Genomic DNA, 57,671 nt, shown 5'->3' with positions numbered 1-57,671 from the left:
TTGATAAGTCTTTTGAATATGCGATTAGAGTTATGGCAATTATCAAAGATGAAAGAAATAAGAAATAAAAGTAGGCTTTGATTTCAATGTTATTAAAATAGTGTTTTATGCTAAATTTTGAAAAAGCTATATAGTGAGCTTTGAAATTTGTGGCACCCAAAAATAAAAAGAAAATACATACATAAATTACGGGTTTTGATTGTGCTGTCATACCAGCATCCGTAGGGGCAAACCCACCTGTTGAGATGGTTGAAAACGCATAGCATATAGCATCAAACGGCCCCATACCAACTAACAAATATGCTATAAAGCAGAGAAATGTAAGCAGTACATATACTAACCACATTGCTTTGGCTGTGGTTGATATTCGAGGGGCTATTTTTTCATCTTTACCTAGTCCTGTTACTTCAGCTTTGTATAGCTGCATACCATCAACACCAAGTAGTGGTAAAATTGCAACAGTTAGTACCACAATCCCCATTCCTCCAAAGAAGTGAGTTTGCTGTCGGTAATATAGAATACTATATGGTAGTTTATCTAAGCCTGTTATTACTGTTGCTCCTGTTGTGGTAAATCCGGAAATTGATTCAAATACTGCATGAGTAAAAGATAAATTTAGTCCTGGAAATACCATATAGGGAATACCACCAAAGACTGTAACAAAAACCCAAACAAGTGTAACAATTACAAATCCATCTTTATTTGTAATTTTTTTACTAGCATTGCGGCCAATAAACCATAATAAAAAACCACAGAGAAAGGTTATCGCAAAGCTTAATAAGAAGGGGTAAATATTTGATTCATCATAGATATAGTCAACTACAATAGGTGTAAGCATAGTAAGGCTTAAAAACATTAAGAACATACCTATTATCTTAGGGTTTTGGCTTAACCTCATTGACGTAATACTTAAAAGCTATATCTTTAGTGGTGACTTTGATGTTTAGTTTAGTATAATTATGTCTAAGCTACAAGGTAAATTATTGGTATCTAAGAGAGGTTTTTACTATGATGAAACTTATATTAAGGTTAGCTCACCTATTTGATAATAGAAAAGATAGAGCATATGTAAGCGAGGCAGATAAGCTTTTGCAAGAATTTGATAAGGCAAATCCAAATAAATCAGAATCACAAAAAAAAGAAATTTTGAAGCATAGAAATATCTATAAAAGAGAAGCAAAGCCAAAAACTAGCTTTCTTGATGGTTAGTCTTAATCTGTGTAACAGCAATAAAACCTATTATTAAAATAATACCTGCTATCCAATATAAATACGGAGCTAAGTGACTATCTATAAGTACGCCTCCGCAAATAAGAATAATTAGCTGTGGTAGTGAAAAGAACATATTCAGCCAGCCCATATATTCACCAAGTCTATCTTTAGGAGCTAGTTTAGCGATTAATGTATAACAAGATACTTGTGAAAGAATAAAGCCAGTGGCAACAATAAATGCGATTATGTACCATAAAAAGTTTTCTTTAGTTAAGAAAGAGCCGCAAATGAGTGCTATAGCAAATATTAATAAACCAATTTTAAATATAGTTTCAACTTTGATTAGATTTATAATAGTTGTTGCTAAGAGTCCAACTATTACGGATCCTATTCCAAAAGTCATAACTAATGAAGCAGTGAAATCTTTACTAAATCCTAAATGATGGTTCATATACCCTCCCATCAAAGGCATAAAAGCGCCAAAGCCAGTTAACATACAAAATGTAGCTAAGAAAAGAAGGTTAATGTTCTTATCACTAAAGATATCAAAGCTTAATTTAAAAGCTGAAGTCATTTGGTTTTCAGGTCTTTCTTTAACTATAAACGGTATTACAGATAGCGTAGGTATTATTAATAATAAACATACTGTTACGCAACTAAGAAAGGCACCACCTATATTCCAAATTATTGCGCCAACTAGGCCAATTATAATTGTACCTATTTGAGCTGTAGTTCTCGCTAAAAGTGTAGCAAAAGGAATTTGATCACGATCAACAACCTCTACAACCATTGTATAGTAAGGGCCTTGAAAAAAGTTGATACTAGCATAAGTTAAAAAAGCAATTATAAATAAACAAATATAGTTAGGTGCAAACGGCCAAAGCATCTGAAATATACAAGTACTAACTAATCCGACTAGTAGCCATGTTGTCCTTTTACCTAAAAATTTATGTGAGGGTGTCTTATCTGAAGCAATCCCTGAGAGTGTTTGCATAAATAGCCCAGTAAAAGCAGCCATAGATAACAAAAGACCCGCTAGAAAGGAAGAGTTTGTGTGTTGGTAAACTATCCATGAACCAATAGTCCCTGTTAAAGACCAATACATTCCTATACCAATATCTGGTATCGAGATTAGAAAAGGATTCCATTTTCGTATATTGTATTTCATTTTTACTCCTGAATTTCATCTATAGATATTAATATCGCACTTTGAGGGTGCATGATTGGTATATTGAGTCCAAAGCTCTCTAAGGCTTTACCTGATAAAACTACCTCATCATTGCATATATTTGGAGTTTGTTTCATAGCATATCCTGTATTAGATAGCTTATTTAGAGCTCTTAGTTTATATGTCTTTGTCTTATCTAGACCAGAAAACTTGAGAGCCCTTGGAATTGTATTTTTTGAGATTGTATTCTGAAAAAGGGTAACTAGACCTTTTGATTTATCTTTCGATAAAAAGCATTGTGCTATTTGGGAAGTATCTGTATCAAAATAGTAATGATCTGAAGAGTGTATTAAATCTCTATAATCCTTATATAATTTGATATATTTTTTAACTACTTGTAATTCAACCTCATCAAGTTCAAGTAAATTTCTTTCGAAACCTAAGTGTCCAGCAAAGCTTGTGATTAGCGAATATTCAATATTATTTGCTCTAGATGTGGTGTGTGCTATATTTGGGCCAACATGTGCACCAAGAACTTCAGGAGGGTAAAATTGACTTAGAGACCTGTGTATTTTTTGCCTTTCAAGAGGGTCGTTGCAGTCAGAACTCCAGAATCTATTTGTATATTCTAGAACTTTCATATCAATTCTAGCACCACCAGATGAGCAGCTTTCAAATTCAACACTTGGGAATCTAGTTTTTAGTTCATCCAGGAGTTTATAGGTAGCAATTACTTGATTATGATAACTAGGCTTATTATCTATATTACCAGGTTGGATCAGATCGCGATTCATATCCCATTTTACATAAGATATCTTGTATTCATTTAAAATATCACTCATACATTTTAAGATATATTCATAAGCTTCAAGGTTCGATAAATCTAAAACATACTGGTAGCGGCCAAGCTTTTGTTCATAGTTTGATAATTTTAATATCCATTCTGGGTGATTACGGTATAGTTCAGAGTTAGAGTTTACCATTTCTGGCTCAAACCATAGTCCGAATTCAAGGTCTTTAGATATTGTATAGTCAACTAGAGGGTGTAATCCTTGAGGATATTTTTGTTTATCAACAAACCAGTCACCAAGACCAGCTTTTTCACCATTACGACCATTAAACCAACCATCATCAAGGACAAATCTTTCTATACCAATCTCAGCTGATCTATTAATCATTTTTTTGAATGTTTCAATATTATGATCAAAATATACCGCTTCCCAGGTATTTATCTGAATTGGACGCTGTGATCGTGTATGTTTAGCAAGTATATTACTATGGCGAATATAGTTATGCCAATTATGGCGAAGACCGTTGAAGCCATTAGCAGAAAATGTAGCTAATAGCGTTGGTGTTGTATAGCTTTGATTCTCCTCTAATGTAATTTCATCAGATATAAGCTTTTCTCCCCACTGTATAGATTTATCATTATTATCTAATCTTTTTAGGATGTATGTGTGATTGCCACTCCATGCAAGACTAAAAGCATAACATTTACCTTGATTGTTATTAGTGCCTATTTGTTGTAGGCGCAGCATGGAAGGGTTATCATTAGAAGTTCTGCCTTTGATGTTTTCAGCTATATAGCTAGGCTGATTCCATTGGCTAGTGGACTCTTGTCCTTCTTGAATCCATCTACCATGGTACTGAGTCATTTCTTCAATATCTTGTGATGGTATGATTAGCGTGTTTAGTAGTTTATTAACGATGATTTTTTCGTTAGAAAGATTTATTAGTTTTATATTTTTATACAGGATATCGTTACTATCTAAATTTAGGGATATTTTAGCTTCAAGCATTGCACCCTGGTCTTTTAGTGTAAAAAGCACACTACTTTTTTCTTGTTGGATATTTGTAACTTTAAACTTTGGTGACCAGCTTGTATTAGAAGTTAGCTCAATAGCATTTAGACTAAAGTCTCCTTCAGCAATAGTTGGCAATAGCGAGCCTAAGCTAGGCTCATCTAGCATTGCTTGAGGAATGGCTGTTTTTTGATTATCTAGTTGCTTAATTTCATTTTGAGAAAGATCTATTAGCTTATCCCAATATATACATCTGGGTAAATCTTTATCAGAGAGTATGATTATAAAACAAGAATTTTTACCTTTAAGATTTATAAACTTCATTTAATTTTCCTCAACTTTTCTTATCATATTTAAAAAAGCTATTACAATCATAATAGTTGCAAATGGGTATAGTAGGGCATGCAATCCTAAGTCAATAAGCTCTCCTAATAGAGGCATAAGAATAAATTGTGAAGCTGAAATAAAAAGGTTTAGTAATCCTTGGTATTCACCTAGTCGACCTTCTGGAGCTACTTCTGCAAGATATGTATATAGTGCTATTTGTGCAGCTAAGTATCCTATTCCTGCAGCGCCCATAAAGAAGTATAGTTTAGTAGAGCTATCAACAAAGTTTCCAGCTATGACAATAATGGTAAATACACCTAAAGCTGAGATGAGAACTTTTTTGCGGTTAAACCAGTCATTAAGTCTGCTTGCAAATATTCCATAAAAGATACTTACAAAAGCAAAAATGGTCATAGCAGTGGCAATATTTTCTTTATCAAGACCAAGTGTGTTAGAGAAATATGGAGTAAGCATTGGTACTATACAAGCATAAGTGGCGTAAAACGCAGTTGCAGTTATAAATAGTTGTAATACTTTAGGGTATTTATGAAAGTCAAATTTAAAGCCTTTTCTTTCTAGCTTTGTTTCAGATATTCTTTCAGGCCTTTCTTTGAGTAGCCATGGTAAAATGCTAAAAGCTGGTATTATTAGCATTAGAGCTATTATGATGCATGTCCAAAATACACCAAAGTTTAAAAATACCCAAGCACTTATAAATGATATAGCAGTCGCACCAATTTGAGCAGTGGTTCTTGCTAGGGTATTTGCAAGTCCTATTTGATCAGGGTCTACAGCCTCCATAACCATTGTGTAGTATACACCTTGAAAGAAATTTAGCGAAGCATATACTAAGAATGCAACTATAAATAGTGTGAAGAAATTTGGTACTAAAGATAACAATATGGCAAATATAGCTGTAAATATAACTCCACCTAAGAGCCATGGAGTTCTTTTACCATATTTTGGATTATAAGGCATTCTATCACTTAATACTCCAGATATCACTTGCATAAAAATGCCAGTAAAAGCTCCTAGTGAAAGTATACACATAACTAGAAAGCTAGACTTAGTGTGCTGGTAAGCTATCCATGGTACAACAGTTCCACTTAGTGCCCAAAATACGCCAATACCAAAATCAGGAATAGATATTAGAAATGGATTCCAACGACGAATATTATATTTCATTATGATTTACCTTTGATTTAATAATATTTGCTGTATAAGCTAGAGAAGTCTAAGTACTGTATTATCTGAGTATCATAAGGTTTAAGTTTTAATCCTAAATAATCAACTTCGGAACTATTATGATTTAGAATAATAGCAATTTTTGAATTATCATCACCTTTTATAATAACTTCAACGTCATTTGGAGATTTGTAGGTATTGATACTATGTTCTTGAGCTACCTCTAGTGCTAAACCATCCCAAAAATATTTATCATCAATACCTGTGCCAATATAGTAAATTGATCCTTCGCCAAGATTATTTCTTACAGCTGCACTGTAGTTTTTAAACTCATCAGCATAGTTACATAATGATTGACTAGATCCTTTAATCGTGAGCATGTCGCGCCATACAGTAGCAGTTAGTTCTTTGCCTTGATAGTTGATTTTACAGTTTGTCTCAATTGGTAGAGGCTCAAAATAGTCCGCTTTTACATTAGCAAGCTCATGAATAGGATTATCAACACCAAAACGAATCTCATTATGAGACTCTTTAAGTCCTGCTCTAAATGTTGCTATAACAGTACCACCATTCTCAATAAAAGCTTTGATCCTAGTGATATTTTTATCTGTGATTAGCATAGATACAGGAAGTAGTAAGATTGAGTATTTACTAAAATCATGGCGAATGTCCAGTACGTCAACACTTATATTGTTATCAAAAAACGGTTTGTAGAGCCTAGCGTGTTCATGCTGAATATCAAAAGCTGTTGATTGTTGTTGAATCCGCCAGCTATAAATATTATCCATTGAATATAACAGAGCTACTTTTGATTGTGTTGGAGCTTGTATCGCTTGTTTATTTTGTTTGGCTAGTTTAATAATATCTAACATCTCGTCATAGCGATGATTATATTTATTATCATGATCTAAAACACCATAGCAAAATTGTTCAGCTCCTTTTGTTGCTGTGCGCCATCTAAAGTAAATTAGATTATCACATCCTCTGGCCATTGCTTGAAAAGACCATAGTTTAGCATGGCCTGCTCGAGGTACAAATCCCATTATATTGTGAGCTTGAGCTCCTATAAGCTGCTCAGTAATCCAATAGTTTTCTCTTTTAAAACCTCGAGTTTGATCTAGTTTCATTGCTGTTTTATAGGCATCTATTGGAACTTGTTGGCCACCCCAAACAGGATAGTTATTTAGTGCTACAAGATCTATTTGCTCAGCTAAATCTGTATGATCTTGAGCTTTAGAGAAATAATCTCCAGTAAAGTTATGTAGAGTTTGTTGGTTTGGAGCTATATCTTTTATAATCTTAGCTTGTCTTGCCAAAAAATTAGTAGTTGTTTGAGCTCTAAAGCGATTAAAGTACAGAATCATGCCTGGGTTTGGTGCAGGAATAGTTGGGCGAGGTATATTTACTTCATTAAAATCATTATATGTTTGTGACCAGAAAACTGAACCAATAGCGTTATTAAATAAGTTAATATCATTGTTAAACTGTTGCTTTAGATAGTCTCTAAACTCTAGTTCACATTGATCACAATAGCACATATCACTAGTTTCATGACCTAGTTCATTGTCTATATGCCAAAGTAGTAAGGCAGGGTGTTTATGATATGCTTCTACCATTTTCTTGGTAATACGTTCAGCATATTTATTATACGTAGGAGAATTTAAGCAAGCTTGCCTTCTGCCACCAAAATGTCTTTGTAAACCATTTTCATCTACTGAGAATATCTTTGGATCTTTTTTATATAACCACGCAGGAGCTGTTGCTGTTGGTGTGCCAAGCATTACTTTTAGATTTAGATTATGTGCTTTATCTAATATTGTTTTAAAAAAGCTAAAATCAAACTGACCTTCTTGGGGTTCCATTAGGTGCCAAGCAAATTCTGCAATTCTAATACAATTAAGCTCTGAATTTGCAATACGTTGAAGATCTTCATCAATCAAGGAATAATCCCATTGCTCTGGGTAGTAGTCGACACCAAAATACATAATAGTTAAATAAACGTGAAATAAATATTAAATTCATTATATGGTTAGTTTGCTTAATCATCAATGGAAAATTTGCAGCACATTTCTGATTCTCTTAAGAGGTCCTATTTGGCTTAATAATAGTACAATCTAATTTTAAAACTTAATGTTTAAATGGTTTATAAATCGCAATGAAACTATGTTGTTAAACATTATTTTTAGGAGTAGTATTGTGATCATTAATTAGAAAAAAATAATTAATGAGACTATGAAAAATTATAAGATAGCAATTTTACTAAGCTATATAAGTATAGCTAGTGCGTCATCTGTTATTATAAATCCAGCCTTACCAGAAATAGCTAAAGAATTTAGGCTATCAAATGGTTCAGTTGAGTGGTTGGTTAGTATTTTTCTTATAGGATATGTTATTGGACAAATAATATATGGTCCAATAGCAAAAAATATGGAGATGCTAAGACACTTAGGATAGGTATGATCATAAATGTTATAGGTCTTATTGTTTGCCTATTAGGATCATCGTCTATGTTTATGTTACTTATGGGTAGATTTATAACAGCCATAGGTTCATCAGCGGGGTTGGTATGTACTTTTATTATATTAAATAACTCAGTTGCTCCACATAGGGCAAAAGTAGCATTATCTTATGCAACATTATCTTTTGCGATATCTATAACGTTATCAACACTAATAGGTGGAATAATTACTAGTTATACTTACTGGAGTTATACTTTTTATGTGTTATTGCTACACGCACTAATAATGTTTGGAGCGAGTTTCCTTTATGAGAATAAAAAAGATTTTGACTTTAAGTTAAAAGTATCATCTATTGCTAATGGGTATAAGCAGGCTTTTAGTAGTTTTAAATTAATAGCATTTGCATTAACACTTGGAGTAATGACTGTTTTTAGTTATTGTTACTCTACTGCAGGACCATTTATTGCACACTCAATGTTTAATTTTGGAGCTTCTCAGTATAGTATATGGAATTCTATGACAATTGTAGGAATTATATTAGGATCTGTAATAGTCTCTAAAATAATAAATATCTATGATAGTCGTAAGATACTTGTGGTGGCTTTGATATGTCTTATCCTTTTGATCGCAGTTTTGGCTTTAATGAAAATTTCAAATGAAATTACACCTGCTGGATTGTTTATATTAGCAACATTGATGTATTTTGTATGTAATTTTATATATCCCGCAGCATCATATCTTGCATCAACAGCTATTGAATGTAAGTCAAATGCATCTACAGGAATGAATTTTATAAATATGTTAGTTGCTCTTATAGGGGTATCTGTAATGGGCTATATTCCATTTGAATATATTTGGAAATTTATGCTGGTATCTGTAATACCGCCTATCGTATGTTTAGGTTTAGTTATTTATATCATCCGTAGAGGGGAATAGCTTTAATTAGTGCTGTGAGTATTTTTGTTTTATACAAAAGTCTTGCTTTATATGATTTATTTTTACTTTAATACTTAATTAAACTTAGATTCATTTTAGAGTTTTATCTTTGATATTATGATTTTTTATAAAGGATTTGTATTAGCTAATATATCAGGTTTGATATATTGCAAGTATTAGCTTATTATTTTTATTAGAATGTAATGAGTTTATAAATATGAGCAAACTGTACTTTAGCGAGAATAGACAAGCAACATGGTTAGAGTTGTTCTTTGATCTTGTGTTTGTCGCGGTTATAGGTGTTATATCACATTCTCTATCTCATACTGAGCACAACCATATATCGATAGAAAGTCTTTTTTCCTTTTTTCTTGTATTTGTTCCATTATGGTGGGTTTGGGCATCATATACTCTATATTTAAATAGATATGATCAAATGAGTCATTACCAAAAATATATTACTCTAGGGTTAATGGGGTTAATAATAGCTCAGATGTATTTTACTAAAGATGCGCTTAATAGTTATTTTGTATATTTTTTGATTTTTTATACTCTTATGAGGTTACTAATATCTCTTGCATATATTTTTTCTGCGTGCTGTTTTGAGTTTAAAAAGAGATATGCTTTAAAAATGTCAAGGATTATACTTTTTGGGGCATTTATTAGTGGCTTATCTCTTTTTGTTGATGGACATCTTAGAATACTAATTTTATATTTAGGGATTATTGTAGATATAGTATTACAGGTTAGGTTAAAAGAAGAAATTAGTAAGTTTTCTGTTCATATTAAGCATCTCACAGAGAGAGTAGGATTATTAGCTTTAATTATATTGGGAGAATCAATTATAACTATTGTTAACTCTTTTGCTTCAATAAAGCAGTTTAACATCTTAGATATTGTAGATGCTGTAGTTGGCTTTATATTAATTGCACAAATTTGGTGGATTTTTTTTGGATCTTTACATCGTTTAGAGAAAGCAAAGAATCTCAAAACTGGTTATGTTCTAATACTGTCTCATTTGCCTTTTTATATCGGACTTATCTTTTTAGCATCATTAATTCATTATTCTATTATAGATGATTTGAATCAAAGAACATTTGCTTTAATGGCAATTACAGGTATGGCACTATTCTATATTGGTAAACAAATACCTTATTTAGTTGCATTTCCTCCATATAGGTGGGGTATTGTTTTTAATAGTATAGTTTCTATATCGATTACAGCAATTGCATCTTTTTGCCCTAAGATAGAATATTCATTAATTATTATGTCTTTAGGATTATTTGTATATATTCAATTAAATGTTTGTTGGCTTATACCAACTTTTGATATTGATGAATATTTAACAAAATAGGAAGGTAAATTTCATTTTAAATTAGCTCTTTATTATGTAATTTTGCTTTAAAATAAAAGTTGAATCATTTTATTTTTAGAGGTTTTGTGAACTGTGGCTTTGATGTTTTAAAAAAAGTTTTTTTATTGATATACTAGGTATTATTTTTTAGGAAAATTGTAAATGAAAAAAAACTTTGTATCATTGTTGCTGTTGTGCTCATTAACCTTATCTTTAAATAGTTGTTTTTGGTTAGCTGTTGGAGGTGTGGCAGCTGCTGGAGGTGCTGCTGGAGCATATATGGTTGATAAGAAATAGAAAATCTTACTTTATTAAGATTTTGTTTCATCTATGACATCAGTATCTTTAGGTGCCTTAAAGTTGAAAATTGAGTTTTTAAGCGAAACATTATCTTTTACATCAGAGAAGTTAATCTGAGTAAATTGGTTTAATGAAGTAGAAATTTCTAGAGATTTTAATTTATTGTCATTATCAAACTTAATTACAATACTATTTATCATTTCATCATTTTTAGGCTTAAGAATATAATTATTGCTACTTTTTTCTTTTACAGTAAACAGTTTATCAATATTATCTGTATTTTTTGATAAAAGTATAAGATAAGGGTACTGAGCAATATTATTTGATACTTTTTTAATTATAAGCTGTTCAAGGTCGCCATCGTAGATCCAAAGCTTCTTACCATTAGATATAATCTTTTGGTTATTTGGTGATGTTATAACCCATCTAAAGAACTGCGGTTTTTTAAGACTCATTTTTCCTTGAGTACTCATGTCATTTTGGCTATTTATAAGCCTTTGATTAAAGTTAGCAGTCATCGAGTTTATGCTTTTAATCTTTTTTACTAAATCTCCCGCAGCATCGGCAAAACAGATATTTACTCCAATAAAAATAGTTATTAGTAGAATAGTTAATTTCTTCATTTAAGATTCTCTCTTTACTAGCACATCACGCATGCCATTTTGATTCATTTCTGAGACTATACCATTTTCTTCCATTTCTTCCATTAACCTAGCAGAACGGTTATAGCCAATTTTTAGTTTGCGCTGAACAGCAGAGATTGATGCCTTTTGTGTTTTAATAACTATTTCAACAGCATCATTATATAGTGGATCTTCACTGTTACCTTCTCCACCAGCTGAGCCACTCTCAGCCTCTTCAGTAGATTCTAAGATATCTTGAACATATTCTGGTTGGCCATATTCTTTCCATGATTCAACAACTCTATGGACTTCATTATCATCCACAAAAGCTCCATGGATACGCATAGGAGCCCCAAATCCAGGTTTTAGATATAGCATATCACCTTGACCAAGTAGTTGTTCAGCACCTTGTTGATCTAGTATTGTTCTAGAGTCTATTCTAGATGATACCTGAAAAGACATTCTAGTAGGAATATTAGCTTTTATTAGTCCAGTTACAACATCTACTGAAGGTCTTTGTGTTGCAAGTATGATATGAATCCCAGCTGCACGAGCTTTTTGAGCAAGTCTTGCAATAAGCTCTTCAACTTTTTTACCAACTACCATAATCATGTCAGCAAATTCATCTGCAACTACTACAATATAAGGCATTTTTGTAAGAGTAGGAGCCTCATGAGCACGCTCTGGATTCATTTTGATAAACATTGTGTCTTTTAAAGGTTTACCAGCCTTTTCAGCTTGCTCAATTTTATCATTTAATAGTGCAATATTTCTAACACCAGCTGCTGACATAAGCGCATAACGTCTTTCCATCTCTTTAACACACCAGCGTAAAGAATTAGCAGCTTCAGTCATATCTGTAACAACCGGAGTTAAAAGATGAGGAATACCATCATAAATAGATAGTTCAAGCATCTTAGGATCAATCATGATAAATTTTAGCTCATCAGGCGTACACTTATAAAGCATACTAATAATCATAGAGTTGACGCCAACAGATTTACCAGATCCTGTCGTTCCAGCTACTAAAAGGTGAGGCATTTTAGCAAGCTCAGCAAATGTAGGTTTTCCGGAAATATCAACACCAATTCCCATTAAGGTTGGAGCTCTTGATTTCAAAAACTCTTGAGCAGCTAGTACTTCCTTTATACGTACCATTTGTCTTGTTGGGTTTGGTAGTTCCAATCCTACATAAGGTTTACCAGGAATCACTTCAACAACTCTAACTGCAGTTGTAGAAAGAGCCCTTGCTAAGTCTTGAGCTATATTTGTAAGTTTACTAACTTTTGTACCTCTAGCTAAATCTATCTCATATCTAGTAATAACTGGACCAGGATATGCAGCTACTACTTTAGCATTTATATTAAAGTCATTTAGAGTTTGCTCAAGTAGTGATGATGTTTCATTAAGCTGTTCTTGAGATACTGCAATTTTTTTTGCTTCAGGTTCGATAAGAAGATCAATAGATGGTAAACAGTCTTTATTTAAATTATTTGTTTTAGGAGGTAGAGGTTTTGATTCATTAATAGCTTTTATTGGACTATTATTTTTTTTTGACTCAGATTCAGTAAATGATAACTCATCTTGATTAGGTTTATTGTTAAAATCTTTAAAAGATAGTTCACTATTATTCTTATTGTTTTTTAGAACTTCTTTAAATACATCTTCACTAGGAGCTTCTTTTTTTTCGTCCTTAATAGGTATTGAAGTTGAAGTTTTATCTTGAGCTAATGCAGATGTATTAGGTTTATCATTAAAGTCATCAAAATCATTAAAGCTAGTTATATCTTTTTTATCATTATCTTTAGGCTTTGTTACATAACTAACAGATTTACCAAATGTTGCGAAGATTTTTTTGATTAAATGTAGCCATGTAGTACCAGAATAAAGTGTTAAACCAATAAATAGTGATACTAGTAGCGCAAATGATCCCCCAACCGAACCAAAGTATTTGATGAACATTTTTGCCGTCTCATAACCAAAGATTCCGCCAGAACGCTGAGGCATCCAATAATTAGCAAAACCAAAGTATAATTCAGCTAGACCACAACATGATAGTATAAAAAATATAATACCTACTGTTTTAACTGTAAACATTAAGTAGCTAAGGCTTTGTTCTTTATTTTTTATTAGTAGTATTCTAATAAAATCAATGAGAATAAAAGGTAATACGAAGCCAACTACTCCAAATATTGCAAGTATAAAGCTTGCGATATAAGCTCCTACGGGGCCTGCATAATTTTTAATTGTAGTCTCTGAAGAGATGCTACTCCAGCCTGGATCATTTATATTAAAGCTAAATAATGCTATAAAAAGATATATTACAACTGCTGCTAGAATGACAACTAATGTTATCTTTAATCTACCAATAGCATGAGTTTTGTTTGTGTTATTATCTGCCATACTAATCTATAAATAAAATATTAAACTTAATCATAAAACCAATTCACAATTCTAACAAAAAAAAGTTTAAAAATGTTAAACTAAAGTACTAATTTGTCGAGTATAAGTGTAATTAAGGATAAGTTTTGGCAAAATTTCATATAATAGTGGGCTTAATTGTCTGTTTTTTTGCTTGGGTGTTTTTTCTCATATTCCCACATTTGGATTTAACATTAGCAGGTGATTTTTATAGTTCTACAAGTGGCTTTGCAGCTAGTCCAAGTCATGGTTTTTTTGGTTTTTTACATACTTTTGCTATGAGGTTCCCAGTTGTATTCTCTATAGTGGTTATTTTATTTTTACTTGGATCTCTATTTATTAAAGCCTTTAGAATTAAAAATAGAAAGGCTATATTTTTTATAGCTGTGTGTTTATGGGTAGGTCCTGGTTTGGTAGTAAATGCTGTATTTAAAAACCATTGGGGTAGGCCTAGACCATATATGGTGCAACAGTTTAATGGAGATAAAGTTTTCCAACAGCCATTTGTTATATCTAATCAATGTACTACTAATTGTTCTTTCCCATGTGGTGATGCATCTATGGGGTTTTGGCTTTTTGCTTTCATGCCTTTAGCAGCAACACGTAAGAAAAAAGCTTTAGCCTTTACAGTAGCGATATTAGCAGGTGGAGGTTTAGGTTTAATGAGAATGGCTCAGGGAGGACATTTTTTCAGTGATGTGATTTTCTGTGGAATATTTGTTTATATCTGTACCTGGATTGTGTACTGGATAATGTATGAGCGAAGTAAAAAGCCTTCTAAAAAAATAGAAAGTCATTCAGGGTAGATGCTCAGAATTTTTTAATAATCAAAATTATATCTTTCTTTATCAAGCCACTTACATAATAGTCTTTGTCAAATGCTAAATAGAGTTTGACAGAATTTGAACTTCTATGATAGGCTCAAAACCAGTAAGTCTTCTTACTCAAATAATTTAAGGAAGAGGCGCATAGTCTATAATGCTAATCTGAAAGCCATAACGCTTAGAGATGATTAGATTTTTTAGAGATTATGCCGAAAGGATATAGAGGTTATGAGCTATATTCTTGGGTCTGATACTGAAAGGTAGCAGAACTGTCACGTTGAACTTAAACGTGGGGCGCTTCGGTCTAAGCATTAATTTTGCAAAGTCTAAGCTCCTCGCATTTGCTAAAGAATGGGAAAATAAATGACTATACAAATTAGTGATCGTGTAACAAATATTAAGCCTTCAGCAACTGTATTAATGACATCTAAGATTCAAGAACTTATTGAAAGAGGAGAAAAAGTTCTGTCCCTAAATGTAGGAGAATCAGGGTTTAACACGCCAGATGTTGTAAAAGAAACGGGTATAAAAGCAATTGAGAATAATTATACTAGGTATACAACGGTTGATGGTTATAAAGATTTAAGACAAGCGATAATAAACTGTTACCATAGTGATTATGGAGTTACTTATGAGCTTGATGAGGTTTGTGTTACAACTGGAGCCAAACATAGCCTTCATAATATATTTAATTGTATTATTAATGATGGTGATGAGATTATTTATATGGCTCCATATTGGGCTTCTTATCCAGATATGATTAAATTATCTGGAGGAGTACCTGTTGTCTTGGAGACAAATATTGAAAATGGTTTTGAGCCGGGTATTGAGAAACTTGAAAGCCTAATAAGTGCAAGAACTAAAGCTATTTTAATAAATATTCCTAATAATCCTTCAGGAGCTATTTACTCAGAGGCTACAATGACATCTTTAGCCGAACTAATGAAAAAGTATCCTAATATTGTATTAATTAGTGATGAAATATATGATCAGATTTATTGGAACAGGGCTCCTATTACTGTTACAAAAATCTCTCCTGAACTTAAAGATCGTGTTATAGTAGCTAGTGGAGTCTCTAAGAATTATGCGATGACAGGATGGAGAGTTGGACATGTTTTGGCTCCTTCAGCTTTTATAAATGCTATTAAAAAATTTCAGTCACAATCTTTATCGTGTGCGTGTTCAATTTCACAAATTGCAGCTATAGAGGCACTAAAGTTAGAAAGAGCTGATATTGAGTATATGAATCAGGAATATTATAAAAGTGTATCCTTTGTTTTTAATACTTTAAAAGATATTTCAGGTGTTAAAGCTTTTATGCCCAAAGGGGGATTTTACATATTTTTAGATATAAGCGAAGTTTTAGAGAGGATGCAAATCACAGATGAAGATTTTTGTATAAAGCTTCTAGAAGAAACTTTTGTTGGTGTTATTCATGGCAGTGCTTTTGGTTTAGCTGGACATATTAGGATTAGTGCTGCAGCTGAAAAAACTGTTTTAGAAGAGGCAGTTAAACGATTAAGGAATTTTATATTATCTAATGTTTCTTGAATACAGATTATGTCCATTAGTTATATTTAAAGCTCTAGCGTGAAAATCTTCTTTAGTTTGATTATCTGTAAAAATATATCCTTCATTTTTAGCTATAGATTCAAATAAGTTTTCAGCAGCTTTTATAGCTTCTAATCCTTGTTCAGTAAGATCGCCTATCTGTTTATAAAAGTTATATGATTTTTCACTTATATATAGGTCATGGTTTTTTAGATGTCGGCCTGAGTTGCATAGATTCGACTTTATAAAAAAAGGAACGTATAAGTGTAGATTTATATTATCAATATTATTATCTTTTAAATCCATTAAAACAGCTTCTGTTAGTGCTGTTATAGCATGCTTACTTGATTGATACGCACTAAGATGGCTTTCTGTTAATAGGCCAAGGTGTGATGATACATTCACAATATGCATAATATTTTTATTATTTTTATAATATAATAGAAAACTACGGAGAACATAGTATGTGCCATAAAAGTTAACATCAAGAGTCCACTTAAACTGCTCAACTGGAGTTTCCCATATAGGGCCAAAAGGTCCTGATACTCCAGCACAATTTATTAAAAAATCTATATCTTGAACTCTATCCTTCAAATGTTTAAATATATCATCAACTTTACGTTCATTTGAAATATCAACTTTAAAACAAATAATTTTTTTTTCAGGATATTTTTTTACTAGTTCTGAAATAGCTAGTTCATCACTATCAAGTAAAATAATTTGATCAACACCATTACTTATGCAAAAGTTTACTATTCCTAGCCCTATTCCTGAGGCACCTCCAGTTATGAGCACTGTCTTATTAGATATATTCATTATAATAGCTTTTAATTAAATTATACTTATGTTCAATACTAGCATAGCATTTCTCTCTAATAGATATGGTATATAGCAAATTTAGTCGTCTTTTTGCTCTGTACACGATGAAAAAGATTGAAAAAGCTGACTAAAGCCTTATATATTCATTATTTATGAGACATGAAAAAGCACTTTAATCAGCTAAGAGAAAGTTATTTACTTGGCACAAGTCAAGAATAGACTGTTTAAGTAACCTATTAATAGGTTTAATATCATCACAAACAGTTAATTTGTCAAAGATATCAAGATGTTTTAAGAACAATAATCAAATATCTTCAAATTATAGAAGATCTCAAGGTTTTTTCAAAGATGTAGAGTTTGATTTTGATGCTATAGCAGAGTTTGGTATTAATCATTTATTATCAAGAAAAGATAAATTATACCTGGTAATAGATAGGACAAACTGGCAACTTGGTAAAACAAACATAAATATTTTAATGTTATCAGCAGTATACGAAGGTATAGCAATACCCTTATACTATGATCTATTAGATCATAGAGGCAATTCTGACTCTCAGTTTAGAATAAGTTTAGTTAAACGATTCATCTCAAAGTTTGGTAAAGAACGTATAGCATATATCTTGGGAGACAGAGAATTTATAAGAGAAAATTGGTTAGGTTGGCTAGATTCACAAAACATTAGGTGAGTATAAATATGCCAAAATAAAATAAAAAGTATGGAAGATTACAAAATACTTACTTCAGGTATGGATTAGATATGTTAATTAACTCTATCAATAAGCTAGACTTCTCAACAAGAGATTTTTCTCTATGCTTAAAAATCCCAAACAAAACAACTAAACTGCTTAATTTATGAAAAAATCATCGTGCACAGAGTATTATCATATTAAATTTACTAAAATGCTAAATAGAGTTTGACAGGTTTTTATTTACTATGTTAGACTCAGAACCAGTAAGTTTTCTTACTAACGTAATTTAAAGAAGAGGTGCATAGTCTATAATGCTAATCTGAAAGCCATAACGCTTAGAGATGATTAGATTTTTTAGAGATTATGCCGAAAGGATATGGAAGTTATGAGCTATATTCTTGGGTCTGATACTGAAAGGTAGCAGAACTGTCACGTTGAACTTAAACGTGGGGCGCTTCGGTCTAAGCATTAATTTTGCAAAGTCTTTAGTTTCCCCATTTAGTGAAAACATGGAGAGCTTTGTGAAAGATCAAATAAGTGTTGCAAAATTCGGTGGTACAAGTGTTGCCAATATTGAGTCAATAAGAAAATGTATTGAAATTGTAAAAAATACATCTCAAGTTAAAGTAGTTGTTGTAAGTGCTCAGTCAGGAGTTACTAATCTTTTAGTAAGACTTGCGACAAATTGTAATAGTGAGAACTCTATACAAGAAACAGTTAGCAAAATACAAGAGATTATTCATCCAATACTAGAGAGTATTGAAAATCCTCAAACTTCAATAAGAATAAAAGAAGTTATTAAAGATTTAGAATCTCTTACTAAATTATCTCTACGCTTAAAAACTCCTCAGTTATCAGATGAAATATTGTCATTTGGAGAGATGATATCCGCAACAATAGTAACTGAGCTTTTAGTGCAATCAGGCATTAATGCTAAGCATGTAAGAGCAACAGAGTTTATTAAAACTGATAATCATTATGGCCAGGCAAAGCCTATTACTAAAAATATTCGCTTAAATGTACAGCAAAAATTAGTGCCGTTAATTCAAGAGAATATTATCGTAACAGAAGGTTTTATTGGTCAAGGATCTCAAGGTTTAACAACTACTCTTGGTCGTGGTGGAAGTGATTATTCAGCTGCTTTAATTGCCGAGGCTATAGATGCACAGGATTTACTGATTTGGACAGATGTGCCAGGTATATATCAAGCTGACCCTAGAGCAATACCAGGTGCAGTATCAATACAGAAAATGTCCTATAATGAAGCTGCTGAGTTAGCGACTTTTGGAGCAAAAGTTTTACATCCTAGTACGCTATGGCCTGCTATTAGAAGTAATATAAATGTATTTATAGGCTCAACATTTAATCCAGATAATCCTGGGACATGGATTACAAAAAAAATAGACCAAGAACTTCCTGTTGTTCGAGCTGTTGCTGAGCGTAAAAACCAAGTGCTATTAACGATAAAAAGCTATGATATGGTCCATACTCAAGGTTTTTTAGCTAAAGTTTTCCAAGTTTTAGCAAATCATAAAGTAAGTGTAGATTTAGTAACTACTAGTGAAGTAAGTCTTGCTTTAACTTTAGATCCGATTGGTAGTCAATCTATAGGGGGTACTATACTTACGTCAAGTTTATTGGAAGATTTACATGAAGTTGGTGATGTTGAATTAAAGATTGATGAAAATCTATCTTTAGTTGCGATAGTTGGTAACAATATTCATCGGACTAAAAATATTAGTTCAAGATTATTTTCTGAGTTGTCTGATCACAATATACGTTTACTTAGTCATGGAGCTAGTGGGCATAATATGTGTTTACTTGTTGATCAAAATGAATCATCTCAAGTTATACAAAAAATTTATAACCGATTTTTTGAAAAAGGAGGGGTGGCATGAAAATTGTAGTTGTAGGGAAAGGTAATACAGGTCAGGCTGTTCTAGATTTGCTAGGTAGTCAAAATATATACGAGGTTTTCGACTCAAATAATATTGTTACAGTTGAGAAGCTTAATAATGCTGATGCTGTTATTGTATTTGTTTCAGCTAAAGTGTTGCAAGAGATATTGCCAGTTTTATTAGAGACAAAAACTCCAATTATCTGTGGTGCAACAGGTTTTGATTATACGCAAAGTATGATTGAACAAATTATTGTAAATAAAAATATGTGGATTATTGCTAATAACTTTAGCTTATCCATGGTTTTTATTAAAGAGGCTTTAAATTCACTAGGTAAGATTCAGTACTTAATTCCACAATTAGAATACACAATAAAAGAAACTCATCATACAAGAAAGTTAGATGCTCCAAGTGGTACAGCAATATCTTGGAAGAATTGGCTTGATGTTGATAGTTGCAAGATATCTTCAGAGCGTTTAGGTGACATCAAAGGGATTCATAAAGCAGAACTTAGTTATGAGTATGAAACTATTGAGCTAAAACATACTGCTCATGATAGAAAACTTTTTGCTCAAGGAGCTATCTGGGCAGCTAAATATGCTGTAAATAACTCTAATTTATATGGTTTTTATCAATTTGAAGAGCTTGTTGCTAAGGAGTATGCAAATGAATATTAATAACGATCTTTATACAGCAATAGTAACACCAATGTTTGATAATGGTGAGATAGATTATGATAGTTTTGAAAAAATATTAAGATACCAGGCAGAATCTGGCTGTGGGATATTGATTTTAGGTAGTACTGGAGAGGCATTAGCTTTAAGCTTTGAAGAGCAGAGCGAAGTGGTTAGATTTACATGTTCATTAGAGCTAAACACTCCGATAATGGTTGGTGTTGGAGGATCTAGACTTGATCAACAGCTTAAATGGATAGAGTTTTGTAACTCTCAGAATATTGATTGTTTTTTATTAGTAACACCACTTTATGCGAAACCTGGAACAGTTGGACAAACTAATTGGTTTAGAAGCCTACTCGATGGAGCACAAAGACCATGTGTTTTATATAATGTTCCATCTAGAACGGGTGTAAATTTAAGTTATGAAGCACTAGAGGTTATAAAAGATCATAAAAATGCATGGGCAATCAAAGAAGCTTCTGGTGATTGTGAGCGTTTTGCTAAATATGCTCAAATTGCACCAAATTTAAGAATGTATAGTGGAGAAGATGGAATATTTCCTGAGTTATCAAGCTATGGGGCTGTAGGATTAATATCTGTGATATCAAATATTTGGCCTGTGCAAGTTAAAAGCTATGTTAAAGAGAGTATAAATAGAACTATACAACTAAGTCATTGTCAAACTTGGAAGGATGCAACAAAGGCATGTTTTGAGGTTGCTAATCCAATACCAGTTAAAGTATGGCTTAAGCATAATGGTGTCATAAGATCGAATACTTTAAGAGCTCCTCTTGTAGCAGAAGAGTTGGCAGATATTACTAATCTAGAGAAAGCTAATAGTTTAGTTAAGCAAAGTTACACAAATTTATAGGATAGAAAAAGAATAGGAGAGTGGTTTTATGGGATGGCAAGAGACTTTAGATAGACTTCAGTCAGGACAAATAAGAGCTGCAGAGCAGTTAAATGATGGAAGCTGGCAAGTAAATGTTGAAGTTAAAAAAGCTATTTTAGAAGCTTTTAAAGCTGGCGTAAATATTGATTATGAAGGAGCTTATGAAGGTTTTGTTGATAAGCATAACTTAGCACCACGTAAGTTTAGTAAGTCAGAGGGCGTTAGAATGGTTCCTGGAGGTTCATCGGTTCGAGCAGGAGCGTATGTTGCACCATCTGTGATTATAATGCCACCATCATATATAAATACAGGGGCATATGTTGATGAGGGAACAATGGTCGATAGTAATGCATTGGTTGGTTCATGTGCTCAAGTAGGTGAAAATGTTCACCTATCAGCGGGAGTGCAGATTGGAGGTGTTCTTGAGCCAGTGGGTATGAATCCTGTAATAATTGAAGATGATGTGTTTGTTAGTGCAGGAGCTATTATTGTTGAGGGTGTGATAGTTGGTAAAAGATCTGTAATTGCACCATCTGTTTCTCTATCAAGAAGTGTTAGAGTTTATGATAGCGTTAATGAGAGAATGCTTGATAAAGGAGAAAAAATTCCTGAAGGTGCTATTGTTGTACCAGGATCACGACCAATAAACACAGCTTGGGCAAAAACTCATGGTTTACAGTCTTATTGTCCTGTAATTATCAAATACCGTAATGATAAAAGTGATAAAGCTTTAACTTTAGAAGAGGCGCTGCGCTAATGTTTTCTTTAGGATTACATCGAGATAAGCTACTTAACTTAGCAGAAGAAATAGATAACTCTTTCTTTTTCTATGATTTAGATGCATTAGAGAATAAATTAATAAATTTAAAAGAGCTACCAGTAAAGCTTTGGTATGCTGTTAAAGCTAATCCATTATCAAGCATAATTGATAGTGTAGCTAAACAGGATATATCTTTTGATGTTGCAAGTTGTGGTGAGTTAGACCAGGTTCTAAAGCAAGGAGTAGATCCTAAAAATATCTTAAATACAGGCCCAGCAAAATCATATAAGCAGATCTGTTATTTTATTGAAAAAGGTGTGCGAACTTTTGTACTTGAAAGTATTCAGCAGTACCAAGATCTATTAAAAGCAACTAAAAACTATAATGTTCAAGTTACATCATTATTACGTGTTCAGATCAATTGGGAAAATTCTGATGAGAAAAATGTTCTTGGTGGCGATAGCGTAACCCCTTTTGGCTTAGCACCTGAAGACTGGGTAAGTTTTTTTACAAGAAACTCTATAGAAAATGAGTATGTTGATGTAATAGGTTTACATTGTTTTCAGTGGGGAAATATTACAGATGTAGAAAAGCTTATGTATCTTTGGGGAGTTATTAGTGAAACTTTAGTTGAGTTAGCAAATCAAATTTCAATGGATCTAAAAGTTATAGATCTTGGTGGAGGTTTAGGTATACCATACTACAATCAAGCCAATGAGTTGAAAGTTGAGGATGTTGCGGTCGCTTTAAACAACTTGAAACTTAAATATCCACAAGTTGATTTTTGGTTGGAGCTAGGTCGCTATGCTGTAGGTGAATGTGGTGTATATATAACTCAGGTTATAGATAGAAAAAAAGTTTATGGTAAGGACTTACTAGTTTTAGAGGGGGGAAGCCAACATTTAGGACGTCCATTTATAACAAACCAAGCATTTCCTGTAACAAACATATCAAAAATTAATCAACAAGATCATATTGTTGTAGAGCTTCATGGTCCTTTATGTACAAGTATAGATCACTTAGGAAGTGTTCATTTACCTGAGATTACTGCTTCAGGCGACCATCTGGCATTTACTCAAGCAGGTGCGTATGGTTTTACAGAAAGTATGCCTTTTTTCTTATGTCATACTTTACCTGCTGAGATTATTTATAAAAAAGGTCAAGCTCAAGTAGTACGTCAAATCAAACAAGCATCACAATGGCTGGTTTAATCGATTTTTCTAGAGGAAATATGTTAAAAGTCTTAATGAGTACTGGATGGTTAATTGATTTATGTGTTATTAATGAGATAATAAATATTGTGTTCTATAAAAAAAGTTAAGACAAAACTCTTAATTTTTTTGTTATATGAGTTTTTTGAAATTATAAAATTGGAGAAGAAAGTTTAATGTCCCAAAAACTTAAGCGTAGTTTGCAGAGTCGCCACATGTCAATGATTGCATTAGGTGGTTGTATTGGTACTGGTTTATTCGTTGCATTAGGTGGTGCAATTGCCGATGCTGGACCTGGAGGAACAGTTCTAGCATACGTGATTATAGCCATAATGGTTTATTTTCTGATGGCGAGTTTGGGTGAAATGGCTGCGCATAGTCCAGTAACTGGTACATTTTGTGAGTATGCAACTAGATATGTCGACCCAGCATTAGGGTTTAGTACAGGATGGAGCTACTGGTTTAACTGGGCTATTACTGTTGCGACAGAGGTTATTGCTGCAGGTTTGATTATGCAGTATTGGTTTCCTGGGAGCTCTATACTTATGTGGAGTGGATTTTTCTTTGTCGTAGTTTTTTGTCTGAATGTGTTTTCAGTGCGAGTGTATGGTGAAGTGGAGTATTGGCTATCCTTTATAAAAGTCTCAACAGTTATTATATTTATAATTGTCGGATTTTTATCAATACTTGGTCTAATAGGCAATGATACAAGCGTAGGTTTTCAAAATTGGAGAATTGGTGATGCACCATTTCATAATGGTTGGTGGGGCTTTATCTCTGTATTTATGATTGCAGGATTCTCTTTTCAAGGTAGTGAGCTTATAGGTGTAACTGCTGGAGAAGCAAAAGATCCAAGCTCATCTATACCAAAGGCAATTAAGCAAACTTTTTGGCGTTTATTTATATTTTATATTTTAGCTGTTGTTATTATTAGTTTCTTGATTCCATATAATAATCCTTCTTTAATTAAAGCTGGAGCAAATAATGATGTCTCAATTAGTCCATTTACGATAGTGTTTCAAAATGTTGGCTTAAGTTCAGCAGCTACTATTATGAATGTGATAATACTTACTGCAATATTATCAGCATGTAATGCAAGTATGTATAGTGCTACAAGAGTCTTATGGCACCTAGGTAAAATTAAACAGGCCCCTAAAGTATTTGCTAGAGTTAATTCTAAAGGTACGCCAATGATAGCTTTGTTGGTTACTTGTGTAATTGGGAGTTCGTTCTTTTTTGTATCATTTGTTGGTAGCGGGCAGATATTTACATGGTTGGTGAATATCTCTAGTTTGGCTGGATTTATCGCATGGTTTACAATAGCCTTAAGTCATTATCGTTTTAGAAGGGCATACGTTAAACAAGGTAAGGATTTAAAAGATCTCCCATTTGTTGCAAAATTTTTCCCTTGGGCTCCTCTTATAGCCTTAGCTTTAGTAAGTATTGTGATAGTAGGTCAAGGTGTAAATATTCTTACAATGTCTGGTAGAAGTTGGACAAGTGTTATTATAGAATTCTTTTCTACATATATAGGCTTTTTTGCTTTTGTAGTGTTATACTTTGTGTATAAATTTACTAAGAAAACAAAGTTGATAAAACTAGAGGACTGTGACCTATCTGTTGAGTCATAGCTGGTAATTGTTATGAACACTTTTTTTATACAAGGTAAGGTTGGGCAAATTGAAGTAGCTCACGATAAGGTTAAAGATTCTAATTCACAAGTTGCAGCTGTAATCTGCCATCCACATCCTTTGTATCAAGGTAGCATGCATAATAAAGTTGTAACTACAATTTCTCGAGCTATGAAAACTCATTCTATTCAGTCATATAGGTTTAATTATCGCGGTGTTGGTGGCAGTCAGGGTGAGTATGGTGATGGTGAAGGTGAATTAGACGATTTGCTATCTGTGTGTGAATGGGTCTGTAATAACACAGATGTCAAAAAGATACTGCTATGCGGTTTTTCATTTGGAGGAGCTATAGCATATAAAGGCCTAAGTAAACTTGATAATACTATAGCACTAATTACTATTGCTCCAGCAGTCGATAGATTTGATCTTAGCAAATTTGATGAGCCAAATATACCTTGGTTCGTTATTCAAGGAATCGATGATGATACAGTCAACCCAATCTCTGTTTTTGATTTTACTCTAAAGAAAGTAAAATCAGATTTAACTTTAGTAAAAATGGATCAAGTGGGGCATTTTTTCCATGGCAAGTTGATACAACTAAAGAATGTAATAGAAGACTTTTTAACCCCCATAGTTAAGAAACTATAAAACAAAAAGGACCAGAGTAATGAATAGAAAAGTAGCTCTTGAAGCAGTTAGAGTAACAGAATTAGCGGCATTAGCATCTTGGAGCCAGATGGGTAGAGGAGATAAAATTGCTGCAGATCAAGCTGCTGTAGATGCGATGAGAAAATCTCTTAATGAAGTTGATATTGATGGAACTGTTGTTATAGGTGAAGGAGAGCTTGATGAGGCTCCTATGCTTTATATTGGTGAAAAGGTTGGTGCTGGTGGCTGTGAAGTTGATATTGCTTTAGATCCTCTTGAAGGAACAACTATTACATCAAAAGGTGGCGCAAATGCTCTTACTGTTTTAGCTATGGCAGATAAAGGAGGTTTCCTAAATGCTCCTGACGTTTATATGCAAAAGATTGCAGTCGGCGGAATTAAAGCACCTAAAGGAATAGTTGATTTAGATGATTCTGTAACAGAGAATTTAAAAAGGATTGCTAAGTTCAAAGGAGTTCATGTTTCAGCTTTAGTTGTATGTACTATGGATAGACCAAGACATGACTATATTGTTAAAGAGGCACGTGAGTGTGGAGCTAGAGTTATTCTAATAGATGATGGTGATGTTTCAGGTGTCATATCTACAGCTACTGAAGGTTCTGGTATTGATGTCTTTATTGGTACTGGAGGCGCTCCAGAAGGAGTTTTATCTGCTGCAGCATTAAAATGTTTAGGCGGTCAAATGCAGGCAAGACTTGTTTTTCATTCAGATGAAGAAGTTCAAAGGGCTCATCGCTTAGGCATTACAGATCTTGATAAAAAATATGATATTGATGAACTAGCTTCAGGAGATATTGTATTTGCTGCAACAGGTGTTACAGATGGTAATATGTTACAAGGAGTTAAGAGGGTTAAAAGCTCACTTAGAGGATCTTTTGCCGTAACGCATAGTGTAGTTATGCGTTCTAATACAAAAACAGTGCGTCATATTACAGCAGAACATAGTTTTAACTTTAAAGATGGTGTAGAGAAATTTATGTCCTAAATCCTGGATAAGTTTTTTAAGAAACTTTAGAGGTGTCATAAAAAATTATCAACATACTAAAAGGTCTGTATATTAAGATGTTTTGAACTCTAATTATATTTTTTATTAAAAGTAATTTTTTATTAAGTTAATTTTGCTAAAAAAGCAAATAATGCTAATAAACTAGGTTTAAAAACGAATTTTAAAATGGTAGATTGTTAGCAATTTAAAAAATTAATATGATATTATGCGAGTAGATATTCTTTGGATTACATTTGCGATCTATATAGCAATTGTTTTTGCAATTGGTTTGTATTCTTATTTTCAAACAAAAAAAGTCTCTGATTATATGCTTGGTGGACGCTCTTTGAGTGCTCCCATTGCAGCTTTAGGTGCAGGTGCATCTGATATGGGATCTTGGTTATTACTGGCTCTTCCAGGAGCATTTATGGCTTCTGGTTTTAATCAGATTTGGTTACCTTTAGGATTAAGTATAGGTGCTTTTATTAACTGGGGAGTTATCGCAAAAAGATTAAGAGTTTATACAGAGATTGCGAAAGACTCTATTACTATTCCTGCTTACTTTGAAAATAGATTTCATGATGATTCAGGAAAAATTAGATCAATAACAGCAATTGTATTAGTAATCTTTTTTACAGCTTATGTTGGAGCAGGCTTTGTTTCTGGAGGTGTTTTATTCGGATCAATGTTTGGTATCTCTTATCATAATGCTCTATTTCTTACTGCTATTATAATATTTGTTTATACTTGTGTAGGTGGCTTTTTAGCAATATCATGGATTGATTTTTTCCAAGGGTCATTAATGCTATTTGCATTACTATTAGTTCCAATTGTTGTTTATCTTGATTTTAATAGTTCTGGATCTACAAATATTTTGTCAAATATAGATATTAAAGGTTTTTATGATGTTACATCTGGTGTTCCATTAATAACTATTGTTTCATTACTAGCTTGGGGATTGGGATATTTTGGACAACCTCATATTATTGTGAGATTTATGGCGATAAAAGATCCAAATAAAACTTATAAAGCTATGGCTATATGTATGACTTGGATGATTGTAGCTCTTATTGGAGCTGCATGTACAGGTATATTAGGAGCAGCATATTATCATGGTGATAAAATAAATCCTGAATCTGTATTTTTAAAATTATCAGCGGCATTTTTCAATCCGTGGGTCGAAGGTATATTGTTAGCAGCAGTTCTTTCTGCTGTAATGAGTACAATCTCAGCTCAGTTGTTATCATTATCAAGTGCTTTTTCTGTAGATGTATATGCTAAGTTTATAAGAAAGAATGCTTCACATCGTGAGCAGCTAAATGTTAGCCGCTTAATTGTGCTTATAGTGACAATTGTTGCAATATGTATTTCTTTGAATCCTGATTCAACTATCTTAAGTTTAGTAGGGTATGCATGGGCTGGTCTAGGAAGTTCTTTTGGTGCGGTGGTTATATTTTCACTTTTCTGGTCGCGTATGAACAAGTTTGGAGCTATTGCAGGTGTTATTGTAGGGGCTGTTGTTGTTCTAGGCTGGGGACCTTTATTAGGTGGCCTAGGAGGTTGGTTTAGAATATATGTTATGGTTCCTGGCTTTATATTGAGCTGTATAGCGATAGTCCTTGTTAGCTTACTAACTCCTAAGCCTGATGAGTCCATACAACTTGAATATAATAAATATAAACAAGCATTATAATAAAGTTATTGTTACTTCGACTGTTTTACAGTAGAATTCTTACATTTAATTCTATAGTTTTAGATGAAACGAGCATTAAGCCTAATAATTTTAATAGGGGCGCTGTTTGGTGTTTCGTTTGCGGGACGATTTATGGCTTCAATAATTTTATTATCTTTATTATTTTTATTTTTATTATATTTATTTTTATCCTCTAAAAAAGATCAGTACAAACTTATAGGCATTATATATGCATTATTAAGCTTTGGTTTCGTTGCTTATGTAACACAAATTTTCCTTGGAGCTGACTATAATGCTCACCCACTTATATCTGTGATTATTCTTGTTATTCTTTTACCAACATTCTTTTTGTTAGGTTATAGGATAATTCTAAGTTTGCATTGCTTTGTAGATAGTCTGTATCAATTACCAAAAAACAAAGTATTTACTGAAACATCAGATCTTAATTGTTCGGTAGTTATTACTACTCGAAATGAACCTTTTGATGTTTGTAAAATGACTTTTGATTCGGCATATGATTTGGATTATCCAGCTGAGAAAAAGGAAATAGTGGTTGTTGATAATAGTGATTTAGATAATCAAGATTTTATTAAGTGGCGCCAGTATGTTAATCAAAAGAACATGAGTGATGGAGTAGTATGTAAATTTATACATAGAAATGGTGTTGAAGGTTTCAAACCTCGTAATTTAGATATTGCAATGGAGAATGTTAGTTTTGATTATGTATTATTTTTAGATGCTGATTCAACATTGCCGGCAAATGCATTAAAGGTGGGCTTATCTGAATTTAAAAAAGACTCAAAGTTAGGTTTTATAAGCTTTCTTATTGAAAGTACTAACTATGGTACTAACTTGGTCACAAAAGTAGCAAGTATTTTTCAAAATACAATTAGATACTTTAATGAGTTTGTCGGTAAGTATGGTTATTGTAATTACCAAGGGCATAATGGTATATGGAATAAAAAGGCACTTAATGCGATATCAAAGTGGGAAGAGTACTATAGATCACAGGTAATGGTAACGGAGGATATTGCAGCAGGATTTAGGTGTTATGAGGCTGGATTTACAAGTAAACCTGTATTTCTAAAAACAGGTGAGTGGGTGCCGACATCATTAAAAGAGTTTGAGAAAATGTGGCTAAGGTGGTCATTTGGCGGTATGCAGGTTATGCATAAGCATATGTCAAAGATAATAAGATCGCCAAATCTTCAATTTAGAGTCAAGCTTGATATGTTATATCTTCTTTTTAAAGTAGTAGCTTCAGGATTTCCTATATTTGCATTACTTTTAGTGCTTTTCCCTAAAGGTAATCCAGAGTTTGTTTTAATTGTAAATATAACACTTGTACCATTGTTTATTTTAAGTTTTTGGTATTATTTATGTGGAGATATTAAGGGTAGTTTTTTAAGTAAAATTTCACAGATATATATATCGATGTTTATGCTCTCATCCTTTGTTTTCTGGTGTGGTATAAAAGCAGAAATAAACTACTATCTGAATAAATCACAAGGCTGGAAGCCTACAAGTAAAGTTTTTGATAAAATAGAAGGCTGGCCACAGATTATTTATGATAATTTTGGTAAGTTAGTTTTTTCAATATTTGGATTGGCAGTAGCTATTTATTCAATTTTTAAATTTTATCCTCAAGCAAATTTTTATATGTATTTCCTATGCATGCTACCAAGTATATTGTTATTTTTGAACACAATCCTATGTGTTGTTATACTAGGTAAAGCACGATAGAAAAATCATTTATAGTATGATGATCGAATATGATAATTTATTTTACTTATTTATAGCCTTCGGATTTGTATTATTAAATGCCTTTTTTGTTGTTGCAGAATTTTCTTTAGTTAAACTTAGACATTCACAAGCAAAAATCTTAAAACAAAAAAAAGGTTTAAGAGGAAGGATCTTATATCAAGTACATAATGATCTTGATGTATATCTTTCAGCGTGTCAGTTAGGAATTACTTTAGCGTCTTTAGGCTTAGGTTGGGTTGGAGAGCCTGCTTTTTCTGAGCTACTAGAACCACTTCTTTTACATTTAGGGATAATGTCTGTAGAGATTACAAAGTTTATAGCTTTTGCTGTTGGCTTTGCTGTGATATCTTTTTTACATATAGTGATAGGTGAGCTAATGCCGAAGTCTATGGCTATTAGACAAACTCAAAGGCTATCTCTTTTAACTTGTATACCTCTTTATATCTTTTATTGGGTAATGTTACCGTTCATATGGATTCTTAATGAAACAGCAAATAAGCTTCTTAAAGTCTTTAGGTTGGATTCTGTAGCTGATGCAGAGTATGGATACACTACAGAGGAAATAAAGCTTATACTTAAGAGTAGTCATTTTAAAGAGCCTATGACTGAAGATCATAGAGATATCCTTTTAAGGATCGTTGAGTTTTCTAATTTACAGGCCATTGATGCTATGCGACCAATTAAAGAAATGGTTACTATAGACTATGATCTACCAAGCAAAGCAAAACTTGAAACTGTTAAGAAACATTTATATACAAGGTATCCTGTTTATAAGGGTAAAAGTAAAAATATAGTAGGAGTTATACATACTAAAGATATCTTATGTGCTTTAGATGATGATTCTAAGAAAGAAGAATTACGATCAATATTACGAGTCTCACACCATGATCAGTTAATAGATGTTTTACGTAAATTTCAACAAGGTAAACCGCACTTTGCACTAGTCTATAAAAATCGTAATTTAGTTGGCTTTATAACTTTAGATAACTTATTAACTATTTTAATAGGTAAAATGTCGGATGAATTTCATTTTGTTAAAGAGCCATGGTTAACAATAGCTGCTAATAAGTTTTTAATAAAAGCAGAAGCTCCTGTATATGCAGTTGAAAGGTTGGCTGATGTAGATCTCTCTGAATATCCAGCAGATACCGTTGTAGATTTATTAAAAAATGTTTTAGATGGTAATTTAAATAGTAATAGTATTTGGGATCAGCCTAAGTTTTTAATAAAAGTATATAGAGTTGAAAATGATATTATAAAAGAGCTTCTTTTGGAGCTAAAACCAAGCCAAGAGACCTAAAAGTTGTTAGATATTTAGTTTTAAAATAAAGATGTGTTAATATAATCAAAAGATTTCGCTTAGAAAAGATTAATTTAAAATGATAAATCTCCAGAGTATAAAGAGGCAAAGCGGACTATCCTTAATGGAGAGTTTGCTCTCATCTATTATAGGTTTATTTATATTAACATCATCCTTTCTAGTAATAAATTCAACTATAATGGCATCAGTTACTTCAGCAAAGAGAGTGCAACTCAGTCAGGAGTTAAATAAAAAAATAGGTCATTATATTTTAACAGGGGATTTTAATGATGCCTCAACCAAAGGCAATAGTTTTTTGAAATCTAAATCATTAAACTCTAGTTTAGTAAAGTTTGTTGGAAAAAATAAAGAGTCTGGAATCACAATTTCAAAAGAGATAATTAAATATAAAAGTTCCGTTAATATTTAAATTGATACTATGCAGAGATATATTAATAAAAGCACCTTTATTAAAGGTGTAACTTTGGTAGAACTTTTGGTTGCAGTTACAATATCTGTAATAGTTATTACCATGACTATCAATATATATCTATCTTCTAAGAAAATATATAAAGAGTCAAAACAAAAAACATCTTTAGATATTCGACAGTTAACTACAAAGAAAATATTTTATGATGCAGTAACTAATGCTGGTATTTCGTGTAAGTATGGTTTTAAAAATCAGCAATACATAAATAGAACAGGTGAAAATACGACTAGTTTTGGCTTTATGTATGATAGCTCGCCAGTTAGGGTGGGCAATATATCATCGATAGGGAGTTTTTTACAAGATTCTTTAAAAGGAAGATCTGGAAGCTCATATCAGCCAGCTACAGATTATATAATGATAAAGAATGAAGATACATTTACGAGTTTGAAAGCTAAACCTGTAAATTTAAACTTATATCTTGACTCCACAGACCAGCTAGAAAGAAATGATTATCTTGCATTGTGTAATAATAATGATATCAATCTTGTTAGGGTCGTAGGTGTAAATAAGAATTATAAAAAAGTTCGCTTAGCTATTGCGCCATTAAGTGAATATCATAAAGGAGATTATGCTGGTAAATATAGTATACAAATATTTTATATAGCTACAAATAATAATCCTAACAGTTCGGGGAAGCTAAATTACTCATTGTATTTATATACTAAAGATGGTTCAAACCCAGGGGTCTCATATCCTATTGTAGATGGGGTTTCAGATTTAAAAATAAGCTACTCTATTTTAAATAGACGAAGTCTCCATTGGAGAGAAATAACTAGAAATGTTGATTTAGATGATATAAAAGCAAAAGCATTAAAAGTATCATTTAAAATAAATGGTAAAGACTTTGATAAGGTTATCTTGTTGTCATGATTGGTGAAAGATTTAGCTCCATAAAAAGACTAAGAGGATCATCACTAGTATCCGTTATGATATTTGGTTTTGTCATTTTGGTGACAGTCTCAAGCTTAACTTATATTTTTAGATATAATTTACTTAGTGTGAAAAGTTTGATTTTACAAGATACTGTCACGACAGTTGAACAGCAGTATATGCAACAAACTGTCGAAAAAGGCTCTATAAAAATTGGCAAGAAGACTTTAGGAAACTATAATTTTGAAAATAGTTTGGAAAGTAGTCAACCGATCTATTCTAATAAAGATATTGATGCTAGTTTGTATCATGCTACGCCTTCAGCAATTACTAGTAATATACTCCATAAGCTTACATATAAAAACAATCTTGATATAACTAAAGATATTATATATAAAAGCTTGCCAAAACATTCAATGATAAATTATCACTCTTCAATCATCCCAATTAATGTGCCATATGTTGATATTAATCGGATGAGTAATTCAGAGAAGTTTTATCGTTTAGATAAAAATTTCCAAATCAAAGATTCACAGGTTGGTTTTACTGGATTTATAAAAAAAGAATCTCACTGGCTTTTGATCTCGGTAAATAATCAAGCTCAAGTTATAAGTTTAAAAAATTTAGATTTATCACGTAATTATAAAATTAATATTGGTTGGAATCTTAAAAAAGGTCATTGGCAAATGATGATGGCTATTTATGATAAAGATCATCTATATATATTTAGAACTAAACTCGGCGATCTTGTAAATAATCTTGATAAAGCAGCTTTAGATCTCTCAACTCCTGTTGAAGTTTTAGATCCACCATCAAATATAGCAGCAATCTCATGGTACTTTGAGAAGGATAATGCAGAGCCAAGTTTGGCAGTTTTGATAACCCGACGTGATAGTGATGATAGCTTGGCAGTTATTATTGAAGACTTAGATTATGATCCGTTACAAGATATCTATTCAGTATCAATAAAAGATAGTATTAATGGTTTGGGAGATATTGATAGTAATAATGTTTATGTGGTTGCTTTAGATCCAAGCTATACTCTTGCACAGAGTCCTCTATATATCTTTGCTGGTAAAAAAATGATTGTATATAACGTAAGCAGTCGTTATAAAGTCAAAAGACAGGTTGTAATATTAAGTGAAGAAGTTTTTAATCAGCCTTTAGTGGTTAAAAAAGATGCGTATGATTATTATATTTTAACTTATAATGATGATCGATATTTTCAATATAAATATACGAAAAATACTGATGTGATACATGTTACAAAACCTGTTATATATCCTGATGAGAAAATACAAAATATTGTTGTAAAGTACGGTTTGAAATTTATTGTGACTAAAAATCATTTATATATAAATGATTTTCAGAATAGGAAATTAAATAAGCTTTCTATATAAGGGTTTTTAATGCTAAAGAAGTTTGTAATTATTTTTGTGTATGTACTGCTAACCGCTAAAATAGTATATGCACTAAACTGTAGTTTTCTTGGGTTTGAGAAAAACCGTGTGGATAGTAGACTTAGGTTTAAATGTCATGAAGATACTTCTTTAAAAGATAATAAATTGATGTTTTACATAATAGGTAAAAATGTCAAAATAGAAACTATAAAAAGCCCTGAAGGAAAAGTTGATTTTAATATTGATGATATTAGTGAAAATATTAAGCAGGTTAGTGTAAATATATCTATAGAAACATGGCTAATCGACCTTAACTATACAGCAGATAAGGATAAGGCGATTGAATTAACAATACTGCCTAAAAAAGATAGTAATCGTGACTTTAAGATTCTATGGGGGGGAGTTATAAAAAACTCGCATAGTTCAAAAAAAACTAAAAATAATGATTTTCAGTTTTATAGAAATAAAGATGATCAGTTTTATGTTGTTAAAAAAGGTTTAAACTGCTATTTAAAAGATGATTGTGATGATAATATTAAGGTATCTAACAATACATGTAACTCTAAGAACTGTAAACTTTTGAGGCAGAGCTTAGGTATTTATGCTGATTTTGGTATAATTCATCAAAGGAATCTTTAATTAAACTATGTGGTGTGTGAAATTGAGAAATATTAGAGGATATTCTCTTGTAGAGATGATGGTGGTCATAGCAATTTTTGTAATATTAGCTGTTGCAGCTACAAGCTATATAAGAAGTGATGGTTACTCTCAAGAGAGCCAAAGAGAGCAGTTAGAGAGTTTAATCAAAAGTGCTAGAATAGATGCATTACAAAATAATGAAACCGTAACAATATGTTCATCAAATGATAAATCAAGCCTAACTTGTCTTAATAATACCTTATGGAATGGATCTTCTATAATAGCTTTCTCTGGTAATACATTATTAGCAGCGGTAGATTCTCCTAGTAGTGGTGATTATTCTGCTCGCTTAAGCAACAATGGTGCAACTTCTATTGATATAGCAGGTAGAGGTAGAGCAACTAATAACACAGCTACTTTAACATTGTGTGAAGGAAATGACGCGTATTCTGAAATGCAAATTAACTCTCGTGGTAACGTAACTGTAGGTGATCCTACTAGTAATCCTTGTTAGATATGTTTGTTAATAAGCTTTAATTATTCCATATGGGGATGGCGCATCTGTTATAGAGGTATTATCTAGATCTGAAACTAGCTTAGTTTGGAAAGTTGAAGGTCCATACTCTGCTTTTAAATTTGAATCTGTATGTAAATCGTAACTCTTAATTGTTTTTAGTTCTGAAATACTATACACATGGGCAATTATTTTTGAGTCAGATGTTTGCTCAACTATTATAATTGTATTTTTATCTAAAGGTATTATTTTTTTAATATCCTGATAGCTATTTGGAGATGGTATTTGTATTTGTTGGACTGAATTATTATCTGTATCAACTTTATAAATTATTAGGGAATCTGTACTTGCATTGTTGTGTGATGCACATATTATAAAGACTCCATTATTATTTTTAACAACTATAGGTTCTAATTTTATTTCAGTTGTTGTAATAGTTGATGAGTTTGAATCTTGTAGATCAGCATTCATTATATCAATAGATGAGAACTCTTCACCAGAAGAGCCGTCTTTTGTAGGGATAACAATTATTTTGTCGGTATTTTGGTTATTATTTAAAGATATTGGGATTACAATAACTCGACTTAAAGTTAAGCCAGTATTTATTGTTGTTGAATCTATAGTGCTGTATTGATCACCATCAAGAGACATAAGCTCTAGTTTTAAGTCGCCTGATGAGTCTGCTTTAGATACTAGGTTTTCTATCGTGTTATTAGTTGGAATAAAACTAATATTTACAAATGCTAATAGGATACTAGGCATTGTTAGCAACAAACCTAAGATAATAGTCTTTTTAAATTTGGCTAGTTTTTTAATGAGCATTTTCCTACTGGCTAATATAAATATTTCTATCGTTTATTTTTCACTAATTTACAAGTGCTTGGAAGATAGTCTTCGTGAATCCCTTTTCCAAACGCACCACATTTCCATTGTACCGTATCTTTATCTTTAGATATAGTAGCAGTTAATGTAATATAACCGGAATCAGCTACTAGGTGCTTTCCTGTTTTTCCAATATTTATTTTAATTTGGTTTAATTTTTTATCAACAGAAGTGTGTTTAGGTAATGTTTCTATAGGAGAGTCGTTTTTAAATATAAGATTATCTGCTATATCCTTTCGAACCACTTCAGTTTCTTGAATTGCAACAGCGATCTTTGATCTGATTAAGTATGCTTCAACCATTGGAAGAGAAACAACACCTAGTATGAAAATGGCTACCATAAGCAAAAGTTTTTCTTTACTAATGATGCTTTTTCTTGAGGCTGAAACAAGATTGCTTTTAAACCCTTTCTTTCTTTTATGGAAATCTCGAGATCTTTGTTTTTCAGTAGCTTCAAAAAGCTTCTTTTCTAAGTTGTAAAAATCTTTAAAGTCATTTTCATCTTTCATAAAGATACTTATGCTTTAGATGCATTAATCAAAACATTATAGAGGTTTTTTCTGCTTAAAAAAACTAGTTTTTACTCAAAAAATCTTGCTTTAAGATTGGTATAAATTTAAAAGTAGTTATTCTAAATCTTAGGTTAAGATAACCTTATTTTATTATAAATATAAGGTTTGATCAATCATGTTATTTATAATAAAAAGTTTATTTTATGGTCTTATTAAGAGAGATGTTGTGTATTATATTTAGTAGATATAGTTTTATTTTTTGAAGGTTTGTTATATATATGTTGAGTGTTAAATTTAATAAAAAATATTATATTTTAATTATTTTATTAATTTCTAGTTTAGGTTTTGCTAATTCTAATAAGTATCACTTAGCAACAGATTCAGTTAAGCTAGATAACAATAAACCTGACTTTGCTAATATTAAGGATGTTGCGAAAAAGAAAAAACTCTTTATTAACTTTATGTCAAAGGAAATTAAAGAAGCAAATAAGGAAATATGTAGGGAAAGAGAAAGTATCTTAAATCTACAAGGAGATTTAGATAAGCAAAAAAGTTTAAATAAACAACAGTTAGCAATGCTTAAAAAATATACTCAATTCTATAAGGTTTCAAGCCATCAACCGTTGACAAAGCAGGTTGATGATTTATTAATCAGAGTAAATATAGCTCCTAGAAGCTTAGTTATAGCACAAGCAATATTAGAAACAGGCTGGGGAACTTCTAGATTTGCAGTTAAGTATAATAACTACTTTGGTTTACATTGCTTTGAAAAAAATTGTGGAGTAAAAGCAAAACGCTCAGATGCTCAAATTGAGATATTTAACGATGTTGGTGATAGCGTTTTAGCTTATTATTATAAGTTAAATACTGGTCAAAAATTTACTAAGTTTAGACATGTTAGAGCTACAAGTAGTATACAAAAAGAAGATGTCGATAGCTTGATAGATACTTTAGGTGAGTACTCTTCTTTAGAAGGGCAAGAATATCAAAAAAGGCTAAAAGATGTTATTAAGTATAATCATTTAGGTGGCTATGATAACTCATGTGACCTCTTGTTAGCAAGAAATAATTAGTGCACTATTAAGTTTATATATATTAAAACTTAATCGTATTTATGTAGTAAATTATATTTTAGTATAAACATATAAAATCTTTTAAAACTAGTTTTATATGTTATAGAATCTAAAACGTGTGGTAGTAAATACTTCAAGTTGGGTTAGAAGTTTTATGTTTTCGACTAAAAAACAAAAAGGGATGTCTTTAGTAGAGGTACTAGTAAGTGTTACTATAATGGTTATAGTATCCTTTCTACTTGTTGATACTTTTTACCATGCAAGGAGAAGCTTTGATACTTCGGTGCAAAATCTTGACTCATATAAGAATAATGTCGAAGCTAGACTTATTTTTACTAATTTAATTGATAGTGCTTATATTACTGGTAATGCTACGTACTCTATCCTAAAAAAAAGAAATACTGCAATAAATCCAACACCAGAAATAAATCCTTTTGATTATCCTTTGATATATGCTCAACCTGCACCATTAGTTGATAGTTCTAATTTTCCAGCAGATGCTCAACAAGGTACAGACGTACTGGTTTTACAAACTATAGATTTTCCAATAACCCTTGAAAACCCAGTTAGTGCTACAGATCAAACTATAAGCTTTAGTAAAGTGTATCCTGGAACTAGCCAATATATGATGCTTACGGATGATACGAACCAAAGTCTTTTGCTAAGAGATTCTGCTCAGACTAATGATGGTAGTACAACTTTTAATTTGGCAAGTCCTATTGGTCAAAGCTATCCTGCTGGATCAATTTTATATACTGGTTATACTATAAGAGTAGTTTATGTTAGAGATACTGGCCAAGTAGATAGTGATGGTAATAAAGAGTTTGAGCTATATGAAAAGTCATATAGTAATAATGGTAGTGAAACAGATCAGGTGTTACTTAGAGGTGTTAGTGATTTGCATATAAGTTATAAAACTGCAGGACAGAATCAACAGTGGCAAGAAGTAACAGCTCAAACAAATAAAAGACAGTGGTATCGTGAGATACGTGGAATAAAAATTGATTATAAGTTAGATGGACAAGATCAAGAGGTTGTGTTGTCTTTTAATGGTATAAGTGGATTAAGTTAGTTAGAGAATTGTGTATGAGTCTTAGAAAAAGAAAGTATAATGATGGTGTTGCATTAGTTTTTGCTATTTCAGTAGCAGCAGTTCTTATGATAATGGGATTCTTGCTTTTTGCTTTAGTTCGCTCTGACCTTTTTATACAGAAATCTGAAAAGCAAAATTTAGAAAAAAGAATTCAAATCCAACAGGCATTTAAAGCTGGTGTAGCCTCTGGATCGCAGTTTGTCTACAATGAAAATACAATACCTTCTGGTTCTACAGAGTCAAAAAGTTTAAATGGGAGTAATGCTCAGTATACAGTCGAAATTTCTAATAGTGACGCCTCAAGTGGTTCTAGTGCTTTTGTAATTCCTGAAGGTAATTACACTATGAGAACTAGAGAGTATTATGTCAATATGACTTTGGCTAATCGTGTAAAAAATATCGTCATAAATGTACCTAGTATTACACAACCTAGCTTCGATAGTTTGATAGACAAGTCAACAATATCTCTTAATATTCCAGCTATTAATTTTAATGAGCTTTCTGAAAGCCAGCTAAATGCAACTAAGACTCTTACAGATAAAGAAGTTGGTTATGTAGGTAGTTTAACGGTCGATGGTAATACTCAAACTCTTGAGTTTACGGCTAAAGATGGTGCGGACCCTAAAACGCTTAATCTATCTGGCTTTGAATCAGGGACATTAACTTTGTCACAAGGTTGGGTACTAAAAGATGGTCTTTGGAGCTTATCTATAGGTGTCTTTAATCCAGAGACTGAAGAGGGTTGTGTTATAAACTCAACATTAGAGAACTTTGAAAGTAATTTCTCTTCATTAGAGTGTGTGCCTCTTGATAGTGAAGTTAAAACACCAGGTCAATTAATTGCAAAATATCCAAATCCTACAAGTTATCCATTATGTGTTGAGGGTGATAGATACTCTCAAGGAGATATATGTCAAGAAGATGGTATTTTATTTGCTGCTTCAAAAAATCATAGTAGAGCAAAACTTCCTTTCCAAAGGGCTAGGGCTTGGAGAGTATATTATCCAGCTTCAGATTGGATTACTCCATATACTCAAGGTACGAGCTATAATAATGGCAATTTAGTAGCATATGATGGTATTGTTTTTAGAAGTACCACTAATAATCAACAATCAGACCCCTTTAGTAATAAAAATTGGCGAGTCGATGGTGTTTATGCATGGAATTCAAAAGTACGTTATTTAAGTGGCGATATTGTTACATATAATGGAGAATTTTATCAAGCTAACAATACAGTTGACAGAGTGGATACTGTGCCTTCATCATATTCTCGTTGGACAAATATTGGTAGTACTTTAAAGCAAGAAAACATAAATGAGCTACCTACAGAAGCACAGACTAATGTTTTCTCAGGAACTACTACTAGTGATTATAAACCGGTCAAAATAATATTTCCATATAGGTTAGATTTGGATGTAAATAATCCAGAAGATTTATTGTATCTTAGATGTACAGGCCAACTTCCGCAAATCAATACAACTACATATAAACAATGTATAAATGGACAGACTTATGAGTTTGGTGATATGTGTTATGAGAATAATATGTTATTTACAGCACAGTATTATACAACTGAATCTCCATTTTATAATCCAAACGCATGGAGATTATTTATACCATCACTTGAATGGGTAACTCCATATACTAATAACGTTACCTATGGAAATAATATTACAAAAGTGTTGTTTGATGGTAAGGTATTTGTTAATAATAACTGGATAGGGGAAGGTGAAAATCCTTATCAATCTGGAACTTGGGATATTGATGGTATTTATGAATGGAGTTCAGGAGTTACCTATAAAGCAGGAGATATAGTAATATCGGGAAATAATTTTTATAAAGCTAAGTGGTATAATAAAGGAGAAGATCCTTTAGTGAGTGGTCAATGGGGGGCATGGCAAGATTTAGGTACTAGGTATGAAGGACAAATTGCTGATTATTATCTTGATCTTTGTAATGGAATAATAAGTGCACCAATTATAGAAAAAGGTACTTGTGACAGATTTAGTTGTGTGGTTAATATAGCTAAACAATCTACAGGTGGAACAGGAATATATACTTATAAATTCTATGATCAGGATAATAATCTATTGTTATCCACATCAGCGCAAAATAGTGTTACTATTAACTTTGATGCCGCTGGAGATTATACTATTCATGCAATAGCAGAAGATAGTGAGGGAACTATATCTCATCCATCAATTACTCTGGATTATAATATAGAGTCACAGCTAACAAAAGATCCGATAACATATTTAGACCCAACTGGTTATGGTCCTCGATATACAGATAAACTGTTTTCAAATAGTGGTCTTACTGTTACAGCAACTACAGATTATATTACATTTAATTGCCCAACTGGATATAGTTTTATAAAAGGTGCAGAGACTATTAAAAGTAGAAAGCAAGAAACTTATAAAACATATGATGGCTCTACATATTTAATGAAAGGAGTTAGAATCTTAGCGGATAGAAATACAGATTCAGCTGGTTCTGTAGTGTATACAGGATCGTCGGTTTTATATCAAAATAACTTAAAAGGTAAGAAGGAAAGATTTAAATATAGAAACTATTATACAAGAGCAGTTTGTGTTCCAGATGAGAGTGATGGGCACTGGGATATATAGTGTGTTATAATTGTATTATTGTTTAGGTTACTATTTTGGTGTTTTTATATCTTGATAGACATTTAGGTATTTAAATTATAAGTGATATGAGAGTAAAAATAAGCAATCATAATCAACGAGGGGCAGCTTTAATTTTTGCTATCTCAGTAGCTCTTGTATTGATAATGATGGGGTACTTAATTTTTGCTTTATCTCATTCATCACTGTTATTAGCAAAATCCAGAAAAGATCATCTACAAAACAAAATAGCGGTACATCGGGCATTTAGAAATGCTGCTGTTGATCAAGCATTTTTATATAATCAAAATACTATACCATCAGCAAATTCAGGAAGTGTATTACTTAACAGTGGTAGTTCATATACCTTTGAGGTTACAAATAATCATATTCAAAATGATGCTAATCAACGTTTTGGGTCTTTTATAATCCCAGAAAGTGGTTATACGATGAGAACTATAGATTATTATTTGCGAATAGCTTTTGACAAGTTGAACAAAAATATGACTATAAGAGTTCCAAGTAGTACTCAAAGAAGTATTGATGCTTCAATAAATAAATCAACTATTTCATTAAATGTTCCAGCAATTAATTTTAATAACCTTCTATCAAATCAGCTGAGCTCTGGAAGTGGAGTTTTGACCGATGCTGATGTTGGGCATATAGGAGATTTATCTATTGATAATAATAGCTATGTCTTAACTTTTACAAATACTCAAGGAGTGATTTCAACTCTTGATTTATCTGGGACTTTTAACTCGGGAAATTTATCTCTAGTTCAAGGGTGGCGTCTAAATAATGGTTTATGGGAGCTATTGATAGGCATTTATGATGCTGATAGTGAAAAAGCTTGTGTTATAGTATCAACGTTACAAAATTTTGAGGCTGATTTTGCTAATTTGGGCTGTGCGACCATTGATGAGGGCGGAGGTTCTGTTGTACAGTTGTTTGCAAAATATCCGAATCCTCAAGGCTATAATAGATGTATAGAAAATGGTAATTATCAAGAAGGAGCAATATGTTTGGAGCATGGAATTTTATTTGAGGCTCTTAAGCAAAAAGGCAAGAATGCCGCTGTAAATACCTTACCCTTCCAGGATGCGTCTAAGTGGCAGGTTTACTACCCAACTGCAGATTGGGTTTCTCCATTTACAGATAAGGTGATATACCAAAAAAATGATCAGGTAGTTTATGGAGGTAAGCTATTTGTAAATACACAAAAAGATCAGATTAGCTCACCTCTAGAGCCTAATTCAGGTTGGGAAATTAATGGAGTTTATAATTTTGATGACAGAGTATTCTATGATAGGAATAAGGTAGTAATATTTAATAATGAGTTTTATGAAGCTATTAATGATAATCAAGGTTCTGTGAATCCAAGTGTAGATTTAACAAATTGGAGATTATTAGGAAGTGATTATGAGAATATTCCAGCTTCTGGCTATCCTGCTTATGGTATAGAGTTTCCATACAGACAAAATTTAAATGTTATGGATCCTCAAGATTTACTATATCTTAGATGCACAGGTGAATATCCTCAAATAGATACAACCACATATGCTCAGTGTGAGAATGGAAAAGTTTATAACTTTGGAGACACTTGTTATGAGAATAATATACTTTTCTCAGCTCAGTACTATACGACACAATCTCCTTCAAACAATTCTGGTGCATGGAGGCCTTTTATGCCATCACTAGATTGGGTGATTCCATACTCTAATAATATTACCTACGGAGATAGTATTACAAGAGTATTTTTTGATGATATGGTCTTTGTTAATAATGGTTGGGTTGCTGAGGGACAAACTCCTTATGAAACAGGTGGTTGGGATATCGATGGTATCTATGATTGGAATACTGATATTACATATAAAACTGGTAATATTGCAATGGCAGGATCTAACTTCTATAGAGCAAAGTGGTATCATAATGGCGTTAATCCATTAACAAGTGGTCAATGGGGTGCTTGGGAAGATTTAGGTACAAGATATGAAGGTCAAACGGTTGATTATTTCCGTGATCTTTGTAGTGGAATAATAAAAGCACCAATTATCGAGAAAGGAAGTTGTGATCGCTTTAGTTGTGTAGTTAATATAACTACACCATCTTCAGGGGGAACAGGAATATACACTTATAATTTCTATGATGAAAATGACAATCTATTAATATCGACCTCAACGCTGAGTAATATAGCAATAGATTTTGATACTGCGGGTAGTCATAATATTTATGCAATTGCACAAGATAGTGATGGTGTAACATCTTTACCATCAGTAAGTTTAAGCTATACTCTAGAATCACAATTATCAACCGATAGAATTAGCTATGAAACACCTAATAGTCTTAGAAGTTCTAAATCTGGAAGTTTGAGTAACGGTATGGCCTATACTACCAGTGGAGATAATATTCGCTTTACTTGTCCAAGTGGTTATGCTTTTCTAAAAGCAGCATATAGCTTAAAAAACCGTAAGAGTAAGACATACTATACAGATGATGGTCAAACATATATGACACTTTGGGCAAATGCTGATAGGAGCGGAGGCCTTAGAGTAAGAAGTTATAGTGGTAGTTATAATCAAGGTCGAGCAAGATATAATAACAATACAGGTAAAACATTTAGTCGTCTGACAAGAGCGACTTGTGTACCAATGGCGAGTGATGGTCATTGGAATGTTTAATGCTGGATAAAATCTAGAATAGTTTCATTTAATTCTTATTATTTTTTTAAAGCTAAATTAAGCTATTAGTAAAAATCTCTTCATTTAACATTTTTTTTGCTTTTTATCAAGTGTTAATGTAGTATTTCTTTAAATTTTCGCATTTTTTTGTTTTATTCAGCTTATTAGAAGGTAATAGATTTTTATTAAAAGTATGAACTTAAGAAAACATAATCAACAACAAGGAGCTGCTTTAGTTTTAGCTATTGTAATAGCTGTTGTGTTATTCTTGATGGCGTTTATGCTTTTTGCCTTGTCAAGCTCATCATTAAAATTAGTTCAAGGTCAAAGGAATCTTTTAGATAATAAAGTTTCGACTCATCAAATGTTTAGAAATGCTATTGTTAATAATTCATTCGAATATACGCAAAATATAGTACCAGGCATAAATTCTGGGAGCTCTAGTTTTGCTAATGGGACATATAATTTTGAAATTAGAAATAATCATATAGATGATAGTTCTAATCAGCGTTTTAACTCATTTATAGTACCAGAAAGTGGCTATACTATGAGAACTATTGATTATTACCTAACACTAGCAGCGGATAATAGCCAAAAGAGCATAAATATAAGAGTCCCAAGTAATACTCAAAGAAGTAGAGATACTTCAGTAAATAAGTCGACTATAACCTTAAATATTCCAGCAGTTAACAGAGGAGCACTTTCTGCGACACAGTTAGATAACGGTAGTTTTACACAAGCAGGAGTAGGGCAAGTAGGTAGTTTAACTATAGATAATAATAACCATATTCTTACTTTTACTAATGTTGATGGCACATCTTCTAGTTCTCTTAGTTTACCAAATGATTTTGATGCTGGAGATTTTGCTTTATCACAAGGTTGGGCTTTAGAGAATGGAGCTTGGCGTTTATCTATAGGGGTATATAGTACATCTGGTTTGCAATCATGCATAATACAAGCACCACTAGAAAGTGTTTTGGCGGATATCTCTGCTTTAGAATGTGTAAGCTTTGTAAGAAATAGTGATGATGATATTGATGGAATTAGATATCCAAATCCTGTTAACTTTCCGATATGTGTTGAAGGCGAAAGTTATTCTCAAGGTGATATATGCTCAGAAGATGGTATATTGTTTGAAGCAAATGCAGCAGCAACTGGCCTACCTTTTACAAATAATACAAATTGGCGAATATACTATCCTAATAGTCAGTGGATATCTCCATATACCCAGGGGGGAATATATGATATAGGTGATTTAGTGGTATATGATGGAATTGTGTTTAGAGTTACTCAAAATGAAGAGACTCAGGATCCTTATGATGGTGGTTCTTGGGAAGTAGGAAGCGGTATATATGAATTTAATGAAAATATTGATAAATATCCTGCAGGTAGTGTTGTTTTATACCAGGAAAATTTTTATCGTAAGAGAAATAATTCATCAAAAAAAGAGCCTACTAGGACTCAGCATTGGGATAATCTAGGTCCTACCTTAGAGCAAGAAGAAATTGATCAGCTTTCTTCAGAGTTACAAGCGATATTAAGCGCGGGAATGTCAGCACTAGATTTGACTCCGGCACAGATAATTTTCCCATATAGGAATCAAGACCCTACTCAAGAGTATCTAAATTGTCAAGGAGAGTATCCTCCTATAGATACAAGTGTCTTTAAACAGTGTATTGATGGTGAGGTCTATAATACTGGCGATATTTGCTATGAGAATAATCTGCTATTTGAAGCTCAGTGGTGGATTAGTCAATCTCCGTTTAATATTTCAAATAATAGCGAAGCATGGTTAGTATCTATACCTGATTCAGCCATAACAGGTTTAGATTGGGTTGTACCATATAGTAACAATGTCTCGTATAATACTGGTACAAAAGTTATTTTTGATGGTAGACGGTTTGTAACAACAAGAGTAACTAGTAAAACTAATAGTCCATATGACAATAATGAAAAAGATGCTTGGAAAATAGATGGTATTTATGAATGGAGTAATCAGATCAGATACTTAGAGAATGATATTGTAATTAGAGAAGGTAACTTTTATATAAATCGCCAAAATGGTCAGTATGGTAATGATCCTCTTGATGTTAATAATCCTGACTGGGATGAGTGGGAGAACTTAGGACCAACATATAATGGTCAGACTGTAGAGGAGGCTTTAAACTCATGTGGGCCAAAAAGAATTGCAACTAATACAGTTATAGAGTTTGATTTGGCTGATAATATGTCTGTATATACTGGCAGCTATATAACAACAAACATGCTGGATCTGCCTAATGATTTTAAACTATATGGTGATAGTAATCCAACTTCTGTTCATTATGAGTTATCTGGAAGTTTATTTGATCAAATATCATCAATTTCAGTTACTGATGATCAAGGTTGGAGGTCAATAGCTAACCCTCCTTCACAGGGGGATACATTAGTCCGTAATTGGGATGATAATAATATTCCTATGCTTTTTGATACAAGTGGTCTTTCTCGGGGAAGGTATGATCTTAACGTAACGTTAGAGTATACTATTGATGGCCAAAAGTATGAAGGTTCAAAGTCATATACAGTTAGAGTAAGAAGGAATGGTAGATTACGATTATAGAACTTATTATGTTTACTATTTAAGCACTTGGGTATTTATAACTAATCTTCAACTAAATTCTTTTCATTAGCTGTTTTTTTACAGAAAGCGACATAGCGTTTATCAGTTACTATTAAATAAAATATAGCAGCTATAACTCCTTCGAAAGTGTAGTTATTAAAAGGAGATACTATACATACAAATATTATAAATGGAGCAATCAGTATAAATAGGTTTTTAAAACCAACTCTTCGATATTCAAATGCTCCAAAGATAGTCATAAGCACTACTAATATAATACTTAGATGAATATTTGTTGCAACTTCTACTGTATTTAAAAGTAAAGCTAGTAATACAAAGACAACCAATCCAAATATTCGCAGTTTTGGTGCAATTGCTCCCATACTCACAGGAGCAGCCATATAGCCGATTATATTAAACCCTGTAACTATAAGCATTAAAGCTGCCCAGTTATCAGAAAACATTAGAAAAACTGTACATATCAGGAAGTTAGCAATTAGAGATCTTCTTGAGATATTAACCTTTTTGTTAATTTTAGCAAAGTATCTTGGCATTTGACCTTCAGCAGACATTGCATATAGCATTCTAGAAGAAGCTCCAAGGTAGCTGTATCCAGTTGCAGATGGACTAACAATACTATCAATAACTAATAAGAAAGCTATATACCCTAGTCCTATAAGTGTTGCTAGCTGTAATAATGGAGACTCAAAATCTAGTCCAGCCCAACCACCTTTTGAAATTAGATAATCATGTGGAACTGCTTGCATAAATGCATACTGTAACCCCATATATAATATTAAAACTAGTGAAAGTGATAATATGATTGCTAATGGTACATTTCGAGAAGGGTTCTTAATCTCACTACTATAAGCTACAACAATCTGAAAGCCATTAAATGTATATATCAATCCACCAGCTACAATAGCAGTTAAAGCATTATTAATTGAGAAATTGTTATTTGGTATTTCTGATGACATTAAACTATGATGATCTGCACTATGTGTGAATGCGTATATAAGAAAAATTATTACTATGATAGCAGGCACAAACATCTTAAATACTGTTATACCATTATTAACACTTGCAAGTAGCTTTACACCATAAAAGTTAATTAGAAGATAAAGTACTAATATAAATAAAGATAGCATCATACCATACATTGAAATAATGCCGCCATGCATCAACCAACCAAAACCATTTATACCAGCAAGATACTGAGTTGTTGCTTGAGCTTCAGTTGAGATCATTACAACAATTCCAAACCAGTTTGCAAAAGCAAAGGGCATCGCAAAAACACTGTTGTGAGATAGGGCACTAGATCTAGTAGTTGCGCCTCGAACAGGATAAATAGAAACTACTTTAGCCAAGCATAGACCAACCATCATAACTACAATAGCGGCCAAGATCCATGCTAAAAAAGCCCAATTACCAGCACTCTTTGCTGTGAGTTGAGCACTAAATAGCCAGCCGGAACCAACCATAGAGGTTACACCTATTAAAATAGCACTAAAAAGTGACATTTTTTTAGCAGTATTAATTTCCATAAATATCCCTATATTTAAAACAATATAATTAGAATATACACACAGATTGATACCTTTGGCAATAAAATACTTGATTGAAGTATATAAAAAAATTAATCCAGATTTGAGATAAATGGAGTCATATTTTAAATGATATTGTTGCTATTTCTATCTTTGAGGCTATTAAAGGAGATATTTTATACTGAATAAAAAAGTAGTGTTAATGGAGAGAATTCTAAAGCTTCTTTAAATGGGTTGTTAATTTTTTTTAAATATTTTTTCATCATCTTGTAGTGAATTTTATTTATTTTCTCTAGTGGTTTGAGAGATCCATTTAAAGATTGTTTCTTATACAGATTTAGCCATTGAGATGTTATATGCTTAAAATCCTCATCAGACATATTAGGAGATACTTTATCATCAAAAGATATTTGATTGTAGAAGTGTTTAGGCATACAGAAAATATGTCTAACTATCTCATTATTAGCATTTAGTTGTTTTATAGCATCTTCATCAATCTCTGTGAAATTATTTAGATATTTAGCTTTTAGTATCTCAACTCCTAAAAAGTTTTTTGCAATATGATCTATAAAACTTCTTTCTGTAGCACTACTATTATCAATTGAGTGGCTAATATCATCGACAAGATGCTTATAAAGTAAATCATTATCAAATACTTCAGTTAGCTTTTTTAGTTGAGGAGATGATATAGCTTTAGAATTTTTAAGGTTATTTAGCTCTTTTAGCCACCAGTTCATCTTTTCATTAGCTACTTCAATATTATTGTATAATTCGGTACAAGAAATAATTTGAGATTTTATTTGGTCAAGGAGATAAAGGGTTTCTTTTCTTTTATCATCAAGTTTACGATAGCTGAAATACATTACAGAACCATAAGGAGGTAGCATTTCATTTGGATAGTGAAAATAATTGTATTGCATATTTAGACCTTCTTAAATGCGATAATATAGTTAATATCTGCACCTTTGCCAAGCTTGAAGTTATTTAAAAGGGGATTGTAATGAACACCTGTGATTTCTAATGCTTCAAAACCATATTTCTCCGCCGTCTTTATAAGTTCATAAGGCTTGATAAATTTACTATATTGGTGAGTCCCTTGAGGAACCATTTTCAAGATATGTTCAGCAGCAACGATTGATAGCAAGTATGATTTAAGGTTTCTATTTAGAGTAGAGGCAAAAAATATACCATCTTTTTTAATAATTTTAGCTACTGAGGCGATTATGCTTTCTGGATCTGGGACATGTTCAAGCATTTCCATACATGTTACAACATCAAATCCAACGCTATTATTGTCAGCAAAATCCTCAATAGTCGAATTTATATAGTTAATATTTAAAGCACTTGCTTTGGAATGCTCTTTAGCAACATTAATAGCTTCTAAAGAAGCATCTAGACCATAAACATTGTTATCTTTGGTAACTAGTGACTCTGTAAGTATTCCACCACCACAGCCAATATCAATAATATTTTTATTATCTAAGTTTGTGAATTTTTTAACAAACTCAAGTCTCAATGGATTTACTTGATGTAGAGTTTTTAGCTCGCCATTTGCATTCCACCATGTTTTTGCTAGTGATGAGAATTTGTTGACTTCATTATTATCTATATTTACTTTGTTCATTTTATTATTAGAAGATTTCAATCTTATTTAGTAAATAATATCAAAGATGTATGCTTAAAAAAAATTTATTAGAGTTTTATAGGGGAATTCACTATAATTGCCTTTAAGTGGACTTTTAATTTAAATAAAAAAAGAGAAAAATTTAATGAAGTTTAAAGCCAACCCTATTGTATGGTTATCGATATTTAGTATAACGTTAAGTAGTTGCTCTAGCCTTAAGACCTCCACTAAAAAGAGGGATCCTTTTGAAAATTATAATAGAAAAATATATGCTTTTAATGATGCTGCGTATGATACTTTAACACCAGCAGCAAATGCCTATGATAAAGTAGTCCCAAATACATTAAAAACTGGTATTTTTAACATATTCAATAACTTAGCTGAGCCGGCTAGAGTTGTTAATGATATGTTTCAGGGTGAGTGGGATTATGCAGGTGATGATGGTGGCAGGTTATTTTGATGTTGCAGATAGTTGGTTTAAAAAGCCTATGCGCTATCATCAAAGTTTTGCAGTTACATTACATAAATGGGGAGCATATGATGAGGGTGAAGCATCTCCGTATGTGGTATGGCCTCTTATAGGTCCTGGAACACTAGAAGATGTAAGTATGGGTGTGGACGCACTATTTAACCCTTTGACATATATATTTTTCTTTGCCCCTGTTGGTGCTGCTGTTTCTTGGGGAGTTAGTGCTGGTGTAACAGGTGCGTACTATGTTAACCAAGGTGTATCATACCTACCTGCATACTCAAATTTAAAAGAAGTATCTATTGATCCATATATTGCTATGAGGAATGCTTACTTACAAAATTATGATTATGGTATGGCTCGAGTACTGAAACAAGATTTACGCAAAGATGATGCAACTTTACAAACAGATCAAGCAGTACTAGGTGTTCTTGGTTTAGATAGTGATAATGTAGCCTCTCAGGTAGCTTCAACAACTGGAGCCTCAGATAAAAAATCTCAGCGTCCGGTGTTGTTTAAGAGTAGTATCGATACAGTTAATAAAGCTACGCAAGTTCAAGAAGAATTTGACCAAGCATACTCTAAAGATAGTACAGTAATTGATTTGGCTAATGTGGATAAAGATGATACAACTCAAAGCCAAACAAGTAAGCTAAATACTCAAATAAGGGATGCTAAAGCAGCTTTGCCTGGCGATGCGGATTCTTTATCATCGTCTGTACAGACTTTAGAAGAGCAAAGTTAATATAATAGCTAATATATTTAGTTAGTAAATTAAAACAATATCATTTTATTCAAAATATAGTTATTAAGACTAAGTGGTTATTTTCTAAATTAGAATCTTAAGAAGTTTTAAAGATATGGAACTTATTTATTTTAATAAGTAGAATGAAATATTATAAATAATGATGTTTCTAACTTAAAATGCTTTATAGAAGATTAATAGTGGCGGTAATTAGTTTAGGGTTGGCTATGTTAGCTATAGGAAATATTAGTCAGAAACAAAGATCTAGTATTAATGGAGAGAAAAAATCTAGCGAGAGCATAATATCTAATATAGGTGAGAATGTTGATGGTAAGTGGGTTGGTAAAAACTCTAGTATAGGTGAGGAGGTTGATGGTAAATTGTCTAGTACAATCCCTCTCCTAGGTGAAAATATTGATGGTAAATGGGTTGGTAAAAACTCTAGTATAGGTGAGGAAGTTGATGGGAAGCTGTCGACTGGATATGTCTAAATATTAATAATATTACTGATTTGATAGAGCGTGAAAGGAAGTCTATAGATTTTAAATCTCATTTTTAGCAATGGTTTTCATTGCTATTGCATGAAGTTCGCCAGAAAGGATATATTCGTTTATTTTAGAATAAACTAGCTGCTGTCTTTTTACTTTACTTTTTATATCATTGAAATCATCAGCTATTATGGTTGCCGAAAAGTGTACATTATCGTCACTTTGGATATCTGCAGTACAGTTTTTTAGTGAATTTTCTAAAATATCTTTTAATTGTTCTTTTGTCATTTTTCTCTCTCTTAAAGTTAACTGATAAATTGCTCTAAAATATCTTTAGCTCCGTGTACTTTTGCTAGTGATAATATTTTTGGATCAACATTTTTTAGTTTTAATTCAATCGAATTATTTTGAGCATATTTGATATACTCAATTATTAATGCAAGTCCGCTGCTGTCTGTTTTTTTACAACCTTTAAAATCAATTATCCATGCATTAGATATGCTTTTAAGACTTTTATTAAAATTTTTGTATATCAAGGCAACAGTCTTTAGGGTTAATTCACTATCAATAGTCCAGGTGTGGTTATTTATTTGTATCATTTTAGGTTTTGTAAGTTATAGTTTTTATCTAGTAATTTTGGATAGTTCTTTTTCTTGATTCGAGTAGTAACTTTTTCAGCAGCTTTTGTCATTTCTGCAATATTGGCATAAGGTTCAAATTGTTGCTGATATGTTCTTAGTATGCTTACACCAGCTACATCAAAGTCATAGATATGCCATTTGCCATTTTTTTGGAACATTTTAATGGCAAAGTCAGAACTTTGGTTATTATCTATGTTTGTTATTTTACCATTTACTACAACGATAGGTTTCTTTTGCCAGTTATTATCATCTTTATTAAACGGGAATAGAGTTATTCTATATTTACCTGCATAGGCAACATTTTTAGCATACATGAAAGTAAGCATTTCAGTTGCAGATTTGATAAATTGTTTTTGTTCTTCAGGAGTAGCTTTTTTCCACTTAGCAGTTCCAACTACGAGTTGAGCAATTACTTTAGGTGCAACTATTGGGATAATCTCATTATCAACTAGACGTAGTAGCTTATACGGGTCTTTTTTATATTCGCCAGCATTTTTGATAAGATTGTTCTGTGTTTTTACAATTGTATTATTAAGCATATTTACAGGGTTTTGTATTGCCCAGGCACTAGATATGCTCAAAATTAGTAAAAATAGTAATACTGAAGTTTTACGAATCATTTGAAAATCTCAAAAGTTAATTAATATGTATTGAGCTAAATTTTAATATAAAAAAGCTAAATTTGAAAGAAACAAGGCTTGTTATTTGCTATTAGAATCACTATTTTTGCCGGCAACAAATGTATTTATTAGTGAGCCTAAGTCAATTGCTGATTGTGTGTTTTCTAAGGCAATAACACTTCCTTGGTGTAAGTATTTATCTTTTTCAGATGAGCTAGAGTCATCATTTAGCCCAGCAATTGACATGATATCTTCTTTTGGAGGACTAAGCGAAATATAGTTATCACCTAAAATTCCGGACATTGATATCGCAGCAGAGTAGTTTGCGGGAATCTTCTGATTTGCATTTATTGACATACTAACTACAGCCATAAATCCATTATAGGTCTTTTCTAAAGAAATATTTGTAACTCTACCAATTTCAACACCAGCTATTTTAACTGATGCATTAGTGTGTAATGAGCCAATATTTTTAAATTGAGCTTCTACTGTGAATTTTTCTTCACTAAGCGATTTTAGAGATGTATCACTAACTTTGAATGTTAGAAAGAGTAGGCATAAAACTCCTATTATTATAAATATTCCTACAGAGACTTCAAAATATTTGTTTCTCATTAAACTCCTCCAAACATAATCGATGTTAAAATAAGATCTGCACCTAAGATACTCATGCAGCAGTAGACAACAGTCTTTGTTGTGGCTTTAGCAATGCCATTAGAATCGGCAGTGCAATAATATCCCTGATATAAAGCAATCCATGCTGTTATAAAAGCAAATACGATACTTTTAATTACTCCATTAGATATATCAGATAACACAACTGATGACTGTATATTGCTCCAAAATCCTCCATAGCTTATACCAAGGCCAGCCTCAGCTAGGACAAATCCAGCTAGTATAGCAACTGTACAAAAAATTAGTGATAAAATCGGGCCACTAATCATGCATGCCCAAAATCTGGTAGATAGGATAAAGCTTATAGGGTTAACGTTCATTACTTTTAGACTATTTATTTGGTCAGTAGCTTTCATTAAGCCTATCTCAGAGGTGATTGAGCTACATGCCCGCCCTGCAAACAACATAGCAGTTACAACAGGGCCAAGCTCTCTAAGTACGCTAAGCGCTACCATAACACCTAGTAGAGAGTGAGCTCCAAATTTAGCTAATGTATAATATCCTTGAAGACTTAATACTAAGCCAATAAATATTCCCGATGTTACTATGATTATTATTGAGTCAACACCAACATATTTAATCTGTGTTATACAGTCTCTTATACTAAATTTGTTAATTACAATATTTATTATTAATAGAATTGATTTTAAGGCGTCATGGATTAGAGAGATAGTTAGTTTATAAATCTTACTAAAAATAGACATTATTAATTCCTTAAAATTTCTTTTTCAAAAAAAGTTTTATCAAGATTTTTTTGATCTTCATTATGATCATCTAGAGGCTTACCAGCTAAGAAATTTATAATTCTTTTGTTAGAGCTATTTTTTATATTTTCTGGAGAATCACTTGCGATAACTTTTTTATTGCCAACAATAATTACATGATCAGAAATTTTTAAGGACTCTTGAATATCATGAGAAACTATAATAGAAGTCATATTCAGTGATTCATTTAATGTAGAGATTAGTTCTAAAAGTTTATTAAATGAAGCAGGATCTTGACCAGTAAAAGGCTCATCATACATCATAATATCTGGATCCATGGCTATAGATCTAGCTAAAGCAACTCTACGAGCCATTCCACCAGAGAGTTCACTTGGCATCATATCTACAGTATGGACTAGTCCAACAGCTTGTAGTTTTAGTAATACAATATTTCTAATTAGTTTTTCATTAAGCCTAGTATTTTTTCTTAAAGGAAATGCTATATTTTCATACACATTTAAATGTGTAAAAAGAGCCCCTGATTGGAAAAGAAACCCCATCTTGCGACGTAGTTTTTCAAGCTCTTTTTCTCTAGTATTTCTTTTTATGATAGCAGTATTTATACTTATCGAGCCAATATCTGGCTTTATTAAGCCTGCTATTAATTGAAGAACAGTGGTTTTGCCTGCACCAGAGGGACCAAGGATAGTCGTTATCTTATTTGAAGGGATAGTGAAGGAAATATCATCATAAATACAACGATCATCTCTATAAAAAGAGACATTATTAAAGCTGATATCACTCATGATGATCGAAATTAATTAAAAGGTATATTAACTTCTATAGTTGAGTTTTTGCTACTATCTTCAACTTTTAGATCAATATCTCTGATATTCTCTTCAGATAGGGCAATATATTTTTTCACAACTTCAATGATTTCATCTTTAAGCTCAGCTAGCAAATGACTGCTTATTCTAGAAGATTTAGGTTGTAGTTCACTCCTTTGATGAGCGACTATTATCTGTAACCTTTCTTTTGCTAATGAAGCACTCTTTTGTTTTTTTTCTAATCCAAAAAGTTTAGCAAACATAATTAAGATTTACCTATTAATTTTTTAAAGAAACTTGTTTTTTGTTCTGTATGTCTCATTGGTATATCTTTACCAAGTATTCTATCTACAGAGTCGTAAAATGCTTTAGATGCTATAGTATCCTCTAAATGAGTTATAGGGTGCCCACTGTTAGATGCTTCTAAGATATCTCTAGATTCAGGGATTATACCAACTATAGGAGTATATAAGATTTCACTTACATCTTCAGCTTTAAGCATAGCTCCAGCTTTAGCTCTGCTAGAATCATATCTATTAAGTATCAGATGCACTTCTTTAAACTCGCCTTCTTTTTGAGCTTTAAGAGTCTTACTAGAAAGCATTCCTAATATCCTATCAGAATCTCTTACAGATGATACCTCTGGGTTTGTAACTATAATTGCTGCATCAGCACATCTCATAGCCATTAAAGAACCTTTTTCTATACCAGCAGGTGAGTCACATAAAATAATATCAAAAGAGTTTTTAAGTTCTTTTATGATTCTGTCAACACCATCTTCCGTTAGAGCATCTTTATCTCTAGTCTGAGAAGCAGGTATTATATATAGATTATCGACTCTTTTATCTTTTATAATCGCTTGATTAATAGTTGCTTCTTCTTTAACAACATTTATTAAGTCATAAACAACTCTTCTTTCGCAGCCCATTATAAGATCTAGATTTCTTAAACCTACATCAAAGTCAATAACTACAGTCTTAAGGCCTCTTTTAGCAAAAGCATATGCAATAGCAGCACTTGATGTAGTTTTACCAACACCACCTTTACCTGAAGTAACTACAAATACTTTGCCTTGTTTCTTTTCACTCATTATTTAAGCCTCTTAGTATTTTAAAAACCTTCAATATGTATTTTATCATCTTGTAGATAAACTATATACCCATCAGTATCTTTATCATCAACAATTGTTTCATTATTTAGGGTAACGTACTTCCCTGCAATTGAAACTAGTTCTGCTTTAAGATCTTTGCAGATTATCCTAGCATTTTTATTTCCTGAGCTTCCAGCGATAACTCTACCACCTATTCTGCCATATACTATAACACTTCCATCTGCGATAACTTCAGCACCATTATTAACGTTTGCTGTTATTATTACATCGCAATCTCTAGCATTGATAGACTGGCCTGTACGAACATGTGTGGTGATTATCTTAGCTGATGTATGGGGCTCTTCATTACTCAAAGCTTCTTTGTTAGATCTACCATTTTTAAGGATGTTATAGCCAGCTTTTGCTAGTTGAGACTTTAACTCTTTATTAGTAACAACAAAACCTACGGGAATCATTCCATTAGTTTTAAAAGCTTCAATGACGTCCTCCAAGAAGCTTATTGTGCACTTTTCATCTTTATCTATATCTCTAACATCTATAGCAAAGGGGGTGTTATGGAAAAAAGATTCAGATTGAGAAACTTTAGAGTTTAATAAACTTTCAATCTGAGTGAACTCAGTAACATTAATATTAATGGCACTGATTGTATAGTTACCACCTTTAAAATGAAAAGCTTGCTTCATGCGTAAGGCCTTAAATTAGAAATTATCAATTATTTTATTTTAGCTTCTTTGTACATTACGTGTTTACGAACTACTGGATCAAACTTTTTGATTTCCATTTTGTTTGGCATTTCTCTTTTATTTTTAGTAGTTGTATAAAAATGTCCTGTCTTAGCAGAAGAAACTAATCTTATTTTTTCTCTCATTTTCTTTTCCTTTTTAGAAACTTATTAAATTTTGTGGCCTTGAGATCTAAGATCTTCAAGAACAGTATCAATACCTTTTTTATCGATAATTCTCATACCTTTAGAGCTAACTTTTAATTTTACGTATCTGTTCTCACTTTCTACCCAAAATCTATGAGTGTGAAGATTAGGTAAAAATCTTCTTCTAGTTTTATTTTGAGCATGTGACACATTATTACCAGTAGCAGGTCTTTTACCTGTAACTATACAAACTTTAGACATTAGAAACCCTCCCTGGGCATTAATTTAACTATTATTAATACAATATCTCGGTAATTCTAGTGTTTTTTTTATAAAAAGTAAACTGAAAAATCGGTTAAATTTTACTGATACTTAAATATAGTTTTGTTTATATTTTAAGATGGAGTACCTCCTGCTTGAGATGATTGTTCAATATTTCTATCAAAAGCAAAGTTGTCTCCGGAGTCTATTAACTGACTGTAGCTAGGATTGAAGTTTTTTACGGGAGGAGTAGGGTCATTATCGATTTTTATACTTGAACCACTAGATAGTTTGTTTTTTTGACTGTGTGTTTGAGTGGTTTGTGATCTGTTTGCTACTGTGTTAGATGAAGATAGCTGGTCACTAGGTGCTTGCTTAGTTAATATATATTTTTTTGTAACTGTCTGTTGTGGTGTAGTATTTTGCAATGTGGTAGATGATTTGTTTTTATTATTAGCTTGTGTTTGATTGCTTGATACGTTATCGTAGCTGTTTTGAGCACTTTGAGCACTTTGAGCACTTTGAGCACTTTGAGCACTTTGAGCACTTTGAGCACTTTGAGCACTTTGA

At 32.1% G+C, this 57,671-nt stretch carries 52 protein-coding genes, 3 pseudogenes and 2 riboswitches (1 of these 57 running past the window's edge); of the genes and pseudogenes, 30 read left to right on the top strand and 25 right to left on the bottom strand.

Features of this window, described 5'->3' with window-relative positions; translation table 11 throughout:
* Positions 1 to 898, bottom strand: partial view of a potassium transporter TrkG gene (locus tag AB8E56_RS01290; RefSeq protein WP_329477146.1) — the 5' portion only. The gene continues 557 nt to the left of window position 1, outside the view; the window shows 898 of its 1,455 coding nt (coding positions 1–898); its start codon is at positions 896 to 898; the stop codon falls past the left edge of the window.
* Between the two features lie 110 nt (positions 899 to 1,008).
* Here AB8E56_RS01290 and AB8E56_RS01285 point away from each other — a divergent pair, with 110 nt between their 5' ends.
* Complete coding sequence (locus AB8E56_RS01285) at positions 1,009 to 1,209, top strand: CBU_0585 family protein (protein ID WP_329477144.1); 201 nt, start codon at positions 1,009 to 1,011, stop codon at positions 1,207 to 1,209.
* Here the strand turns inward: AB8E56_RS01285 and AB8E56_RS01280 are convergent.
* Genes AB8E56_RS01280 through AB8E56_RS01265 form a run of 4 tightly spaced genes read right to left on the bottom strand, consistent with a single transcriptional unit; the run spans position 1,190 to position 7,679 of the window.
* A complete protein-coding gene (locus AB8E56_RS01280) occupies positions 1,190 to 2,380 on the bottom strand; it encodes an MFS transporter (protein ID WP_329477141.1) in 1,191 nt (396 codons plus the stop codon). The genes AB8E56_RS01285 and AB8E56_RS01280 overlap by 20 nt on opposite strands.
* 2 nt (positions 2,381 to 2,382) lie before the next feature.
* On the bottom strand, positions 2,383 to 4,506 hold the full coding sequence (locus tag AB8E56_RS01275) for an alpha-galactosidase (RefSeq protein ID WP_329477139.1): 2,124 nt from the start codon (positions 4,504 to 4,506) through the stop codon (positions 2,383 to 2,385).
* Positions 4,507 to 5,694 carry an MFS transporter gene (locus AB8E56_RS01270; RefSeq protein WP_329477137.1) on the bottom strand — a complete coding sequence of 396 codons (1,188 nt, stop codon included), beginning with the start codon at positions 5,692 to 5,694 and terminating at the stop codon, positions 4,507 to 4,509.
* Between the two features lie 17 nt (positions 5,695 to 5,711).
* Entirely contained in the window at positions 5,712 to 7,679 is a 1,968-nt protein-coding gene (locus tag AB8E56_RS01265) for a beta-galactosidase (RefSeq protein ID WP_329477135.1), read from the bottom strand.
* Positions 7,680 to 7,926: 247 nt separating this feature from the next.
* Here AB8E56_RS01265 and AB8E56_RS01260 point away from each other — a divergent pair.
* The 3 genes and pseudogenes from AB8E56_RS01260 to AB8E56_RS01250 all read left to right on the top strand — a co-directional run bounded on the left by AB8E56_RS01260 (position 7,927) and on the right by AB8E56_RS01250 (position 10,740).
* Positions 7,927 to 9,089 (top strand): annotated as a pseudogene (locus AB8E56_RS01260) (MFS transporter).
* 217 nt (positions 9,090 to 9,306) lie between these two features.
* Complete coding sequence (locus AB8E56_RS01255; protein ID WP_329477133.1) at positions 9,307 to 10,443, top strand: low temperature requirement protein A; 1,137 nt, start codon at positions 9,307 to 9,309, stop codon at positions 10,441 to 10,443.
* 162 nt (positions 10,444 to 10,605) lie between these two features.
* Complete coding sequence (locus AB8E56_RS01250; RefSeq protein ID WP_329477130.1) at positions 10,606 to 10,740, top strand: hypothetical protein; 135 nt, start codon at positions 10,606 to 10,608, stop codon at positions 10,738 to 10,740.
* Between the two features lie 14 nt (positions 10,741 to 10,754).
* Here AB8E56_RS01250 and lolA read toward each other — a convergent pair whose 3' ends face one another.
* Together lolA and AB8E56_RS01240 are read right to left on the bottom strand one after the other, a co-directional pair.
* Complete coding sequence (gene lolA, locus AB8E56_RS01245) at positions 10,755 to 11,366, bottom strand: outer membrane lipoprotein chaperone LolA (protein ID WP_329477128.1); 612 nt, start codon at positions 11,364 to 11,366, stop codon at positions 10,755 to 10,757.
* A complete protein-coding gene (locus tag AB8E56_RS01240; protein ID WP_329477126.1) occupies positions 11,367 to 13,769 on the bottom strand; it encodes a DNA translocase FtsK 4TM domain-containing protein in 2,403 nt (800 codons plus the stop codon).
* 125 nt (positions 13,770 to 13,894) lie between these two features.
* Between AB8E56_RS01240 and lpxF the strand changes: the two genes are divergently transcribed.
* Positions 13,895 to 14,593: a lipid A 4'-phosphatase LpxF gene (lpxF, locus tag AB8E56_RS01235; RefSeq protein ID WP_329477124.1), complete on the top strand. Its 699-nt coding sequence runs from the start codon at positions 13,895 to 13,897 to the stop codon at positions 14,591 to 14,593.
* A gap of 145 nt (positions 14,594 to 14,738) precedes the next feature.
* Positions 14,739 to 14,919, top strand: a riboswitch (Lysine riboswitch).
* A gap of 55 nt (positions 14,920 to 14,974) precedes the next feature.
* Positions 14,975 to 16,162, top strand: coding sequence for a pyridoxal phosphate-dependent aminotransferase (locus AB8E56_RS01230; protein WP_329477122.1), 1,188 nt, complete (start codon positions 14,975 to 14,977; stop codon positions 16,160 to 16,162).
* Here the strand turns inward: AB8E56_RS01230 and AB8E56_RS01225 are convergent.
* Entirely contained in the window at positions 16,145 to 16,978 is an 834-nt protein-coding gene (locus AB8E56_RS01225; protein ID WP_329477120.1) for an SDR family oxidoreductase, read from the bottom strand. The two genes, AB8E56_RS01230 and AB8E56_RS01225, sit on opposite strands and share 18 nt — an antisense overlap.
* Positions 16,979 to 17,169: 191 nt before the next feature.
* On the opposite strand from AB8E56_RS01225, the pseudogene AB8E56_RS01220 reads away from it, so the two are divergent.
* From AB8E56_RS01220 to AB8E56_RS01140, 17 genes and pseudogenes are all read left to right on the top strand, one after another.
* Positions 17,170 to 17,661 (top strand): annotated as a pseudogene (locus tag AB8E56_RS01220) (IS4 family transposase); the annotation flags it as partial.
* A 293-nt stretch (positions 17,662 to 17,954) separates the two neighbouring features.
* A riboswitch (Lysine riboswitch) is annotated at positions 17,955 to 18,135 on the top strand.
* A 56-nt stretch (positions 18,136 to 18,191) separates the two neighbouring features.
* Positions 18,192 to 19,568: a lysine-sensitive aspartokinase 3 gene (gene lysC, locus AB8E56_RS01215; protein ID WP_329477118.1), complete on the top strand. Its 1,377-nt coding sequence runs from the start codon at positions 18,192 to 18,194 to the stop codon at positions 19,566 to 19,568.
* Positions 19,565 to 20,245, top strand: coding sequence for a dihydrodipicolinate reductase C-terminal domain-containing protein (locus AB8E56_RS01210; protein WP_329477116.1), 681 nt, complete (start codon positions 19,565 to 19,567; stop codon positions 20,243 to 20,245). The genes lysC and AB8E56_RS01210 overlap by 4 nt, the downstream gene beginning before the upstream one ends.
* Complete coding sequence (dapA, locus tag AB8E56_RS01205; protein ID WP_329477114.1) at positions 20,235 to 21,116, top strand: 4-hydroxy-tetrahydrodipicolinate synthase; 882 nt, start codon at positions 20,235 to 20,237, stop codon at positions 21,114 to 21,116. The genes AB8E56_RS01210 and dapA overlap by 11 nt, the downstream gene beginning before the upstream one ends.
* Positions 21,117 to 21,144: 28 nt before the next feature.
* Positions 21,145 to 21,894, top strand: a complete 750-nt coding sequence (locus AB8E56_RS01200) for a 2,3,4,5-tetrahydropyridine-2,6-dicarboxylate N-succinyltransferase (protein ID WP_329477112.1) — start codon at positions 21,145 to 21,147, stop codon at positions 21,892 to 21,894.
* Positions 21,894 to 23,108 (top strand): PLP-dependent decarboxylase, encoded by a 1,215-nt coding sequence (locus tag AB8E56_RS01195; protein WP_329477110.1) that lies wholly within the window; start codon positions 21,894 to 21,896, stop codon positions 23,106 to 23,108. Before AB8E56_RS01200 ends, AB8E56_RS01195 begins: the two co-directional genes overlap by 1 nt.
* Before the next feature lie 176 nt (positions 23,109 to 23,284).
* Positions 23,285 to 24,739, top strand: coding sequence for an amino acid permease (locus tag AB8E56_RS01190; RefSeq protein ID WP_329477108.1), 1,455 nt, complete (start codon positions 23,285 to 23,287; stop codon positions 24,737 to 24,739).
* 12 nt (positions 24,740 to 24,751) lie between these two features.
* Entirely contained in the window at positions 24,752 to 25,387 is a 636-nt protein-coding gene (locus AB8E56_RS01185) for an alpha/beta hydrolase (RefSeq protein WP_329477106.1), read from the top strand.
* Positions 25,388 to 25,406: 19 nt separating this feature from the next.
* Positions 25,407 to 26,393, top strand: a complete 987-nt coding sequence (gene glpX, locus AB8E56_RS01180) for a class II fructose-bisphosphatase (protein ID WP_329477104.1) — start codon at positions 25,407 to 25,409, stop codon at positions 26,391 to 26,393.
* A 223-nt stretch (positions 26,394 to 26,616) separates the two neighbouring features.
* The gene (gene putP / locus AB8E56_RS01175) at positions 26,617 to 28,086 is read left to right on the top strand and encodes a sodium/proline symporter PutP (RefSeq protein ID WP_329477168.1); all 1,470 of its coding nucleotides are present in this window, start codon (positions 26,617 to 26,619) and stop codon (positions 28,084 to 28,086) included.
* 63 nt (positions 28,087 to 28,149) lie between these two features.
* Positions 28,150 to 29,829 (top strand): glycosyltransferase family 2 protein, encoded by a 1,680-nt coding sequence (locus AB8E56_RS01170; RefSeq protein WP_329477102.1) that lies wholly within the window; start codon positions 28,150 to 28,152, stop codon positions 29,827 to 29,829.
* A gap of 19 nt (positions 29,830 to 29,848) precedes the next feature.
* Positions 29,849 to 31,150: a hemolysin family protein gene (locus AB8E56_RS01165; protein WP_329477166.1), complete on the top strand. Its 1,302-nt coding sequence runs from the start codon at positions 29,849 to 29,851 to the stop codon at positions 31,148 to 31,150.
* 199 nt (positions 31,151 to 31,349) lie between these two features.
* Positions 31,350 to 31,580 carry a hypothetical protein gene (locus AB8E56_RS01160; RefSeq protein WP_329477100.1) on the top strand — a complete coding sequence of 77 codons (231 nt, stop codon included), beginning with the start codon at positions 31,350 to 31,352 and terminating at the stop codon, positions 31,578 to 31,580.
* A 54-nt stretch (positions 31,581 to 31,634) separates the two neighbouring features.
* Entirely contained in the window at positions 31,635 to 32,510 is an 876-nt protein-coding gene (locus AB8E56_RS01155) for a prepilin-type cleavage/methylation domain-containing protein (RefSeq protein WP_329477098.1), read from the top strand.
* Positions 32,507 to 33,910 carry a hypothetical protein gene (locus AB8E56_RS01150; protein WP_329477096.1) on the top strand — a complete coding sequence of 468 codons (1,404 nt, stop codon included), beginning with the start codon at positions 32,507 to 32,509 and terminating at the stop codon, positions 33,908 to 33,910. Before AB8E56_RS01155 ends, AB8E56_RS01150 begins: the two co-directional genes overlap by 4 nt.
* 9 nt (positions 33,911 to 33,919) lie before the next feature.
* Entirely contained in the window at positions 33,920 to 34,549 is a 630-nt protein-coding gene (locus AB8E56_RS01145) for a hypothetical protein (RefSeq protein ID WP_329477094.1), read from the top strand.
* A gap of 22 nt (positions 34,550 to 34,571) precedes the next feature.
* Entirely contained in the window at positions 34,572 to 35,063 is a 492-nt protein-coding gene (locus AB8E56_RS01140) for a GspH/FimT family pseudopilin (RefSeq protein ID WP_329477092.1), read from the top strand.
* A 9-nt stretch (positions 35,064 to 35,072) separates the two neighbouring features.
* Here the strand turns inward: AB8E56_RS01140 and AB8E56_RS01135 are convergent, their stop codons facing one another.
* Together AB8E56_RS01135 and AB8E56_RS01130 are read right to left on the bottom strand one after the other, a co-directional pair.
* Positions 35,073 to 35,825, bottom strand: coding sequence for a hypothetical protein (locus tag AB8E56_RS01135; protein WP_329477090.1), 753 nt, complete (start codon positions 35,823 to 35,825; stop codon positions 35,073 to 35,075).
* An 86-nt stretch (positions 35,826 to 35,911) separates the two neighbouring features.
* A complete protein-coding gene (locus AB8E56_RS01130; protein WP_329477088.1) occupies positions 35,912 to 36,454 on the bottom strand; it encodes a pilin in 543 nt (180 codons plus the stop codon).
* 281 nt (positions 36,455 to 36,735) lie between these two features.
* On the opposite strand from AB8E56_RS01130, the gene AB8E56_RS01125 reads away from it, so the two are divergent.
* The 5 genes from AB8E56_RS01125 (at position 36,736) to AB8E56_RS01105 (ending at position 46,524) form a co-directional block, all read left to right on the top strand.
* Positions 36,736 to 37,530, top strand: a complete 795-nt coding sequence (locus AB8E56_RS01125) for a glucosaminidase domain-containing protein (RefSeq protein WP_329477086.1) — start codon at positions 36,736 to 36,738, stop codon at positions 37,528 to 37,530.
* A 154-nt stretch (positions 37,531 to 37,684) separates the two neighbouring features.
* A complete protein-coding gene (locus AB8E56_RS01120; RefSeq protein WP_329477084.1) occupies positions 37,685 to 38,602 on the top strand; it encodes a type II secretion system protein in 918 nt (305 codons plus the stop codon).
* Positions 38,603 to 38,616: 14 nt separating this feature from the next.
* The gene (locus tag AB8E56_RS01115) at positions 38,617 to 41,250 is read left to right on the top strand and encodes a carbohydrate-binding protein (protein WP_329477082.1); all 2,634 of its coding nucleotides are present in this window, start codon (positions 38,617 to 38,619) and stop codon (positions 41,248 to 41,250) included.
* 86 nt (positions 41,251 to 41,336) lie between these two features.
* Positions 41,337 to 43,925, top strand: coding sequence for a hypothetical protein (locus AB8E56_RS01110; RefSeq protein WP_329477080.1), 2,589 nt, complete (start codon positions 41,337 to 41,339; stop codon positions 43,923 to 43,925).
* Positions 43,926 to 44,118: 193 nt separating this feature from the next.
* A complete protein-coding gene (locus AB8E56_RS01105; RefSeq protein WP_329477078.1) occupies positions 44,119 to 46,524 on the top strand; it encodes a hypothetical protein in 2,406 nt (801 codons plus the stop codon).
* Positions 46,525 to 46,565: 41 nt separating this feature from the next.
* Here the strand turns inward: AB8E56_RS01105 and AB8E56_RS01100 are convergent, their stop codons facing one another.
* The 3 genes from AB8E56_RS01100 to ubiG all read right to left on the bottom strand — a co-directional run bounded on the left by AB8E56_RS01100 (position 46,566) and on the right by ubiG (position 49,692).
* A complete protein-coding gene (locus tag AB8E56_RS01100) occupies positions 46,566 to 48,068 on the bottom strand; it encodes an APC family permease (RefSeq protein WP_329477076.1) in 1,503 nt (500 codons plus the stop codon).
* Positions 48,069 to 48,244: 176 nt separating this feature from the next.
* Positions 48,245 to 48,988, bottom strand: a complete 744-nt coding sequence (locus tag AB8E56_RS01095) for a hypothetical protein (RefSeq protein WP_329477074.1) — start codon at positions 48,986 to 48,988, stop codon at positions 48,245 to 48,247.
* A gap of 2 nt (positions 48,989 to 48,990) precedes the next feature.
* Complete coding sequence (gene ubiG, locus AB8E56_RS01090) at positions 48,991 to 49,692, bottom strand: bifunctional 2-polyprenyl-6-hydroxyphenol methylase/3-demethylubiquinol 3-O-methyltransferase UbiG (RefSeq protein ID WP_329477072.1); 702 nt, start codon at positions 49,690 to 49,692, stop codon at positions 48,991 to 48,993.
* A 145-nt stretch (positions 49,693 to 49,837) separates the two neighbouring features.
* On the opposite strand from ubiG, the pseudogene AB8E56_RS01085 reads away from it, so the two are divergent.
* Positions 49,838 to 50,906, top strand: a pseudogene (locus AB8E56_RS01085) (VacJ family lipoprotein).
* Between the two features lie 200 nt (positions 50,907 to 51,106).
* The gene (locus AB8E56_RS01080) at positions 51,107 to 51,397 is read left to right on the top strand and encodes a hypothetical protein (protein WP_329477070.1); all 291 of its coding nucleotides are present in this window, start codon (positions 51,107 to 51,109) and stop codon (positions 51,395 to 51,397) included.
* A gap of 51 nt (positions 51,398 to 51,448) precedes the next feature.
* On the opposite strand, the gene AB8E56_RS01075 is transcribed toward AB8E56_RS01080, so the two are convergent.
* The 12 genes from AB8E56_RS01075 to AB8E56_RS01020 all read right to left on the bottom strand — a co-directional run.
* Positions 51,449 to 51,682, bottom strand: a complete 234-nt coding sequence (locus AB8E56_RS01075; protein ID WP_329477068.1) for a BolA/IbaG family iron-sulfur metabolism protein — start codon at positions 51,680 to 51,682, stop codon at positions 51,449 to 51,451.
* A 17-nt stretch (positions 51,683 to 51,699) separates the two neighbouring features.
* Positions 51,700 to 51,993 (bottom strand): STAS domain-containing protein, encoded by a 294-nt coding sequence (locus AB8E56_RS01070; protein WP_329477066.1) that lies wholly within the window; start codon positions 51,991 to 51,993, stop codon positions 51,700 to 51,702.
* The gene (locus AB8E56_RS01065) at positions 51,990 to 52,655 is read right to left on the bottom strand and encodes an ABC transporter substrate-binding protein (protein WP_329477064.1); all 666 of its coding nucleotides are present in this window, start codon (positions 52,653 to 52,655) and stop codon (positions 51,990 to 51,992) included. The genes AB8E56_RS01070 and AB8E56_RS01065 overlap by 4 nt, the downstream gene beginning before the upstream one ends.
* Before the next feature lie 81 nt (positions 52,656 to 52,736).
* Complete coding sequence (mlaD, locus tag AB8E56_RS01060; RefSeq protein ID WP_329477062.1) at positions 52,737 to 53,270, bottom strand: outer membrane lipid asymmetry maintenance protein MlaD; 534 nt, start codon at positions 53,268 to 53,270, stop codon at positions 52,737 to 52,739.
* On the bottom strand, positions 53,270 to 54,034 hold the full coding sequence (locus tag AB8E56_RS01055) for an MlaE family lipid ABC transporter permease subunit (protein WP_329477060.1): 765 nt from the start codon (positions 54,032 to 54,034) through the stop codon (positions 53,270 to 53,272). The genes mlaD and AB8E56_RS01055 overlap by 1 nt, the downstream gene beginning before the upstream one ends.
* A 2-nt stretch (positions 54,035 to 54,036) precedes the next feature.
* Complete coding sequence (locus tag AB8E56_RS01050) at positions 54,037 to 54,840, bottom strand: ATP-binding cassette domain-containing protein (protein ID WP_329477058.1); 804 nt, start codon at positions 54,838 to 54,840, stop codon at positions 54,037 to 54,039.
* 11 nt (positions 54,841 to 54,851) lie between these two features.
* A complete protein-coding gene (minE, locus tag AB8E56_RS01045; protein ID WP_150466760.1) occupies positions 54,852 to 55,124 on the bottom strand; it encodes a cell division topological specificity factor MinE in 273 nt (90 codons plus the stop codon).
* A gap of 2 nt (positions 55,125 to 55,126) precedes the next feature.
* Positions 55,127 to 55,951, bottom strand: coding sequence for a septum site-determining protein MinD (gene minD, locus AB8E56_RS01040; RefSeq protein ID WP_329477055.1), 825 nt, complete (start codon positions 55,949 to 55,951; stop codon positions 55,127 to 55,129).
* Between the two features lie 20 nt (positions 55,952 to 55,971).
* Positions 55,972 to 56,655, bottom strand: coding sequence for a septum site-determining protein MinC (gene minC, locus AB8E56_RS01035; protein ID WP_329477053.1), 684 nt, complete (start codon positions 56,653 to 56,655; stop codon positions 55,972 to 55,974).
* A gap of 29 nt (positions 56,656 to 56,684) precedes the next feature.
* A complete protein-coding gene (gene rpmG, locus AB8E56_RS01030; protein ID WP_004286519.1) occupies positions 56,685 to 56,840 on the bottom strand; it encodes a 50S ribosomal protein L33 in 156 nt (51 codons plus the stop codon).
* A gap of 24 nt (positions 56,841 to 56,864) precedes the next feature.
* Entirely contained in the window at positions 56,865 to 57,101 is a 237-nt protein-coding gene (gene rpmB / locus AB8E56_RS01025) for a 50S ribosomal protein L28 (RefSeq protein ID WP_072711370.1), read from the bottom strand.
* A gap of 134 nt (positions 57,102 to 57,235) precedes the next feature.
* The coding region (locus AB8E56_RS01020; RefSeq protein WP_329477039.1) for a hypothetical protein at positions 57,236 to 57,671 on the bottom strand (436 nt) is incomplete at its 5' end.

Origin of the sequence: Francisella sp. 19X1-34 (assembly GCF_041102755.1) — a bacterium.
In the GTDB taxonomy this organism is placed as follows: domain Bacteria; phylum Pseudomonadota; class Gammaproteobacteria; order Francisellales; family Francisellaceae; genus Francisella.
The sequence above is the reverse complement of the archived record's forward strand: the minus strand, read 5'-3'. Positions and strand labels throughout refer to the sequence as shown.

Excerpts from the sequence above, each read along its gene's own strand:
- AB8E56_RS01285 (WP_329477144.1), top strand. The coding sequence starts at position 1,009 with ATGATGAAACTTATATTAAGGTTAGCTCACCTATTTGATAATAGAAAA.
- AB8E56_RS01280 (WP_329477141.1), bottom strand. The coding sequence starts at position 2,380 with ATGAAATACAATATACGAAAATGGAATCCTTTTCTAATCTCGATACCA.
- AB8E56_RS01275 (WP_329477139.1), bottom strand. The coding sequence starts at position 4,506 with ATGAAGTTTATAAATCTTAAAGGTAAAAATTCTTGTTTTATAATCATA.
- AB8E56_RS01270 (WP_329477137.1), bottom strand. The coding sequence starts at position 5,694 with ATGAAATATAATATTCGTCGTTGGAATCCATTTCTAATATCTATTCCT.
- AB8E56_RS01265 (WP_329477135.1), bottom strand. The coding sequence starts at position 7,679 with ATGTATTTTGGTGTCGACTACTACCCAGAGCAATGGGATTATTCCTTG.
- AB8E56_RS01255 (WP_329477133.1), top strand. The coding sequence starts at position 9,307 with ATGAGCAAACTGTACTTTAGCGAGAATAGACAAGCAACATGGTTAGAG.
- AB8E56_RS01250 (WP_329477130.1), top strand. The coding sequence starts at position 10,606 with ATGAAAAAAAACTTTGTATCATTGTTGCTGTTGTGCTCATTAACCTTA.
- lolA (WP_329477128.1), bottom strand. The coding sequence starts at position 11,366 with ATGAAGAAATTAACTATTCTACTAATAACTATTTTTATTGGAGTAAAT.
- AB8E56_RS01240 (WP_329477126.1), bottom strand. The coding sequence starts at position 13,769 with ATGGCAGATAATAACACAAACAAAACTCATGCTATTGGTAGATTAAAG.
- AB8E56_RS01230 (WP_329477122.1), top strand. The coding sequence starts at position 14,975 with ATGACTATACAAATTAGTGATCGTGTAACAAATATTAAGCCTTCAGCA.
- AB8E56_RS01225 (WP_329477120.1), bottom strand. The coding sequence starts at position 16,978 with ATGAATATATCTAATAAGACAGTGCTCATAACTGGAGGTGCCTCAGGA.
- AB8E56_RS01210 (WP_329477116.1), top strand. The coding sequence starts at position 19,565 with ATGAAAATTGTAGTTGTAGGGAAAGGTAATACAGGTCAGGCTGTTCTA.
- dapA (WP_329477114.1), top strand. The coding sequence starts at position 20,235 with ATGAATATTAATAACGATCTTTATACAGCAATAGTAACACCAATGTTT.
- AB8E56_RS01200 (WP_329477112.1), top strand. The coding sequence starts at position 21,145 with ATGGGATGGCAAGAGACTTTAGATAGACTTCAGTCAGGACAAATAAGA.
- AB8E56_RS01195 (WP_329477110.1), top strand. The coding sequence starts at position 21,894 with ATGTTTTCTTTAGGATTACATCGAGATAAGCTACTTAACTTAGCAGAA.
- AB8E56_RS01190 (WP_329477108.1), top strand. The coding sequence starts at position 23,285 with ATGTCCCAAAAACTTAAGCGTAGTTTGCAGAGTCGCCACATGTCAATG.
- AB8E56_RS01185 (WP_329477106.1), top strand. The coding sequence starts at position 24,752 with ATGAACACTTTTTTTATACAAGGTAAGGTTGGGCAAATTGAAGTAGCT.
- glpX (WP_329477104.1), top strand. The coding sequence starts at position 25,407 with ATGAATAGAAAAGTAGCTCTTGAAGCAGTTAGAGTAACAGAATTAGCG.
- AB8E56_RS01170 (WP_329477102.1), top strand. The coding sequence starts at position 28,150 with ATGAAACGAGCATTAAGCCTAATAATTTTAATAGGGGCGCTGTTTGGT.
- AB8E56_RS01165 (WP_329477166.1), top strand. The coding sequence starts at position 29,849 with ATGATCGAATATGATAATTTATTTTACTTATTTATAGCCTTCGGATTT.
- AB8E56_RS01160 (WP_329477100.1), top strand. The coding sequence starts at position 31,350 with ATGGCATCAGTTACTTCAGCAAAGAGAGTGCAACTCAGTCAGGAGTTA.
- AB8E56_RS01150 (WP_329477096.1), top strand. The coding sequence starts at position 32,507 with ATGATTGGTGAAAGATTTAGCTCCATAAAAAGACTAAGAGGATCATCA.
- AB8E56_RS01145 (WP_329477094.1), top strand. The coding sequence starts at position 33,920 with ATGCTAAAGAAGTTTGTAATTATTTTTGTGTATGTACTGCTAACCGCT.
- AB8E56_RS01135 (WP_329477090.1), bottom strand. The coding sequence starts at position 35,825 with ATGCCTAGTATCCTATTAGCATTTGTAAATATTAGTTTTATTCCAACT.
- AB8E56_RS01130 (WP_329477088.1), bottom strand. The coding sequence starts at position 36,454 with ATGAAAGATGAAAATGACTTTAAAGATTTTTACAACTTAGAAAAGAAG.
- AB8E56_RS01125 (WP_329477086.1), top strand. The coding sequence starts at position 36,736 with ATGTTGAGTGTTAAATTTAATAAAAAATATTATATTTTAATTATTTTA.
- AB8E56_RS01120 (WP_329477084.1), top strand. The coding sequence starts at position 37,685 with ATGTTTTCGACTAAAAAACAAAAAGGGATGTCTTTAGTAGAGGTACTA.
- AB8E56_RS01115 (WP_329477082.1), top strand. The coding sequence starts at position 38,617 with ATGAGTCTTAGAAAAAGAAAGTATAATGATGGTGTTGCATTAGTTTTT.
- AB8E56_RS01110 (WP_329477080.1), top strand. The coding sequence starts at position 41,337 with ATGAGAGTAAAAATAAGCAATCATAATCAACGAGGGGCAGCTTTAATT.
- AB8E56_RS01105 (WP_329477078.1), top strand. The coding sequence starts at position 44,119 with ATGAACTTAAGAAAACATAATCAACAACAAGGAGCTGCTTTAGTTTTA.
- AB8E56_RS01100 (WP_329477076.1), bottom strand. The coding sequence starts at position 48,068 with ATGGAAATTAATACTGCTAAAAAAATGTCACTTTTTAGTGCTATTTTA.
- AB8E56_RS01095 (WP_329477074.1), bottom strand. The coding sequence starts at position 48,988 with ATGCAATACAATTATTTTCACTATCCAAATGAAATGCTACCTCCTTAT.
- ubiG (WP_329477072.1), bottom strand. The coding sequence starts at position 49,692 with ATGAACAAAGTAAATATAGATAATAATGAAGTCAACAAATTCTCATCA.
- AB8E56_RS01075 (WP_329477068.1), bottom strand. The coding sequence starts at position 51,682 with ATGACAAAAGAACAATTAAAAGATATTTTAGAAAATTCACTAAAAAAC.
- AB8E56_RS01070 (WP_329477066.1), bottom strand. The coding sequence starts at position 51,993 with ATGATACAAATAAATAACCACACCTGGACTATTGATAGTGAATTAACC.
- AB8E56_RS01065 (WP_329477064.1), bottom strand. The coding sequence starts at position 52,655 with ATGATTCGTAAAACTTCAGTATTACTATTTTTACTAATTTTGAGCATA.
- mlaD (WP_329477062.1), bottom strand. The coding sequence starts at position 53,270 with ATGAGAAACAAATATTTTGAAGTCTCTGTAGGAATATTTATAATAATA.
- AB8E56_RS01055 (WP_329477060.1), bottom strand. The coding sequence starts at position 54,034 with ATGTCTATTTTTAGTAAGATTTATAAACTAACTATCTCTCTAATCCAT.
- AB8E56_RS01050 (WP_329477058.1), bottom strand. The coding sequence starts at position 54,840 with ATGAGTGATATCAGCTTTAATAATGTCTCTTTTTATAGAGATGATCGT.
- minE (WP_150466760.1), bottom strand. The coding sequence starts at position 55,124 with ATGTTTGCTAAACTTTTTGGATTAGAAAAAAAACAAAAGAGTGCTTCA.
- minD (WP_329477055.1), bottom strand. The coding sequence starts at position 55,951 with ATGAGTGAAAAGAAACAAGGCAAAGTATTTGTAGTTACTTCAGGTAAA.
- minC (WP_329477053.1), bottom strand. The coding sequence starts at position 56,655 with ATGAAGCAAGCTTTTCATTTTAAAGGTGGTAACTATACAATCAGTGCC.
- rpmG (WP_004286519.1), bottom strand. The coding sequence starts at position 56,840 with ATGAGAGAAAAAATAAGATTAGTTTCTTCTGCTAAGACAGGACATTTT.
- rpmB (WP_072711370.1), bottom strand. The coding sequence starts at position 57,101 with ATGTCTAAAGTTTGTATAGTTACAGGTAAAAGACCTGCTACTGGTAAT.